35 protein-coding genes and 1 pseudogene are annotated in these 47,467 nt (G+C 60.8%); 21 read left to right on the top strand and 15 right to left on the bottom strand.

Going from position 1 to position 47,467, the window contains the following annotated elements:
* Nucleotides 1-486: pseudogene (locus tag AC6FTP_RS09255) on the bottom strand (hypothetical protein); the annotation flags it as partial.
* Between the two features lie 331 nt (nt 487-817).
* Here AC6FTP_RS09255 and AC6FTP_RS09260 point away from each other — a divergent pair.
* Genes AC6FTP_RS09260 through AC6FTP_RS09275 form a run of 4 tightly spaced genes read left to right on the top strand, consistent with a single transcriptional unit; the run spans nt 818 to nt 5,527 of the window.
* Nucleotides 818-2,233, top strand: coding sequence for a tubulin beta chain (locus tag AC6FTP_RS09260; protein WP_497206629.1), 1,416 nt, complete (start codon nt 818-820; stop codon nt 2,231-2,233).
* Between the two features lie 58 nt (nt 2,234-2,291).
* Nucleotides 2,292-3,572, top strand: a complete 1,281-nt coding sequence (locus AC6FTP_RS09265; protein WP_497200873.1) for a tubulin beta chain — start codon at nt 2,292-2,294, stop codon at nt 3,570-3,572.
* A 13-nt stretch (nt 3,573-3,585) separates the two neighbouring features.
* A complete protein-coding gene (locus tag AC6FTP_RS09270) occupies nt 3,586-4,356 on the top strand; it encodes a tetratricopeptide repeat protein (RefSeq protein ID WP_497206630.1) in 771 nt (256 codons plus the stop codon).
* A gap of 58 nt (nt 4,357-4,414) precedes the next feature.
* Complete coding sequence (locus tag AC6FTP_RS09275) at nt 4,415-5,527, top strand: MGDG synthase family glycosyltransferase (protein ID WP_497206631.1); 1,113 nt, start codon at nt 4,415-4,417, stop codon at nt 5,525-5,527.
* 12 nt (nt 5,528-5,539) lie between these two features.
* On the opposite strand, the gene AC6FTP_RS09280 is transcribed toward AC6FTP_RS09275, so the two are convergent.
* A complete protein-coding gene (locus tag AC6FTP_RS09280) occupies nt 5,540-6,187 on the bottom strand; it encodes a hypothetical protein (RefSeq protein WP_497206632.1) in 648 nt (215 codons plus the stop codon).
* 69 nt (nt 6,188-6,256) lie between these two features.
* Between AC6FTP_RS09280 and AC6FTP_RS09285 the strand changes: the two genes are divergently transcribed.
* From AC6FTP_RS09285 to AC6FTP_RS09305, 5 genes are all read left to right on the top strand, one after another.
* Complete coding sequence (locus AC6FTP_RS09285) at nt 6,257-6,712, top strand: GAF domain-containing protein (RefSeq protein ID WP_497206633.1); 456 nt, start codon at nt 6,257-6,259, stop codon at nt 6,710-6,712.
* A 44-nt stretch (nt 6,713-6,756) separates the two neighbouring features.
* The gene (locus AC6FTP_RS09290) at nt 6,757-7,908 is read left to right on the top strand and encodes a 3-keto-disaccharide hydrolase (protein WP_497206634.1); all 1,152 of its coding nucleotides are present in this window, start codon (nt 6,757-6,759) and stop codon (nt 7,906-7,908) included.
* Between the two features lie 73 nt (nt 7,909-7,981).
* On the top strand, nt 7,982-8,866 hold the full coding sequence (locus AC6FTP_RS09295; protein ID WP_497206635.1) for a L,D-transpeptidase: 885 nt from the start codon (nt 7,982-7,984) through the stop codon (nt 8,864-8,866).
* A 9-nt stretch (nt 8,867-8,875) separates the two neighbouring features.
* Nucleotides 8,876-9,505, top strand: coding sequence for a uracil phosphoribosyltransferase (gene upp, locus AC6FTP_RS09300; RefSeq protein ID WP_497206636.1), 630 nt, complete (start codon nt 8,876-8,878; stop codon nt 9,503-9,505).
* Nucleotides 9,506-9,604: 99 nt separating this feature from the next.
* Nucleotides 9,605-10,210, top strand: a complete 606-nt coding sequence (locus tag AC6FTP_RS09305; RefSeq protein WP_497206637.1) for a cyclic nucleotide-binding domain-containing protein — start codon at nt 9,605-9,607, stop codon at nt 10,208-10,210.
* On the opposite strand, the gene miaB is transcribed toward AC6FTP_RS09305, so the two are convergent.
* The gene (gene miaB / locus AC6FTP_RS09310; protein WP_497206638.1) at nt 10,207-11,562 is read right to left on the bottom strand and encodes a tRNA (N6-isopentenyl adenosine(37)-C2)-methylthiotransferase MiaB; all 1,356 of its coding nucleotides are present in this window, start codon (nt 11,560-11,562) and stop codon (nt 10,207-10,209) included. The two genes, AC6FTP_RS09305 and miaB, sit on opposite strands and share 4 nt — an antisense overlap.
* Before the next feature lie 116 nt (nt 11,563-11,678).
* Between miaB and AC6FTP_RS09315 the strand changes: the two genes are divergently transcribed.
* Nucleotides 11,679-12,710, top strand: a complete 1,032-nt coding sequence (locus tag AC6FTP_RS09315; RefSeq protein WP_497206639.1) for a PIN/TRAM domain-containing protein — start codon at nt 11,679-11,681, stop codon at nt 12,708-12,710.
* Here the strand turns inward: AC6FTP_RS09315 and AC6FTP_RS09320 are convergent, their stop codons facing one another.
* Nucleotides 12,711-13,700 (bottom strand): PEP-CTERM sorting domain-containing protein, encoded by a 990-nt coding sequence (locus tag AC6FTP_RS09320; protein WP_497206640.1) that lies wholly within the window; start codon nt 13,698-13,700, stop codon nt 12,711-12,713. It abuts the gene before it with no gap.
* 117 nt (nt 13,701-13,817) lie between these two features.
* Between AC6FTP_RS09320 and AC6FTP_RS09325 the strand changes: the two genes are divergently transcribed.
* Entirely contained in the window at nt 13,818-14,189 is a 372-nt protein-coding gene (locus AC6FTP_RS09325) for an MGMT family protein (RefSeq protein WP_497206641.1), read from the top strand.
* A gap of 46 nt (nt 14,190-14,235) precedes the next feature.
* Nucleotides 14,236-17,064 carry a PSD1 and planctomycete cytochrome C domain-containing protein gene (locus tag AC6FTP_RS09330; RefSeq protein ID WP_497206642.1) on the top strand — a complete coding sequence of 943 codons (2,829 nt, stop codon included), beginning with the start codon at nt 14,236-14,238 and terminating at the stop codon, nt 17,062-17,064.
* Between the two features lie 6 nt (nt 17,065-17,070).
* On the opposite strand, the gene AC6FTP_RS09335 is transcribed toward AC6FTP_RS09330, so the two are convergent.
* Nucleotides 17,071-17,988 (bottom strand): S8 family serine peptidase, encoded by a 918-nt coding sequence (locus AC6FTP_RS09335; protein WP_497206643.1) that lies wholly within the window; start codon nt 17,986-17,988, stop codon nt 17,071-17,073.
* A complete protein-coding gene (locus AC6FTP_RS09340) occupies nt 17,985-20,390 on the bottom strand; it encodes a PVC-type heme-binding CxxCH protein (protein WP_497206644.1) in 2,406 nt (801 codons plus the stop codon). Before AC6FTP_RS09340 ends, AC6FTP_RS09335 begins: the two co-directional genes overlap by 4 nt.
* A gap of 217 nt (nt 20,391-20,607) precedes the next feature.
* Here AC6FTP_RS09340 and AC6FTP_RS09345 point away from each other — a divergent pair, with 217 nt between their 5' ends.
* Nucleotides 20,608-26,076: a beta strand repeat-containing protein gene (locus AC6FTP_RS09345; RefSeq protein ID WP_497206645.1), complete on the top strand. Its 5,469-nt coding sequence runs from the start codon at nt 20,608-20,610 to the stop codon at nt 26,074-26,076.
* A 5-nt stretch (nt 26,077-26,081) separates the two neighbouring features.
* Here AC6FTP_RS09345 and gatB read toward each other — a convergent pair whose 3' ends face one another.
* On the bottom strand, nt 26,082-27,545 hold the full coding sequence (gatB, locus tag AC6FTP_RS09350) for an Asp-tRNA(Asn)/Glu-tRNA(Gln) amidotransferase subunit GatB (RefSeq protein WP_497206646.1): 1,464 nt from the start codon (nt 27,543-27,545) through the stop codon (nt 26,082-26,084).
* Nucleotides 27,546-27,643: 98 nt separating this feature from the next.
* On the opposite strand from gatB, the gene priA reads away from it, so the two are divergent.
* Both priA and AC6FTP_RS09360 read left to right on the top strand, forming a co-directional pair.
* Entirely contained in the window at nt 27,644-30,040 is a 2,397-nt protein-coding gene (gene priA / locus AC6FTP_RS09355; protein WP_497206647.1) for a replication restart helicase PriA, read from the top strand.
* Between the two features lie 45 nt (nt 30,041-30,085).
* Nucleotides 30,086-31,171, top strand: coding sequence for an HD domain-containing protein (locus tag AC6FTP_RS09360; protein WP_497206648.1), 1,086 nt, complete (start codon nt 30,086-30,088; stop codon nt 31,169-31,171).
* A gap of 6 nt (nt 31,172-31,177) precedes the next feature.
* Here the strand turns inward: AC6FTP_RS09360 and AC6FTP_RS09365 are convergent, their stop codons facing one another.
* From AC6FTP_RS09365 to AC6FTP_RS09380, 4 genes are all read right to left on the bottom strand, one after another.
* Nucleotides 31,178-32,086 (bottom strand): alkaline phosphatase family protein, encoded by a 909-nt coding sequence (locus AC6FTP_RS09365; RefSeq protein WP_497206649.1) that lies wholly within the window; start codon nt 32,084-32,086, stop codon nt 31,178-31,180.
* Between the two features lie 18 nt (nt 32,087-32,104).
* Nucleotides 32,105-32,635 carry a 2-amino-4-hydroxy-6-hydroxymethyldihydropteridine diphosphokinase gene (folK, locus tag AC6FTP_RS09370; protein ID WP_497206650.1) on the bottom strand — a complete coding sequence of 177 codons (531 nt, stop codon included), beginning with the start codon at nt 32,633-32,635 and terminating at the stop codon, nt 32,105-32,107.
* An 84-nt stretch (nt 32,636-32,719) separates the two neighbouring features.
* A complete protein-coding gene (gene dapB / locus AC6FTP_RS09375; protein WP_497200353.1) occupies nt 32,720-33,457 on the bottom strand; it encodes a 4-hydroxy-tetrahydrodipicolinate reductase in 738 nt (245 codons plus the stop codon).
* A 125-nt stretch (nt 33,458-33,582) separates the two neighbouring features.
* The gene (locus AC6FTP_RS09380) at nt 33,583-35,127 is read right to left on the bottom strand and encodes a Gfo/Idh/MocA family protein (RefSeq protein WP_497206651.1); all 1,545 of its coding nucleotides are present in this window, start codon (nt 35,125-35,127) and stop codon (nt 33,583-33,585) included.
* Nucleotides 35,128-35,428: 301 nt separating this feature from the next.
* Here AC6FTP_RS09380 and AC6FTP_RS09385 point away from each other — a divergent pair, with 301 nt between their 5' ends.
* The 3 genes from AC6FTP_RS09385 to AC6FTP_RS09395 all read left to right on the top strand — a co-directional run bounded on the left by AC6FTP_RS09385 (nt 35,429) and on the right by AC6FTP_RS09395 (nt 40,134).
* Nucleotides 35,429-36,718: a pyruvate dehydrogenase complex dihydrolipoamide acetyltransferase gene (locus AC6FTP_RS09385; RefSeq protein ID WP_497206652.1), complete on the top strand. Its 1,290-nt coding sequence runs from the start codon at nt 35,429-35,431 to the stop codon at nt 36,716-36,718.
* Between the two features lie 55 nt (nt 36,719-36,773).
* Entirely contained in the window at nt 36,774-38,282 is a 1,509-nt protein-coding gene (locus tag AC6FTP_RS09390) for a hypothetical protein (RefSeq protein ID WP_497206653.1), read from the top strand.
* 163 nt (nt 38,283-38,445) lie between these two features.
* Nucleotides 38,446-40,134, top strand: coding sequence for an FMN-binding protein (locus tag AC6FTP_RS09395; RefSeq protein WP_497206654.1), 1,689 nt, complete (start codon nt 38,446-38,448; stop codon nt 40,132-40,134).
* Between the two features lie 16 nt (nt 40,135-40,150).
* Here AC6FTP_RS09395 and AC6FTP_RS09400 read toward each other — a convergent pair whose 3' ends face one another.
* Together AC6FTP_RS09400 and AC6FTP_RS09405 are read right to left on the bottom strand one after the other, a co-directional pair.
* The gene (locus tag AC6FTP_RS09400) at nt 40,151-40,777 is read right to left on the bottom strand and encodes a YajG family lipoprotein (RefSeq protein ID WP_497206655.1); all 627 of its coding nucleotides are present in this window, start codon (nt 40,775-40,777) and stop codon (nt 40,151-40,153) included.
* Between the two features lie 128 nt (nt 40,778-40,905).
* Entirely contained in the window at nt 40,906-41,490 is a 585-nt protein-coding gene (locus AC6FTP_RS09405) for a c-type cytochrome domain-containing protein (RefSeq protein WP_497206656.1), read from the bottom strand.
* A gap of 124 nt (nt 41,491-41,614) precedes the next feature.
* Between AC6FTP_RS09405 and AC6FTP_RS09410 the strand changes: the two genes are divergently transcribed.
* From AC6FTP_RS09410 to metG, 3 genes are all read left to right on the top strand, one after another.
* Entirely contained in the window at nt 41,615-43,861 is a 2,247-nt protein-coding gene (locus AC6FTP_RS09410) for a hypothetical protein (RefSeq protein ID WP_497206657.1), read from the top strand.
* 300 nt (nt 43,862-44,161) lie between these two features.
* The gene (locus AC6FTP_RS09415; RefSeq protein WP_497206658.1) at nt 44,162-44,326 is read left to right on the top strand and encodes a hypothetical protein; all 165 of its coding nucleotides are present in this window, start codon (nt 44,162-44,164) and stop codon (nt 44,324-44,326) included.
* A gap of 142 nt (nt 44,327-44,468) precedes the next feature.
* Nucleotides 44,469-46,043 carry a methionine--tRNA ligase gene (metG, locus tag AC6FTP_RS09420; protein WP_497206659.1) on the top strand — a complete coding sequence of 525 codons (1,575 nt, stop codon included), beginning with the start codon at nt 44,469-44,471 and terminating at the stop codon, nt 46,041-46,043.
* A 32-nt stretch (nt 46,044-46,075) separates the two neighbouring features.
* Here metG and AC6FTP_RS09425 read toward each other — a convergent pair whose 3' ends face one another.
* Both AC6FTP_RS09425 and AC6FTP_RS09430 read right to left on the bottom strand, forming a co-directional pair.
* Entirely contained in the window at nt 46,076-47,068 is a 993-nt protein-coding gene (locus AC6FTP_RS09425; protein WP_497206660.1) for a ThuA domain-containing protein, read from the bottom strand.
* A 50-nt stretch (nt 47,069-47,118) separates the two neighbouring features.
* Nucleotides 47,119-47,467, bottom strand: a 349-nt coding sequence (locus tag AC6FTP_RS09430) for a hypothetical protein (protein WP_497206661.1), incomplete at its 5' end; no start/stop codon positions are given.

A 47,467-nucleotide genomic window follows, 5' to 3' on the forward strand; every position in this document is an offset into this window, starting at 1 on the left:
CTCACTCATGGCCAGAGCCACTAGAGGAACGAAAGCTGCGCTGGCGACGAGAGCGCTGGCTTTATTTTCAAAAAGTTCCACCCAGTCGAGCGGCTTCTTTAAAATACCCGGCACGGCTGCCCCGAAGAGGTCTTTGCAAAAGCACAGCGCGATGAGGCCAAGACCCGAACCCCAGGCCCAGGGCTGGCAATACCAAGGCAAACGGGCACGGGCGCTAGGCTCCGTGTGCCAGTATTTCCATGCACCGACGGCGCTGATACCAAGCAGAGGGCTGATGGCTACACCGGTCACTTCGGAGATGCCTTCGGCCAAACTCACACCAGGAATAATCGCGCCCGAGGTCGTTGTACCAAGGGCATGGCTGGCTATGGCGGCGACTTTTTCCTCCAGCCCGGAAGCCAGGAGATCAGTCTCAGCAACTGGCTCGGCGGCACTGGCGGCGAGCGAGAAACAAGCAATCATCAGGATGGTGAGATAGCGATTCATGGTCGTGATGGGGAAGGCAGCCCGAATGGGACGAGGTCGGGGTCGAAAATGTGCGAAGATTCGCCTCAGCCAGCTACAATTCTAAACTGTGGTTGTAAGCGGTAAATAATCGAAGTCGCTCTCCATGAGGAATTTTGATTGAAACATTCCCTGCGAAGCGGCTACATTTAAACAGCCACAAAATCTACGGGTAATCAGGCTTGAAAGGGGAGCGAAAGCGCCGTTTTCGCAGTTCTGATATCTCGTTTTGAACTACTTTTTCTAAATTGGGAACAATTCTTGCGATTTTTCTCAATTGCTATAAAAACACACTGACAACTGAAAATCCCGGATGAAGGTCAACAACACAATCGTCATTTCCATCGGCCAAGCAGGCAATCAAATCGCTGCTTCGTTTTGGAAAACCATCTGCCAGGAACACGGCATTGATCCCATGAGTGGTTCCGTCACCACGCAGGGAACACCACCACGCGGCAATTGGAGTTCCTTTTTCTCCCAACTCGGTGAATCCGGATCCAGCTATGTGCCGCGTGCCGTCATGGTCGATCTGGAGCCAAGCGTCATCGATCATGTGAAAGCTACGACAGGCTCGCTTTTCAACCCAGCAAACCTGATCAGCCGAACGGAAGGTGCTGGTGGCAATTTCGCTGTCGGCTACTCCGGCGCCGGGCGCGAGGTGCTGCCCGAAGTGATGAGCCGTGTGAGCTATGAGATCGACAAATGTGACAACGTGGGTGGCATCATCGTCATTCATGCCACGGGAGGCGGTACGGGTTCCGGCTTCGGCGCATTGCTCATCGAGTCCATCAAGGAGAAGTATCCTGAAGCACCCGTGTTGAGCTGTGCAGTATTGCCCTCACCACAGGTTTCCAGTGTGGTTACCGAGCCTTACAACACGGTTTTCTCACTCAACAGCCTGCGCCGCACGGCTGATGCCTGCCTGATTTTCGACAATGAGGCTCTGTTCGAGCTGGCGCACCGGAAGTGGAACATTGAGAGCCCGACTGTGGATGATCTGAACCTGCTCATCACCGAAGCGCTTGCTGGCATCACCGCATCCATGCGCTTCAGCGGCTTCCTGACGGTGGAAATCAGCCTGCGAGAGCTGCTCACCAATCTTGTTCCGCAGCCTTCCCTGCATTTCTTGATGTGCGCCTTCGCGCCACTTACGCCACCGGATCGCAGCAAATTTGAGGAGATGAGCATTGAGGACATGATCAAGTCCCTCTTCGATAATGGCTCCGTCTTTGCCGCCTGCTCGCCGATGGAGGGACGCTTCCTTTCCACCGCCGTGCTTTACCGTGGCATCATGGAGGACAAGCCCTTGGCCGATGCCTCCCTGGCGGCGATGCGCGAGAAGCTCCCGCTCACCTACTGGATCCCCACCGCTTTCAAGATCGGCTATGTCGAACAACCGGGCATCTCGCACCGCAAGAGCATGGTGCTCCTGGCCAACAACACCGAAATCGCCCGCGTCCTGGACCGGATCTGCCACAACTTCGACAAGCTCTGGCAGCGAAAGGCCTTCGCCAACTGGTACCTGAACGAAGGCATGAACGAAGAGCAGATCATCGCCCTTCGTGCCTCCGCCCAGGAACTCATCCAGAGCTACCAGGTGGCCGAAGAGAGCGGTGCCAAAGCCAAAACTCAGGACGAAGGAACCATGACCACCCGCAGTACATCTGCCGGTGAGGATCCACGCAGGACATCGTCTGTCAGCCTTCGCGATCTCGTGGACCGTCGCTGATCCATCCAGACTTTCTTTTTTAAACCTAACTTCAAGCAAACATCCCGGAGGAGAACCAGTGAGAGAGATTCTGAGCATTCATGTCGGCCAGTGTGGCAACCAAATCGCGGATCGCTTCTGGCGTCTGATTTTGCGTGAGCACGGCCTCACCGATCAAGGCACGCCCAAAGATGGCTCATCTGCCGCAAGCAATGCCAACATGGAGGTCTTCTTCCATAAGATTCGTGACGGCAAATACATCCCCCGTGCGGTGCTTGTGGACCTCGAGCCCGGTGTCATTGCACGTATCGAGAGCGGAGACATGTCCCAGCTCTTCGATGAAAGCAGCATCGTGCGCAAAATCCCAGGTGCCGCGAACAACTGGGCACGCGGCTACAACGTCGAAGGTGAGCGCGTCATCGATCAGGTGATGAACGTCATCGACAATGCCGTCGAAAAAACCAAGGGGCTTCAGGGTTTCCTCCTCACTCATTCCATTGGTGGCGGTTCCGGTTCCGGCCTTGGCTCGCTTATTCTTGAGCGTCTGCGTCAAGCCTATCCAAAGAAGCGCATCTTCACCTTCTCGGTCGCGCCTTCGCCAGTCATTTCAGACTCTGCAGTCGAGCCCTACAACGCCATCCTGACCCTCCAGCGCATCCTCGATCATGCCGACGGTGCCGTCATTCTCGACAACGAAGCTCTCTTCCGCATTGCCAAGGCCAAGCTGCATCGCTCGCCGAACTACATGGACCTCAACCACATCGTCGCGCTCATCATGAGCTCGGTGACGGCGTCCCTGCGTTTCCCCGGCAAGCTGAACACCGACCTCAGCGAGTTTGTCACAAATCTCGTGCCCTTCCCTGGCAACCACTTCTTCACCGCCAGCTTCGCTCCGATGCGTGCCCCAGGTCAGGAAGGTCAGGTCCGCAGCAACTTCCCCGACCTCGCCCGCGAGACATTTTCGCAGGACAACTTCACCGCTGCCATCGACTGGCAGCAGGGCGTCTATCTCGCCGCCAGCGCCCTCTTCCGAGGTGATGTGAAGCAGAAGGAGGTCGATGAAAACATGGCCACCATCCGCAAAGGACTGAACTTCGCCAGCTACATGCCATCTGCCGGCGGTCTGAAGATCGGCGTCGCTGAGACTGCGCCTGAAGGTTTCGCCTCCAGCGGTCTCGCACTCGTGAACCACACCGGCATCGCGGCCGTCTTCGAGCGTCTGGTCACCCAGTTTGACATTATGTTTGATAACCACGCCTACACCCACTGGTATGAAGCCGCCGGTGTCTCGCGTGACATGATGGCCAGCGCACGTGACTCTATCGCCAACCTCGCGAGGTCTTACCGCGACGCCAGTTAGTTCCTTTTTTTCCGTGGATCCCAACCTTGAGCGCCAACTGTTGTCGGCCTCCCGCAGTGTCGAGGAGGTCCGCCGACTTGCGTACCGGGATCCCGCCCGCCTTGGGCAGCTCGTCGAGCAGATCAGCGTCCTCGCCGATCTCCGGCAGAAGGAAGGTGACTTCCGCAAAGCCGAATCCCTCTACCGAGAGGCGCTTTTCCGAGCCCAGGAGTTGAAAAAGCCCGACCCCGATCTCCTCTGCGGCATTCATTCCCTCCTCGCCCATCTCTATGATCGCTGGGGTCGGATGGACAAGTCCGCCGAGTATTATGAAAAGGCGCTCAAGATCGCCGACGACGCCGGTTTGCAGGACAATGACAAGGTGGCGACCATCAAGAACAACCTCGCCATGATCTTCAAAGGACTGCGCGACTACAAAAAGGCTGAGCAGTACTATCAAGAGGCGCTCGATACCTTCCGCGCAGCAGATGGTGGGGAAAGCCCGCGTGTAGCCAGCGTGCTGAACAATCTCGGCGTGCTCTACTACACCAACATGGATGTGGAGCGCGCCCAGCAGATGCATGAGCGCGCACTCGGCATCCGCCAAAATCTGGCTCAGGATCAGATGGACCCCGCCGATCTCTCCCAAACCTATATCAATCTGGGAGCCGTCTATAAAGCCACCGGAGACTTTCAAAAAGCCGAAGCCTGCGTGGACCGTGCCAAGCGCATCCGCTCCGGCATGAACGGTTTCCACGCCAATCCCCGCCGCGCCGCAGCGCTGTTGATCGACAAGACTCTGTAACGACCTTTTCTGGGCAGTGCATGTTTTTGTTTGAGTTGGCGGGAGTTTTCAGGCAGCCATGGCGACTGTGATTCTCGTTTTAACCGCTGGCTTTGGTGATGGACATAACACGGCCGCAGCCTCCGTGGCCGAGGCATTGCGTCGCTCTCTACCCGGGGAGCAGGTGCTTGTGTCGGATCTGGTGTCCGAAGTACAGCCGCGCACGGCGGGTGTTTTGAAAAGCTTGTATCAGGTGGCCATCACGCATCTTCCCTGGGCCTGGAGTGCGCTCTACCGGATGCTGGCGAAGTCTGACCTAGACCCGAAGCAGAATGCCTGGATGCGCCCGCTGCTGACGGGATTGAGGCGGCAGATCGAAGAATTGAAACCCCGTGTCATCGTGAGCACCTACCCTCTTTATGCGGGTCTGCTGGCGACCCTGCGGCAGCAGATGGAGGTGCCGCCTTTGGTGACGGTGATCACGGACTCGACGAGCGTCCACCCGATCTGGCTCATGGCACCGAGCGATCTCTACTGCGTGTCGGATGTGGAGACGGATGATGTCATCCTGAAGATGGGCGTGCCTCCGGCGAAAACTCGCATCACTGGCTTTCCTGTGAGTCTGCAATTTTCGGAAGCCCTGCCGGAAGAGCTGCTTTGCCGCAGCGGACAACGCATTCTTTATCTCCCCTCCACACCGGCAAGACACGTTGCCGCCACACTGGAGGCGCTACGTCCGCTGATCGAGCAGGGCGTGAAGCTCACGATCCCGGTGGGAAAGCATCGCTCTCGTCTCTATCATGCACTGCGGCGCTACATCGATTCGATCCCCGAAGGAACCTTGGACATCATCGGCTGGACCTCGCGCATCCCTGAGCTGCTGCGCACGCATGATGTCGTGATCTGCAAGGCGGGCGGAGCCATCCTGCATGAAGTCATGGCGGCACGCACACCTGCGGTGATCGACTACGTCGTCCCAGGGCAGGAGGAAGGAAATGCGGATTACCTGCTGTCACGTCACTGCGCGCTACGCTCTCACTCCGCCGCAGAGACCGGCCTGCAAGTGGCAGCAGCACTGGCAAACAACGGCAAACTTGTGCGGCAGATGCGGGAAAACCTGCTGCCCATCAGCGTGCCCGACGCGGCATTGCGCGTGGCCCATGAAGTGCAGGAAATGATGAAGGCCCGCTAAAGACGTCTGTGACTACTTCTCCTTCTTCTGGAAGAGCTTTTTGAAGAAGTTCGACTTCGGCTTCTCCTCTGTCGGCAACTTGGCAGGGGCTGTCTCCAGTCCACCGCTGCCTTGCACAGGTGCATTGGGAATGGGGACGGGCGCAAAGCGTGAGTCCGGGTTTGTCGCAGGCGCTGGTGCTCCCGCAGGGGCTGTCTGCTTGGTAAAGTCGATCGCCGCAGGTCGGATGCTGGGCGCTGCAGCGGTGTTGATGTTGATTACCTTTGGCGTGAGCGCCTTGCCATCGGCTCCGTATTCGTGGAGGACCTGCTGGAAGGTTTCCCCGTTCAGGTTCATGAGGAGGTCCTCTTTCCGTCGGCCAAGCTCATCGTAGTTGCACTTGACGCGCGCCACCAGGTTGCCACGCCCATCATAGACATTGCCCTGAGTCGGCTCACCCTTCTCGTTCATGAGGAAGACTTTTTTAATCGAGAGGACATTGTCCGCCGTGTAGGTCATCTCCGTCATCTCGCGAGTCTCGGGATTGTTCACCGACTCAGTTCGTGACTTGTCCTTGTGGTAGATCGTGCGGCCGATCACCCGCTGGCCATTCGGGCTCGCGGTGGTGATGGCGACAAACAGAAGCCATGAAAGGCCAAGAAAGGCAGCGCGCATTTTCATAGTTAAAGACAGAGTCTCCGACAGAATAGCGGCGACTTCTCCCGTCTCCAACTCGTTTGTTTAACCGTCATGATCACTGAACTGAATCTTCACCCCTCTGAGGCTGACTGGAACCTCTTCCTCTCCGAAGTGGCAATCGACTTCGGCTGCACCACCGGCACGATTCATCGGCTCGACCCGGCGGACAAGCATCTGAAACTCGTGGCAGCAAAGGCCATCCCGCCTCAGCTCATTCCCATCATCCAGTCCATCCCCGTGGGCAAAGGCATCGCCGGTGCGGCTGCGCAGCGGGAAGCGCCCGTGGAGTTGTGCAATCTGCAAACCGACACCAGCGGCGTGGCCAAACCCGGCGCAAGGCAGACCAATGTTCAGGGCAGCCTCGCTGTGCCGATGATGGATGGCTCCCGCCTCTGCGGCACGCTCGGCATCGGCAAGATGGAGCCCTATGAATTCAGCCCCGAGGAAAAGGAGAAGCTCCTCAGCATCGCCCGCGCTGCAGCAGCCCGGCTTTTGCCTGCGGGCTGAATTGTCTTGGCTACGGAGTGACGAGTCATTATCAATGGCGCGCCATGAAGCGCTCCACGATCCACGTCCTCGCCGCCCTTTCCACTTTCACCACCGCCCACGCTGAAGGCGGCTTTTATGGTGATGCTCCCGATGCCACGCATCCCTGGGCCATCCATGACATGAACCGCCCGCAGCCACCGCGTGTGGAGCCTGGGAAAAATGGTGCCGCTCCTTCCGATGCCATCGTCCTCTTCAGCGGCAAGGCGGAGGAGATCGAGAAGTGGCAGTCCGACAAGCCCACAGGCGAGCCTACCAAATGGGAAGTCAAAGATGGCGTGCTGCAATGCGTGCCCGGCAGCGGCTACATCCGCTCGAAGGAAGAGTTCGCCGACTGCCAACTCCACATCGAATGGAGCGCGCCCAGCAAGGTCGAGGGCAACAGCCAGGGCCGTGGGAACAGCGGTGTCTTCCTCATGGGTCAGGTCGAAGTGCAGGTGCTGGATAACTACAACAACCCCACCTACCCGGACGGCTTCGCCTCCTCCATCTACGGCATCAATCCTCCTATGGCCAACGCGCTGAACGCACCCGGCGAGTGGCAGAGCTACGACATCATCTTCCGCCGCCCCCTTTTCAAAGACGGCCAGGAGATTGACCCCGGCTACATCACCGTCTTCGTCAATGGCGTCTGCACCCAGGACCACACCCAACTCGAAGGCGGCGGCGGTCACATGCGCCGCTCCAGCCCGCGCCCTTTCCCTGAAAAAGGTCCGCTCAAACTCCAGGATCACGGCAATCCCGTCCGCTACCGGAACATCTGGTATCGCCCCCTGCCCAAACGCGCCATCGAAGGCGGCGACACCAGCCGCATGAGCGAAGCCGCCACCGCCGCCAAGCGCGCCGAGATCGCCAAAGGCATCCGCGAAGACGCCGCCAAACTGGAGGGCAACGCCAAGATGTATCGCCTCCTCGAATCTCTCTGCTACGCCGACAACAACGCCGCCCGTGAAACTGGCATCAAGATGACCGCCGACTTCATCCAGGCACTGAAAGACACCCCCGCCGACAAGATCGAATCCAAGAAAGGCGAGGCCCTCCAGTTCCAAAAAGCCCTGAACTACCTCACCAAATTCAAACTCCTCCCCGACGACTTCACCGCGAAACAGCAGATCGCTGAGATCGTGAAGAAGCAGGAGTGGGACAAGAAGAAGTAGCGGCCGCAAGATTTCTCCGGCAACCCACGCTCGTCCTTGAGCGTGACGTGCTGTGGACTTAGACTCCGCCCACATGCACCCCCAAAACCTGCTTCGCCTTGCCACACGCGGCTCTTTGATCATGGCCGCCCTCTGGCTGGCGGCTTGTAAGACCACGCCACCGCCGCCAGAGCCTCCACCTGTCGTGAAGAAGCCCACCGGCCTCTTCGAGTGGAACGGCCTTGGCAAAGACATCACCTCCATCCGCATCAATGTGGACGAACAGAGGGCCTACCTCTACAATGGCGAAGAACAGCTCGGCTGGACCTATGTGGCCACCGGCATCACCAGCTTCCCCACGCCGATTGGCGAGTTCAAGGTGCTGGAAAAGATCTCCGACAAAGTCTCCAACCTCTACGGCAAGGGCTATGACGCGGATGGCAAGCTCGTGAACTCCGACTTCAAGCAGGGCCGCGATCTCCTGCCTCCCGGCGGCCGTTTCGAAGCCGCCAAGATGACCTACTTCATGCGCCTCACCGGCGATGGCGTGGGCATGCACATCGGCCCCATCCCACGTCCTGGAAAACGCGCCTCTCATGGTTGCATCCGCCTCCCATCGAAATTCGCCGGCACCATGTTCAAGCACACCGCCATCGGCACTCCGGTGAAGATCGAAGGCAGCGGCCCGGATTATCAGACCTATCTCAAACAGTCCGCCGAGAAATCCAAGACCAACGCCGCCAAGCTCGCCGCTGCGAAGAAGAAAGCCGAAGAAGCCGCCGCTGCGGCAACGGCGATCACCACTCTCGCCCCAGGTGATCCAAACGGACCTGCCGCGACTCCACCCGCCGCTGGCACCACTCCGGCCCCGGCAGGCACTCCGGTCCCCTCCCCTGCCCCGACTGAGGAAATCAAGCCCGCCATCCCCTCGACACCGACACCTGCCCCAGCAGCAGCCGGCGCTCCGACGGGGAACTGAGACTTCACCATGTCCGCCCCACAGCCTCTCGTCGTCACCCATCCGCTGGCCCAGATTCACCTGACGGCCATGCGTCGGCAGGACACGCCCCCAGCGCAGTTCCGCTGGCATCTGCACCGACTGGCGGAGATCCTCTTCACCGTGGCCAGCCGTGGATTGGAGACAGCGGAGGTCACTCTCCAGACGCCGCTGGCCGAAACGCAGGGACATGCCTTTGCCCGCCCACTCGTGCTCGTGCCCATCCTGCGCGCCGGTTTGGGCCTGAGCGATGCCATCCACGCCCTCGTGCCCGAGGCCGTCGTGGCGCACATCGGCATCGCCCGGTGTGAAGAGACCGCCCAGCCGAGGCCCTATTATGCCAAGCTTCCCGTCGTGCTGTATGAGGCGGATGTTTTCGTGCTCGATCCCATGCTCGCCACCGGCGGCAGTGCCTGTTTCACAATCAAGCAACTCAAGGCCGCAGGAGCCGAGAGACTCACCTTCATCTCCGTGGTCAGCAGCCCGCAGGGCCTGGAGGCGCTGCATGAAGCGCACCCCGACGTGCCCGTCGTCACCGCCGCCATTGATGAAGGATTGAACGAGAACTTCTACATCGTGCCCGGTCTCGGCGATGCCGGGGACCGCTGCTTTGGCACCTGATTCCCCATGTCCCCCATCTGGGTGACGAAAAATCTTCGACTGGCACGGGGAATGATCTTGCTGCGTGTCTCGTATCCATGAGATAAGCCAACCAGCACCATGAAAGAGTACGCCTATATCCACGAAGAAGGACGCCTGCCCGCGCCTTTGAAGGCCGTGCCGTTCCTCAATAGTTTCACCGACGAACAGCTCGACGAAGTCCTGAACTCCTCCTCCCTCCTCCAGTGCGATCCGGGGGACACGATCATCCAGGAAGGAACCATCGACAGCCGCATCTACGTCCTGCTCAGCGGGAATCTCGAAGTCCGGGTCTGCGGCAAAACAGTCGCCGCCATTTCTCGTCCAGGTGACGTTTTCGGCGAGCTGGCCCTGGTCAATCAGGACAAACGCGCCGCCTCCGTCATTGCTGGCAGCCGCGCCCTATGCCTCGCCGTGGACCAGAAATTCCTCCAGGACATCCATCCGCGTGAGGAAGACCCCGCCTTCCACGCCGCGCTGTTTGAATTCGTCGCCCGTCTCGTCACGAAGAAGCTCGATGTCACCTCCCGCCGCCTCGCTGAGGTGGAAAAGGAACTCCGCGCCCTCAAAGACGCCCAGGCCGAGCCTGCTGAGGCAGTCATCTCCGTGCCCAAGCCCGCCCGTCGTGCCCCGCGCCCTGCCGTCAAAGCAGCCCGCAAGCCCGCTCGCCGGAAGGCTTTGGCCTAGACGACGACCGGATCGCCAAACAGCGTGAAGTTCGCCCAGCCTGTGATGTTCACGTCGAAGATCTCGCCGATGTGACGCTCGGGATTGCCCTCGAAGACCACGATCCGGTTCGTCCGCGTGCGTCCCGTGAGCCGCGACTCGTTTGTCTTGCTCGTGCCCTCGCACAGCACCTCCACGCGTTGGCCGATCAGCTCCTCATAGCGCGGATACGCGTGTGAGTTCACCAGGGTGAGCAGGTCTTGATTGCGACGCTCCTTCTCCTGCTCGCTGACTTGCAGTTCCTCCGCCATCTCCGCAGCGGGCGTGCCACGGCGCTTCGAGTAGCGGAAGACGAAGGCGTTATCAAACTTCAGCCGGTCAAAGAGCTCCCGCGTCTCCAGGTAATGCTGCTCCGTCTCACCCGGAAAGCCCACGATCACATCCGTCGTCACTGCGATCCCCGGACGCGCTGCGCGAATGCGCTCCACGAGTTCACTGAACTTCGCCGACGAGTAAGGGCGGTGCATCTTTTTCAAGATCTCATCACTCCCGCTCTGCACCGGCAGATGCACATGCTCGGCGAGCTTTGGCAGATAGGTGAAGGCTTCGATCAGGTCCTTCTTGTAGCCAATCGGATGCGGGCTGGTGAAGCGGATGCGCTGAATGCCCGGCACCTCATGCACCGCCTCGATGAGCTGAACGAAGGGCGACTTCCCATCCACGACAGGGAATTCATGCCGCCCATAAAGATTCACGATCTGCCCGAGCAGCGTGATTTCCTTCACCCCTTGATCGGCGAGACGCTTCACCTCCTCCACGATGTCTGCGATGGGCCGCCCACGCTCTCCGCCGCGTGTGTAGGGCACGATGCAGAAGGTACACTTCATGTTGCAGCCCTGCATGATGCTCACAAAGGCGGAGCCCTGCTTCGGTTTCAGCGTGTGATCCCGAATCGTGTTCTGGCTCGCGTCCTCTTCGTCGATATCCACGATGGAAAAGCGCTCCTCATCCATCTGCCGCGCTTCTTTGGCCCGGATGATCTCATCCACATACTCGACCACGCGATGATACTTCTGCGTGCCGACCACGAGATCCACGTTCGTCTTCCCCACCAGTTCCGAGCCACGGCTCTGCGCCATGCAGCCCATGAAGCCCGTGACCAGCGGCACCTTCCGCCGCCGCACCATGCCCATCTTCCCCATCGCCTTCTGCTCCGCCTGATCGCGCACGGAGCAGGTATTGATCAGCACCACATCCGCGTCCGCATCCGTCGCCGTCATGGTATAGCCGCGCTCGACGAACATCTGCGATACCTGCTCGGTATCGCGCTCATTCATCTGGCAGCCGTAAGTCTTGATGTAAACGCGGGGCATGGAGGCGGGGCGGAGGTTTGCCGCACTTGGCGGTGATTTGCAAAGAGTTCGCTCACCGCATTTGCCTCTCGTCAAAGCCCGCCCGCGTCGCTACTCTACACCCGCAATTCCTCTCCATGAATTCTCCGTGGTCCATTCGCCTCGTCCGGGCGCTCTTCTTTTCGCTCTTCGTGTTCATCGGCATCACGATCGCGCTCGGCTTTGACCAGCCGGCATGGACGGGAGCGATCACGGGCGCGGTCGTCATGGGAATGCTCCTGGTTCTGGACCTCACACTCACGCGCGTGACGCTGCGGGACTTCTCCCACGCCACCTTCGGCCTCGGCATCGGTCTTTTCTGCGCCTGGCTCATCACCCGCATCGGCGTCTTCCAGCTGGACTACTTCCAGTCAAAGCCCGGCAGCGAGGCCCTGCAAAACCTCGTGCAGCTCGTCATCTACGCCTCGCTCGCTTTCTTCGGCGTCACCGTCGCGTTGCGCAGTGATCGCGACCAGTTCGCCTTCATCATCCCCTATGTGCAGTTCCGCCGCGAAGGCGCGGAAGGCGAGCCTCTCCTGCTCGATACGAACATCATCATTGACGGCCGCATCCTCAAAGTGGCGGACACCGGCTTTCTCAGCGGCCCGCTCGTCGTCCCGCGCTTCGTTTTGGATGAACTCCAGCGCCTCACCGAATCTGGCGACAACCAAAAAGTCCTGCGTGGCAAACGCGGTCTCGAAGTCATGGAAAAACTCCGTGCCCTGCCCGGCGTGCGACTCACTGTCTTCGAGCCTGAGAGCTGGGAAAAGCGCGACGACCTCTCCGTGGATGCCCGCCTGGCCCATCTTTCCCGTCAACTCAATGCCCGCCTTCTGACGAACGACGAAGACCTCGCCAAAGTCGCCCGCCTTCGTGGCATCACTGTGCTGAGTTTCAACGATCTCGTCATCGCCCTGCAGCCGCAATTGAACCCTGGCGATGAACTCGCGCTTAGCCTCCAGAAGCCCGGCAAAGATAAACATCAAGCTGTGGGCTACCTCCCGGATGGCACCATGATCGTCGTCAACCAAGCTGCCGCTTTTGTGGGTCAAACCGTCGATGTCGTGATCTCCAGCGCCCTGCCTACCTCCGCAGGCAGGCTCATCTTTGCCGAACTAAAGGCACGGTGATCATACGGCCCGCCGACGGCGTAACATCACAGCTCCCGCCAGCGCCAGCAGCACCAGACTCCCCGGCTCAGGCACAGCGACAATCGCCGAGATCTCCGTCGCGCTCGCCGAGATGCGCGAGGCATACATGTTGCTCGGTTTATCCAAGCCCGTGTCTGTGTGGAAGTTCCAGCCAGTGCCGTCGCTGCCCTCGTAAAAGCCGCCTTTGTCGAAAAGCGCTGCGTCGAACTCGCTGAAGTCGCCCACCGTGTTGTTCGTGTCAAAGAAGCCGTCCACCGCGTAGTTGATGCCCGCCAGAAACCACTGCGCACCGACTTGAATGAAGACACCGCCGCCCGAATCCCCGGAGGAAAGCGTGGCCTCGTTTTGACCCGTCACATCGTTGAACTGCGCCGAGATCAGATCTCCCACCCCGCTCGCGACGATCCCACTCACCTCATTCGCTCCCCAGCGCGAGACGCCATCCATGCCCGTGGTGTACCAGCCATGCACCGTCGGCCCAACCGTCACTTCCGCACCGCGTGGACCTCCTCGGCCAAAGGTCACCATCGTGCTCCCGACCTCACTGCTGCCTGTGTAAATCTCGGCCCATGAGGAAAAGCTCTCGTTGATCTTAAACACGCGCAGGTCCGTCCCTGCGATGTCCCAGAAGCCCGCGCCGCCATTCGCAGCAGCGTCGATCGTGTAGGTCACATCCGCCACGCCGTTGAACTCCGCCGTGCTGACAAACGTGCTGCCCTGTACCCCGAAATGCTGAGCCGTGATGAAGTACTGCTGCCCGATCATCGTCCCGAGAAAGCCGCCATATTCACCCTGGAACCCCCAGCCACTGTCCTGGTAGATGCCCGTTGGAGCCGTCGTGTTTGCCGATGCATTGTCCGTGTCCAGAAGCACAATCCCCGAGCTCAGCCCCGCCAGACCAAGCCAGACCGCCAGCAGCAACGGCAAGCGTTGGGACAGAAGATTGAGATTCGGGATTGATCGGAACATTTGGAGAACTTAACCACCATTCCATAATCTTCATAATGTTTTTCCGTTTGAAGCTCCTCTTCATTCCCCTCCACCTTGCCACACTATGATCACACAGCGCCCCTGAGATTCTCCCCCATGGCTAAAGCAAAATCCCCCGCCTTTGCCCGCATCCGTGCGGAAGTGATCCGTCTGGTCGGACTGATCCCTGAACGCAAGTTCACCACCTACGGCAGCATCGCCGTCCACATGAACGTCATGGCACGGCATGTCGCGTTTGTGATGAGTCGGCTCACGGAGGAGGAATCGAAAGCGCTGCCTTGGCACCGCGTCGTCAGTGCCGATGCCCGTATCAGTCCCAAGATGGAAGCCGAGCTGCACGACCAGCAAAAGTCACGTCTCGAGTCCGAAGGCATGGTCATCGACCCCAAAGGCTACATCCAGGATTCGGACGCGCACTTCCACGTCGTCGGCATCCGCCGGAACATCCGCTGGAGCGAAGTCAGGTGACTTGCTGGGAAAAGAAATGACGGCTCGTTTCCATCGTTGTCCCACCATGACTTTCCGAGCCGCATTGTTTGCCCTCCTCGCCGCCTCGTCTCTCCAAGCCGAGGACGCCGAGCCCCTGTTCGTGCGCCGGGTCTGGCCCTTGTTCCAGGAAAAATGCCTCGCCTGCCACGGCAACGACAAAAAGAAGATCAAAGCCGACTACGACATGCGCACGCTGCAGAGCGCCATCAAAGGCGGCGAGAGCGAAACCAAAGCCCTCATCCCTGGAAAGCCTGACGAAAGCCCGCTCTACCTCGCCTCCACCCGCAAGCATGACGACTGGGAACCCATGCCGCCAAAGGAGGCTGATCAACTCAAGCCCGAGCAGCTCGCCTGGATCAAAGACTGGATCACCGGCGGCGCTCCCTGGCCCGATGAAGCCAAGCGAAAAGCCATCGCCAAAGCCAGTGCAGAAAGGTGGAGCGCCGAAGATGGCATCACGGTGAAGGTCACCGGCGCGCTTTCTCCTGAATGGGCGAACCGCCGCTACAAGCCGGAGGCGCTGTGGGGGTATCAGCCGGTGAAGAAGCCAGTGCTCAGTGCTCAGTCCTCAGTGCATCCCGTGGATGCGCTGCTCGCCGTTAAAGATCCCGCACCTGACGCCGATGCCCGCACATTCATCCGCAGAGCCACCTTTGATCTTCTCGGCCTGCCACCGACTCCCGACGAGATCACCGCCTTCGAGTCCGACCTGTCAGACTCGTCCGACAAGTCCGCCGCCTATCTGCGCCTCATCAACCGCCTCTTGGAAAGCCCCCACTACGGCGAACGCATGGCCCGCCACTGGCTGGATGTCGTGCGCTACGCCGACAGCAGCGGCTTTGCCAACGACTACGAACGCGGCAACGCCTGGCGCTACCGCGACTACGTCGTCCGCAGCTTCAACGCCGACAAACCCTACGACCAGTTCATCAAAGAACAGATCGCCGGAGACGAGATGGCCGAAACTAACCGAGAACAGCAAACCGAGAACAGCGAACTCTTGATCGCCACCGGCTTCCTCCGCATGGGCCCGTGGGAACTCACCGGCATGGAAGTCGCCAAGGTGGCCCGGCAGCGCTTCCTCGATGACGTGACGAACAGTGTCGGCGAGACCTTCCTCGCGCACTCGCTTCAATGCGCGCGCTGCCATGATCACAAGTTCGATCCCGTGCCGACGCATGACTACTACGCCATGCAGGCCTGCTTCAGCACCACCCAGCTCGCCGAGCGCCCCGCGCCATTTTTGAAGGAAGAAAACACCGCCGGCTTCGACGAGAAAAAACACCTCGAAACCCGGCGTGCCGAGCACATGGCCGTTTTGGAACGTCTCGATGCCAAACTGCTCGTGAACGCGCAAAAGTGGTTCGCGGAAAAGAAACTCGACCCCGCGAAATGGAACGCCGCCGTCGCCCAGGCAAAAAAAGGTGGCGGCAAAAAAGCCAAGCGAGACTTCTCCGATGTGTTTTCCGCCGCGCGCCAGATTTTGAGCAAGCAGGGCTTCGCCGAAGATCAGTATCCGCCCAAGCTCGTCGGTTTCGAGCCCGAGGACTACGGCAACGAACGCGTGGCCCGCAAAGGCCTGGAGCGCCTGAAGTGGGAGCTGGAGCGCTACGAGCCCTTTGCCTTCAGCGTTTACAATGGCGTCACGCCGGACATCAAATCCGTGTACCAGCCCATGCGCATGCCGCAGGATCGCATGACCAATGGCGAACTCGAACAAACTGCCATCCTCGGCGGCGGTGACCCCTTCTCACCCACGAAGCCCGTCAAGCCTGGCGTGCTTTCGGTGCTCGACAGCATCGAGTTTGGCGAAGGCGTCGAAGGCCGCCGCACCGCACTGGCCAAATGGATCGCCAGCCCATCCAACCCACTCACCACGCGCACCATCGTCAATCGTCTCTGGCTCTGGCATTTCGGCCAAGCGCTCGCGGGCAATCCCAACAACTTCGGCAGCACCGGCAAAAAGCCCACGCATCCCGAGCTGCTCGACTTCCTCGCCGCGACGCTCGTGGAGAAGGGTTGGAGTGTGAAGGAGATGCATCGGCTTATCATGACGAGCGCTGCTTATCGGCGCAGTTCTCAGTTCTCTGTTCCCGGTTCTCAGTTGAGTCGTGAAGAGGCTGAAAAAGCTTATGCGGTGTTCAAACCACGCCGCCTCATGGCCGAGGAAATGCGCGATGCCATGCTCAGCATCACCGGCGAACTCAATCCCACGCTCGGCGGCATTCCGAATCGCCCCGAGATCAATATCGAAGTCGCCATGCAACCGCGTCAGGTCATGGGCACCTTTGCCTCCGCCTGGGTGCCGAATCCCCTCCCCTCCCAGCGCCATCGCCGCAGCCTCTATGCTCTGAAGATTCGCGGCCTGCGCGATCCCTTCATGGAGGTCTTCAACGAACCCGCGCCTGACTTCTCATGCGAAGCCCGCGAGGTCTCCACCGTCACGCCGCAGGTCTTCAGCCTCTTCAACGGCCAGGGCAGTTATGACCGGGCGCTGGCGCTCGCAAATCGAGTGCTGAAGGAAAAGCCAGCCGATGTGATCACCCGTGTCTTCCAACTCACCTTTGGCCGTCCGCCAACCGCTGACGAAAAAACCGCCACCGAGTCCCACTGGCGCGACATGGAGGCCAAACAAACGAAGCTGTCCTTCACGAAAACCAAACCACCTCTCGAAGTCCGCCGCGACGCTGTCGAAGAGAACACCGGCGAGAAGTTTTCCTTCAACGAAAAGCTTCCCGGCTTCACCGACTTCATCCCAGACCTCCAGCCCGCCGATTGCGATGCCAAGACCCGCGCGCTGGCGGATGTTTGCCTCGTGCTGCTGAACTCGAATGAGTTCGCTTACCTTTATTGAGGGCAATCACCTGCCCATCACAAGCTTCAACGCGGCCATGAGATCAAGGCGGCGGAAGGTCTGGCTGCTGGCTTTATCTTCGACTTTCACGCCAGTGGTTTGCAGGATCTTCATCATCGCACTGGCCATGTCGGAGCCGTGTTGTTTCCAATCGTAGCCGGACTTCTCGATGGCCTCGCGCAGGATCATCACCGAGCCGCAGAGGATGGCGTTCGAGGAGCTCGTGGCCCGTGCGGGCACGAGAAGGTCGATCTTCGCGCTGCGATCAAGTGTGGCCATGTCTTTGCCGGGAGCCACCGCGCCGATGGCGAAGCAATTTGGCTGACTTGCGGGCCATGAGATGCCTTTGGTGAAGCCGTGATTGCCTGCCGGAGCACTCACCCAGAGGCCGAGTTCGCGCAGCTTCGCGAGCTTGGCATCAATCTCGGTCGGAACAGGCTCGGCGTGCTCTTTGTCATCGACGGGGGCAAGATTCACGGTGGTAATGTGGTGTTCCGCATGATGGTCGATGACCCATTGCAGTGCTTTCGCGAGTGAGGCGCTATCGCCGATTTTGCAATGACAGCATTCGAGACTGCGGACGACGGCGATCTGGTTGTTGTAGGCCACGCCTCGCTTGCCGCCGTGATTCACGGACGATGGAATGCCAATCGTGCTACCGTGATAGCCTTTGCCCTCGTGTTTCGGGTCAGCATCGCCATCCACCGCATCATGAGTGACCTTCACCTTCTCACCCTGCCACTCGGGTCTCGACATCGTGCAGCCGTCGTCGAGCAAGGCCAGCGTCTGGCCTTTGCCGAAGGTCAAAACGTCTGCGTAAGTCTTCCATGCAGCAATGATTCCAGCGTGCTCGAACTCGGCAGGCTGCGCGGGCTCCTGAGCAAGGGAGCAGGTGGCGAAGAACAGAAAGAAGATGGTTTTCATCGCTGGGTAAGGAAGGCCAGCAGATCCCGCAACTCTTCATCCGTGAGTGACATCACGAGTCCCGGCGGCATGAGGGACATTTTGATCTCGGTTCGGCTAATGACGTCGGCTTCGGGGAAGGAGCGTTCTTTGCCGGTGAGGTCGCGAAAGACTTCGCTGCTGGAGGAGCGGAGGAGGATGCCCGTGAACTCCGTGCCGTCTTTGAGCTTTACGAGGGAGGGGTAAAACTGCGGGGCGACCTCGCGATGCGGTTCAAGGATAGAGCGGAGGATGGCCGCGCGGTCGCCCTGCTGCGCGATGAGGGTGAGGTCGGGGCCGACGACGTTGCCACGGCCGCTGTGGCGATGGCAGGTGGCGCAGATGGCGACCTTGGTGTTGAAGAATAGGCGGCGCCCGTTTTCGGTGTCGGGCTTGCTGGGAAGAGTGTCGAGGAGCTTCAGCCAGGCATCGGTTTGATCGAAGGGCGGGCGATTCGCGGCAGGTGTGAAGCCATCGGTGAAACGGAGGGCGCGTTTGGCTTCATCGCGGATGGTGGCGTCTTCGCTGGTGGCAAGTTTTTGCAGCAGCGCGGTGTCGTCGGTGCCGAGGATGGCCTCGGCGCGGAGTTGCGGGCTGCGTTTGTCATCGGCGGCAATTTCGGCGCTGGCACGGCGGGCGGCGAGGGTGCGCACGGCTTCGAGTTGGAGGACTTCGTCGTCGCTGTTCGCAAACTCACGCAGGAGTTCGAGCGTGAGGGCTTTGTGTGTCGGCGGAGCGAGGCGCAAAGCGTAGCCTTTGAGGCGGGCGGGTGTGTTGGGGTTCGTGATCCGCTCGACGAGCACTTCGGGATTCGTCACGCCAGCGCCGGGATCGCCACGAAGGGTGTTCCAGGTGGCGAGAACGGCCTCAAAAAGGCGGAAGTCGAGCTTTGGATCACTCAGCATGGCCTCGACTTGTGGCTGGAAGTTTTTCAGCACGGCATCGGCGATCCAGCGCAGGCATTCGAAGCGCATTTCGGCATCGGGATCGCTGATGAAGGCACGAACCCACTGCTCGTCATTCAAGTCAGCACGACGCATGGCGACGAAGGCCCAGACGCGATCTTGTGGTGCGAGGGCTTTGACTTGCTCGATGGTCAAACCGGCGCGTGAAAGCGCGGTGAGGGCGGCATCGGAGAGGTATTTGTCGGTTCCACGAGCGAGTTCGAGGAGCTTGGTGGTTTCGAGCTTCGTTCCACCGGTGCGCAGTTTTTTCGCAAGCTCAGCCTCGGCTGTGATGGGCTGCTTTTTCGCGATCCAAGGCGCGTCAGTGACTTCGAGCTTCCAAAGTCGGCCGCGACCGTGAATCGGGTAGGAACTGAAGACCCAGTCGTTCAGATAAAAAACACCGTTGCCCGCAGCGACCATGCAGGTGGGGCGGAAGAAGTCGCTGCCTTTGACGAGCGGGATGCGCTCGGAAGTGTAGCCCGCGCCTTTTCGTGTGAGCGGGAAGTAGTCGATGCTGTGATCGCTCCAGCTCGGGATGATGACGCCGCCGCCAAGCTCGACGACAGCGCAGGGGCCTTCGCCACTCGGATGCACCATGCCGAGCGTGCCGCGCAGCTCGCCGTTCCATGCGACGAAGGGATGCACGGGGGCGCTGCCATAGACCCACTGGAAGCCGTAGTCGGCACCTTCGACGACATTGAGCAAACGGCACGGAGGACGGCTGCCAGGATCGTTTTCAGCGGCGAAGATCTCGCCATCCTCGCGCACCATGAGTCCAAACGGATTCCAGAAGCCACGTGCGATGCGGCGGATGCCTTTGCCATCGGCGGAGCAGCGAAAAACGCCGCCTTCACCGCGTCCGCTGACTTTCGTGCCATCGGTGCCGGTAATGGTCCAGTCCTTGCCGAAGTTCTCGCCGAGCGAGAAGACGAGGCCGCCATCAGGATGCCAGGCCATGCCGCTGAGACCGTTGTGCGGGTAATCGGCCACGGTGTCCATGGTCGCGAGGTTCTCTTCCAGATCGCCGACGCCATCGGCATTCGTGTCCTTCACGCGCAGGATGCGATCCCGCTCGGCGAGGTAGATCCAGCCATCGGGGCCGACCTCGACGTGCATCGTGGCATCGGTTTTGTTGTAGAAGACACGGCGGTTTTTGCCCTTCGCATCAAAGACGAGGATCTCGTCGTGCTCGGGGCCGGTATAACCTTCGGGACGAAAATGCGTGTGACATGCGGCGAGCCAGATGTTGCCCTTTTCATCCACATCGATGCCTGTGGGCGTGACGAGATCAGGATGCTCGGCGAGGAGCGTGAGTTTCACGCCGGACTGCAGCGTCTCGATCTGCGGCGGCAGCTCACCGGGAACGACAGGCGCTTTCGGCGGCGGGCCGGATTGGGCGAGGGCGGCGAGTGGGAGGATGAGCAAATAGCGGAGCATGAGGACTACTATTACGTGATGGAAATGACACCTCCATCGCGTCGCGGTGGAGGTGATGACATGTTTCCAACAAAGAGCCTAGGTATGGCATGGCATCTGCGGTCACGAATGATCCCCCCATCGAGCCCAGTGTGTTGGAAACCGTGACCTTCGTCTTCACCGGCGGAGGATTTCAGCATCTTGGGCAGCCTCTCGACGGACATCGACTCCCCCCATCATGTCCTCGTATCATCTCTCGACGGCGTCTCTGCGCCGCCATCTCCTTCATCGTGTCCTTTCACTGGTGTATCTCACCGTGTCAGCAACCTTCTTGCACGCCCAGCTGGTGTGGGATGCGAACAACACCGGCACCGGCCAGCCCAATGGGGCGGGGCAATGGCTGGGCACCAATCAATGGTGGAATGGCACCGCGAATGTGAACTGGGACAACAGCGGCAGCACGATCGCGCAGATGGGCATCACGGGTTCGGCGCTCGTCTCCAGCAATACGGTGACCATCACTGGGGGCACGGCCAATGTGGGCGGCGTGAATTTCATGGGCTTTTCCGCCGGACCTGGCACGGGGCAGCAATACAGCATCGCAGGCTCCAGCGGGACGCTGAACTTCGGAGCTGGTGGCATCATTAATGCGGCTGACTTGAGCAGCACGGGGAGCAACTTCATCACCTTTGCCAGCACTCTGCTCGTCACGGGGAGCAATCTCACGATCCAGAAATCAGGCGGAACGGCCCAGCAGTTCATGCGCTTTGACATGGTCTCGAATCCCGGCCTGACGGGGACACTGACGATCAAAGGCAACCACGGAGGCGTCTTCTTCCGAAGTGCGAATCCAAATACATTCGCTGCGGTTTCGAATGTGGTCGTGGAGTCGGACAGCACCTTTTCCGTCGTCACTGCCGGCACTTATGCCATGCCGATCAGCATCGCTGGCACAGGTGGTAACGGCCAGTATGGAGCCATCCGTGTTGATTCGAGCAACATCACACTGGCAGGCCCCATCACGATGACGGCGAATTCAGCGATCCAGACCAACACGGCGGGTGTCACGGGGACGTTGATCACGGGCGGCATCAGTGGAGCGTTCGGGTTTACCCGATTCGCGACAGGCAGCGGAGTCGGGACGCTGGCTTTTCAATCGGCCAATACTTACACGGGCTCCACCACGCTGGGCAGGACTGGCGTCTTTGCCGGAGGCGTGACGATCCTCGACTTCGCCGCTGCCACGGCACCCACGGACAATATTTTGTACAATGGCGTCAGCCCTGTGGGAGCCCTGAACATGATCGGTGGAAACAACTCCGCCACGGTCCTGCAACTGACGGGCAAGGCGGGAACGACGAACTCGCAGAGCTTTGGCAATCTGACTCTTACAACGGCGGGCACGGCGGGTGGGACATCGGTAATCAGTCTGACTTCAGGAACTGGCGGGCAGATGAATCTGAGTTTGGGGACGATCACGAGGAGCGCTTCATCGACGCTGGCCTTTGTGGCCCCGGCATCCGGCAGCATCACGACGACGCAGGCGGATGGTTTCCTCGGCCCGTGGGCGACATACCGGAGCTCCTCAGGGGTGATGAACTGGGCACGTGTGACTTCAGGCGTGGTCGGGGCATTTTCAGCTGATCTCCAGCAAGTCACTGGAACGGCCATCTCCGCGCTCGCAGGTTATTCATCCGCCAGTCACTTGGAACTGACGGACAGCTCGACGGGGTCGGTCACGCTCGGGGCTGCGACGACGAATCTGGGCACGCTGACGATGAATGATCAGTGCATGGATCGCGTGGTGGATCTGGCCGGGCAGACGCTGAGACTCGGCTCCACCGATGCTACTTCCACGGGCGGCATCCTGCTGGCTTCGGATGCGCGGAATCTGACGATTGGTGTCGTGGGTTCGGCGGGAACGGTGACCTCAGGAGGGCCGAACAACACCACGGCGGGTCAGCTTTATCTGACGAATGCTTCAACGAGTTCCACGCTCACGGTGAACTCCATCATCGCGAACAATAGCACGGGTGGAACGGTGACGCTTTTCGTCAACGGTGCGCCCGCTTCCAAAGTCGTGCTGAGTGGAGCAAACACCTACACAGGCGGGACGACCATCGCGTCTGGCGTGGTCGAGATGAAGAATGCAGCAGCGCTGGGAACCTCCGGCACCGTCACTCTCATGGAGGGCGCGGCTATCCAACTCGGGGGTGGGATCAATGTGACGCGCGCGGTGACTGTGGGCGGTCAAGGTGTGACGAATACGGGCGCGATCCGAAACACGGCGGGGAACAATAGTTGGACAAATACGATCAGCCTGGTGGCTCCCACGCGGTTCCACTCGGATCAGGGCACGCTGACGCTCACAAACTCGGTAGGGGCTACTTCAAACATCCTGAGCGGCTCGCATAATGTGGTTTTCAGCGGCTCGGGCAATCATGTGGTGGGCAGTCGGCTCAACATCACCAGTGCCACTTTGACCAAAGAGGGCAGTGGGATGCTAACGGTGAGCGGAGACAGCGGCACCGTTTTCACAGGAGCTTCGTCGGTGACGAGCGGGGTGCTGCGCTTTGCCAGTAACAACGCCCTGAGCACCTCGGCCATCACGGTGAATGAGAGTCTCGCGCTGGGGTCCGCCCTGGAGCTGACGGGCGGCATCACGGTGGCAAATGCAATCACTTTCAACGGAAGCGGATCGAATGCGGGCAACGGAATCAATGGTTACGGCGCCATCCGAAACATCACGGGGAACAACACGCTCAGCGGAACTCTTTCCATCGGGTTGGACAGCACCGGGCCACGCATCTCGGCAGATGCTGGCACCACGCTCACGATCGGCGGCACGCTGCGCACAGGAGCCACGGCGGCGGCCACGCGCTACGGTCTGCTGGGAGGTGCGGGCACGATCAACATCACTGGCAGCATCACGAATGGCACCACGGCGGCGACCTACATCACCGGCATCACCAAGATCGAAAGCGGCACGGTGAACCTGCGCGGGACCAACACCTTCACGCCCAACGTTGCCACGCCGACCACTGTGCTGGTGAATGTGCGCGGAGGCACGCTGAACCTCGATTATGCCAATGCCACGCCGACGAGCGGCATCATCCTCGGCACGAACAATCTCGGGCTCGGCGGAGGTATCGTCGCGAATGGCGGCTCCGCGCTCGGTGGTGGCACACTGCTCATGACTGGGAAGGCGACGACGATCAATGTGCAGAGCTTTGCAGGCACCACGCTCGCGGGAGGTCGCAGCGCCATCACCGTCGTTTCGGGCACTGATGGCACCGCCAGCTTGGCGCTGGGGCCGATCACTCGTGGCACGAGTTCCGGCAGTGCAGTGAATCTCACCCTTCCCACCAGCGGCAGCATCACCACGACCAGCATTAACTCGAATGGCATCCTCAATGGAGGCATGACAGTTGGGAACAACACCTGGGCCACCTCTGCGGCGGTGCAGAGCACGGGCGTCACTTGGACGGATGCCGGCGACACGGTCTCTTTAGCCGGTCTGGCAAACGGCACCCAGGTCAGCTTCTCAGGCACCGTCCCCGGCGGACTCACGGCGGGCGTCGGCTACTATGTCGTTGGTTCGACCGGAACGACGGTCCAACTCGCTGCCACGGAGGGAGGCGCCGCGCTGGCGATCACCAGCAGCGGCACCACCGCCACGGCAAACCAGTCCGGAGCCATCACCGGGCTAGCCACGGGCAGCTACAGCACGACCTTTGCCACGAATGCGAACGTGGATGTCGCCGGAGGTGCGGTCAGTCAGGCGGCGATCACAACGAACTCGCTGCGCTTCAATGCCACCGCAGGAACCATCCTCAGCCTCAGTGGCAATCTGACCAACAGCAGCGGAGGCATCCTCATCACGCCGGATGTCACCGGTGATGTCACCTTTCAAAGCACCACCGGCACTGCGCGCACTCTCTCCAGCGGAACACCGGCGGACTTCACTGTGCATCATCACGGCTCAGGCATCCTGACCTTTGCCTCGACCATCACTTTGAGCAATGCCACGGGCTTCACGAAGACAGGCACTGGCACCATGACCTTTGCAGGCACCACGGCATCCTCTGGTGTCCAAATCCGCGCCACCGAGGGAAATCTGAACTTCGTCGGCACGAATCAGTTCACCTCGACCACTGACCCGACGCTGTTCTTCGGGTCCGCCACCACGAGCACAAAGGTTTCGTTCGGGAACAACGCCACGGCTGGCTCCGAAACTCTGGCAGGCATGTATGTCCTCGGCAGTGGCAGTTCGCTGGTTGGCAGTGGTTCGGCCTTCTTCACCCTCGGCCTGCAAAGCTCGCTCACGACAGATCTGCGGAATCTGATGATCGGCGGCAGCGGCACGAACGAGAACAACCTCAACTTCGAAGCCTACTCCGGCGGCACGGTGCTGATGGGCTCTGCAAACAGTTACGCAGGCCGCACGAACATCGGGCGCGCCGTCATGGAGGCCAGCGTGATCGCCAATGCGGGAGTCGTGAGTTCGCTCGGCACGGGCACCAGCTCACCAGACATCCTGATGAATGACACCACGTCCACCTCCGCCACGGTTTCCACCCTGCGCTACATCGGCAGCGCGGATGCGAGCACGGACCGCGTCGTCCGGCTTTTCACGAATGGCATCACGATGCCCAGCTTGGTCGCAGGGATCGAAAACAACGGCACCGGATCGCTGAAATTCACCTCTGCCTTCACCGTGGGCGGCGACACGACACTCGCACGCACTTTCCGGCTCAGTGGCACCAACGCGGGGGCCAATGAGATCGTCAGCATCGGCGAAACCGCGACGAGTGTCCTCACCCTCGACAAAGCGGGCACTGGCACCTGGGCACTGACGGGAGACAGCACCTACACTGGCGGCACGACCGTGAGCAATGGCACTCTCCAGCTTGGCAATGGAGGCACGGCGGGAAATGTCGGCAGCGGCAGCATCGCGATCAGCAGTGGCGCGACTCTACGGACCAACCGCAGCAACACGGTGGAAATCACCAACGTGATCACCGGCAGCGGCAATGTCGTCATCGCCAACTCAGGAGCAGGCATCACCAAGCTGAGCTCGAATGCCAGCACCTACACGGGCGGCACCATCGTCAGCAGCGGCACGCTCATGGTGACGAACACCAGCGGCTCTGCCACCGGTGCAGGCCCGGTCACGGTGATGAGTGGTGCCACGCTGGCAGGCAGCGGGCGCATCGCCCCGGCAGCAGATGTCTCCGTGATAATCTGTGGCACACTCGCCGTGGGTGAATCGGCCAGCAGCGCCTCGCTGTTCAGCATCGCCACCAGTGGCACTGGGGCTCTGACACTGGATGGTGGCAGCACTCTGGCCTTCAACCTGTTTGGTGGTTATGGCCTGGGCGACAGCACCTCCACTCCTGCCAGTGCTGACCTGATGAATGTGGGAGGCACTTTGCAGATCAATCCCGGAGCCATCTTCCGCGTGACGGCGGACAACTTCACTGGCTACGCGGGCGGAGATCAATGGAAGCTGATCGACTGGACAACGCTGGGCGGCACAGCGAGCGGCACCTTCACCACTTTCGATCTTCCTATGCTGGATGGAGGCCTGATATGGAATACCTCCACGCTCTACACGCTCGGCACGGTCAGCATCGTGCCTGAGCCCAGCCGCGCTGTTTTGCTGCTCCTGGGCCTCGGAGCAGCACTGCTGCGCAGGAGGCGCTGAGTCAGCTAACCCAACACCTTCTTCCGCACGATGTCGGTGACGAGCTTGGGGTTGGCTTTGCCCTGGCTGGCTTTCATGGCCTGGCCCGTGAACCAGTTCATGGCTTTGTCATTGCCGGCCTGGACCTCGGCGACTTTGTCGGGATTCGCAGCGAGGATCTGCTCGACGATGGCCTCCAGCGCTCCGGTATCGCTGACTTGTTCGAAGCCTTTGGCTTTGATGATTTCGGCGGCGCTTCCGCCGTTCGCGAACATCTCGGCAAAGACTTCTTTGGCTTGGTTGTTGGAGATCTTGCCGTCCTCCACGAAGGCGACGAGCGCGCTCAGTGCCTCGGGTTTCACGGGGCAGGCGGTGATGCCTCCTTCGCTGTCTTTGAGGATGCCGAGGAGGTCGTTGATGACCCAGTTGGCGAGCTTTTTGGCAGGCACTTTCGTGTCAGCGGCCACGGCGGCTTCGTAGTAGGCGGCGAGTGCTTTTTCACTCGCAAGCACGCCAGCATCATAGGCGCTGCAGCCGTAGTCTTTTTCGAAGCGGGCGCGCTTTTCATGCGGCAGCTCGGGCACCTGCGGCCTCATGCGGGCGACGAGGCTCTCGGTGCGCAGGGGGATGAGGTCGGGGTCGGGGAGGTAGCGGTAGTCGTGCGCGTCTTCCTTCGTGCGCATGAGGGTGGTTTCTCCGCGATCATCGTCCCAGCGGCGCGTGCTTTGGATGAGTTTTTCACCGCGATTCAGAGCTTCGGTCTGGCGCTCGGTCTCATACTTGATGGCGCGGCGCACAGCGGACATGGAGTTCAGGTTTTTGAGCTCGATCTTCGCGCCGAGTTCGGTCTGGCCTTCGGGGCGCAGGCTGATGTTCACGTCGCAGCGCAGGTTGCCCTTTTCCATGTCGGCATCGCTGACGCCGCCGTAGATGAGGATTTGCCGCAGGCTGGTGAGGTAAGCGAATGCCTCCTCGGCGCTGTCGATGTCGGGATCGCTGACGATCTCCATGAGCGGAGTGCCGGCGCGGTTGAAGTCGATGGTGGTAAACTTGTCGTGGTGGGTGCTCTTCGCCACGTCCTCCTCCAAATGGATGCGCGTGAGCTTCACGACCTTGCCCGGATTGGCGATGCTCTTTTGCGCGTCTTTCGGGTAGGCCAAATCATAGAGCGGCACTCCGCCGCCGACACAGAGCGGCAGGTCGAACTGCGTGATCTGGTAGTTCTTCGGCATGTCCGGGTAGAAGTAGTTTTTGCGGTCCCACTTCACGATGGGCGGCGTCACGCAGCCGAGCATCATGCCGGTGAGGATGGTCTTCTCGATGGCACCTTCATTTAAAACCGGCAGCGCTCCCGGCAGGCCGAGGCAGGTGGGACAGGTGAGGGTGTTCGGCTCTGCGCCAAACTCCACCGGGCAGGCACAGAACATCTTGCTCTGCGTGGTGAGCTGCGCGTGGACTTCGAGGCCGATGGTGACGATGTACTTGGGCATGACGGGCCGCGACAGTGGAATCCCTTCGCCCCGATGGCAAGCGGGGGCTGTGCTCACCTACACTCTTTGACTGAGTTCATCCGACGGCACGCCGATCTTTGCCTTTTGCAGACAGCACGACCCTTTTCAGCTTCACCGACGGATTCGACACACCGACGGACTTCGTCTATCAGCGGGGGATGCCAACCGACCAACTCAGCCTCTTCGCCAGCGATGCTCCTGCTCAGGAACAGGCGGACGCGCATGGCGGAACGCCGGGGGTTGCTCGTGTGCAGCTTGAGGGCTCGGCGGCGCTGGAGCTGGACTACGCCATCCCAGAGAAGCTCGCGGCGCGTATTGTAGTCGGCACACGGGTGACGGTGCCTTTGCAGAATCAACGAGTGCCAGCGGTGGTGATCGAGCTGCTGGCGACTTCGGAGCATCGCGGGCGGCTGAAGGAGATCACCAGCATCGTCGGCTCGCGGCCAATGTTCACGCCGGGGCTGCTGAAGCTGGCGGACTGGGTGTCGGACTACTACATCGTGCCGGTGCATCGCGTGCTGCGCGCCATGCTGCCGCAGGCGGTGCGTGACAAGCCGGAGACCTTTCTGACCGACAGCCATCTCAAGCTGACGAAGGAGCCGCCAGCCGATGTGCTCGACAAACTGCACACGCGTGCACCCATGCAGGCCCGCGTGATTGAGGAACTCCGCCGTCGTGGTGGCGAGGCGACTTTGAGCGATCTCCGCCGCGACCTGCCGAGCGCGACCACCGTGGTGAAGACGCTCATGAAGCACGGCTGGATCACCCGTAGCGAGGTGCGCGTGGAGCGTGATCCTTTTCAAACGGAGGAGTTCCTGCCATCGCAGCCGCTGACATTCACCGAGGAGCAAAAGGCCGCTTACGACGAGGTGATGAAGGCCATCGTCGCGCACGCTGAGGCTAAGCCGATCCTGCTTCATGGCGTCACGGGCAGCGGCAAGACAGAGGTGTATCTGCAAGCCATCGCGGAAGTTCTGAAGGCGGGTAAAACGGCGCTCGTACTGGTGCCGGAAATCAGTCTCACGCCGCAGACCATCGAGCGCTTCAAGGCGCGCTTTTCGGAGAAGAAAGACGCCATCGCGGTGCTGCATAGCCACCTCAGCGATGGCGAGCGACATGATGAATGGTTCAAGGTGCAGGAAGGCCGTGCGGAGATCGTCATCGGCGCTCGCAGCGCCATCTTTGCGCCGCTGGAGAAGCTGGGCCTGATCATCGTGGATGAGGAGCACGAGCCGAGTTATAAGCAGGAGGAGTCGCCGCGCTACCATGCGCGAGATCTCGCGGTGCTGCGAGGGCGCATCGAGCGCTGCGCGGTGCTGCTAGGCACGGCAACGCCGAGTTTGGAGTCGTTTCAAAACGCGCTCACCGGCAAGTATGAGCTACTGCGGATGACGAAGCGCACGGATGGCAAGTCGATGCCGCTTATCCGTATCATCGACATGCGCCTGCAACGCCGCAAAGGCACGGGCACGAGCTTTGGCAATGCGACGATCCTCTCCGAACGACTTCGCGCTGCCATCACCACGCGGCTGGAACAGAAAGAGCAGACCATTCTCTTCCTGAACCGGCGCGGTTTTCATACCACGCTCGACTGCGCTGCGTGTGGCGAGGTGGTGCATTGCCAGGACTGCGCCATCCCGATGACTCTGCACAAGGCGGACAACCGCCTCGTCTGCCACATCTGCGGCTCACGGCGAGTGCCGCCGACGAAGTGCCCGAGCTGCAAAGAGCCCGGCCTCAAATACGGAGGCTTTGGCACCGAGCGTGTCGAGCAGGCCGTGCGTGAAGTCTTCCCACAAGCACGAATGGCCCGCGTGGATACAGATACCATGCACCGGAAAAACCAACTGCGCGACACGCTCAAAGACTTCCGCGCGCAGAAGCTCGACATCCTCATTGGCACGCAAATGATCGCCAAGGGGCTCGACTTCCCGAACGTGACGCTCGTGGGCGTGTTGAATGCCGACACCGCGCTAAACATCCCCGATTTCCGTGCTGCTGAGCGCACGCTGCAATTGCTGATCCAGGTCGCCGGGCGAGCCGGGCGTGGTGAGCTGAAGGGCGAGGTCTTTGTGCAAACGCACGCGCCGCACAGTCCGGCGATCCAGTTTGCGAGGCACAACAACTTCGAAGGCTTCGCCGATCAGGAGTTGGAGCATCGGAAGGCTTTTCACTACCCGCCTTATAGCCACATGGTGCTCGTCAGCAGCCGTGGCAAACATGAGGCGCAGGCTGAATTCACGCTGCAAACGCTGCACAAGCGCCTGCTGCAAGGCCTGCCCGAAGGCACGACGATGGGCGAGCCGACGCCTTCATCTCTCGCGAAGGCGCACGGGCAGTTCCGCTTCCAGCTGCTGCTACGCACGGATCGCATCCGCACGTTGGCGCGGCACATTCAGACGGTGATGGAGACGCTCTCTCCGCCGCCGGACATCCTCGTCATGTGGGATGTCGATCCGGTGAGTCTGACGTGAAGGTTCGTCTTGCATCGCGACGCGGGTTCCGCTTTCACTCGCTGCATGGATACCGACCTGCCCGATCTCATCACGCTCACGCAACTTCGTCAGATCGCGAGTCCGATGCCGCAGCCTTACCGCGTGCATGTGCAGGTGGACCATCGCACGGAGAAGCTCACCTCCACGGGCAGTCCGTTTCTTGAGGTAAAGCTCGCCGATGGGGGTGACTCGCTCGTGTGGCGGCTCTTTGATAGCAATCCGATGTTCAATGAAGCGCGCTCACTGACTCGTGGGGCCTCCATCGAGATCATGGCGCAGTGGGTGGACACGGGGAAGTATGGCATCGAGCCGCGTCATCCGCAGATGCGTGTGCTGACGGATGAAGAAAAGCAGGCGCTCATTGGTGGCGATCCCGAGCTGCTCGCACGGCAGCGGGTCGATTACGCGGACATCGAGAGTTTCGTGGCAGCAATTCGTGATCCGCGGCTTCGTGGTGTTTGCAGTCTGTTTCTGGAGAGACACGGCGAGCGCTTCAAGCGCACGGCGGCGGCGCGGGAAAACCATCATGCACGGCGTGGCGGGCTCGTGGAACATGTGGCGCAGATGATGCGCTGCGCGGTGGCCATCGTGGGGGCGTATCCGCATTTGAATCGTGATCTGATCGTCGCGGGCGTGCTCTTCCATGACTGCGGGAAGCTTTGGGAGAACTCGTATCCTGAAAACAGTTTTGCAATGCCGCATCATCTTCATGGGGAAATGCTCGGGCACATCACGCTCGGTCTGGAACTCGTGAACAAGCTCTGGCGCGATCTGCTGGAGCGACCCGAAGCTGCTGAGTGGACGACGATGGAACCCGCTGGAGAACATGTGCGGTTGCACCTCCTGCATCTCATCGCCTCCCATCATGGCGAACTGCAATACGGCTCGCCGGTGCTGCCGAAGACGCCGGAGGCCATCGCGCTGCATCACGTGGATAACATTGATGCGAAGCTGGAGATGCTGCGCCGTGGCTATCAGAACTCGAAGGAACTCGCGCCCGGCATCTTCGAGCGCTTCCGCCCCTGGCCGGTAAACATCATCGCGCCTCTGGCTTCGGTGCCGGAGCCTGTGATTCCGGTGGTGGAAGATGAAGCGCTGGCGCTCGAATAGAGCGGGTTATTCCGCGAATGCTTCGCTGACCACTTCGCCATCGAAGGACTCGGGCTGTGGCACGCCGAGCAGCCAGAGGACGGTGGCGGCGGTGTCGTAGGTCATGACGGATTTTTTGCCGATGGCGCGGCCTTTGGTCACGCCTTTCCCCCAGGCGACCCAGGGGATGTGAATGTCTTCGGGGATGGGGTTGAAGTGGTTCTTCTCCTTGCCGCCGTGGTCGGCGGTGAGGATGACGGTGCTGCTGGCGGTCAGACCGGCTTTTTCAATGGCGTCGAGCACCTGGCCGAGGGCCTGATCGCAGACTTTGAAGGCCTCAAGCTGCTCGGGGGAACCCCAACCGTTTTTGTGGCCGGCGCTATCGGCATCGGGGAAGTGGATGAAGCAGAGGGTGGGCTTCTTTTCGAGGATGTAAGGCACGACCTGGGCCACGACCTGCTGGGCGGGCACGAGCTTCTTTTCTTCACTGGCGGGGATGGGCTTCTCGTCATAGACGCCGCCGCAGTCGAAGACGTCGATGGCGCTGGCCTTCCAGAGATGGCGGAATTTGATCTTGCCGCAGAATAGGGCGGTCGAGGTGGCTGGGTTCGCGGCTTTGGCGAGTTCAAAAATGGTGTGCACCCGCACGAAGCCACGCAGAGGAAAGTAATCGTTCCAATCCACGCCGTGTTTGGAGATATCCACGCCCGTGAGCATGGCTGTGTGTGAGGGCAGGGTCTTCGAAGGGATGATGGTGTTTGCCACGAAGGTGTGCGCGCCTTCGGCAGCGAGCCGCTTGAAGTTCGGCATCTCGGCCTTGTCGATGATGCTCGGATTGCCACCATCGAAGCTGATGACAAAGACGTGCTCGGTGCGTACAGCGGCGGTGGCGAGAACGGGAAGGGCGAGGAGGCAGGCGAACAGGCGGCGTATCATGGGCAGAGAAAACGGAAATTAGAGAGGCTTCATCCAGCCTTTTTTGATGAGTCGGACGCTCTCGGGATCGTCCAACAAAGCAGCAAGGTGCTCGGAGATGGTGAGCGTGTGGCCGGGTAGCACGAGATAGGGGCAGATGTCCGCCAACGGGCGCAGTACGAAGCGTCGCAAATGCAGGCGCGGATGCGGGACGATGAGCACGGGATCATCGCTGACGTAGTCGCCCGCGTAGAGGAGATCGAGATCGAGTGTGCGTGGTGAGTTTTTCTCCCGAACAGCAGGCCTGCCCATCGCTTGCTCGATGGCTTGGAGATGCCCATGCATTTCCTGCGGTGTGCAGGCGGCTTCGAGTTCAATGACGCTGTTTAAAAAAGCCTGCGTGCCTGGCTCGCAATCGACAGGCTCGGTTTCATAGACTCCGCCTGCCAAGACCGCGATGGGCTGCGTCCGCTCGATGAGCATCGCGAGCCCGCGCTGGAGGTTCGCTTCACGGTCTCCGAGATTCGAGCCGAGGGCGATGCCGAAGCAGAAGTTGGCGGTGGTTTGCAATGGTTGACGGTTGTTTACAGTGGTTTGGCCAAACCATCGTCAACCACAGTAAACTACCGTCAACAACCGTAAACGGCTCGGCCCTCACTTCAGCCCCAGCACATCCTGCATGTCATAGATGCCTGCTGGTTTGTCGGCGAGCCAGCGGGCGGCTCGGACGGCGCCGTTGGCGAACGTGTCGCGGCTGCTGGCTTTGTGGGTGAGTTCGACGCGCTCCCCGACGTTGGCGAAGATGACGGTGTGGTCGCCGACGACATCGCCGCCGCGGACGGCGTGAACGCCGATCTCGGTCTTCGTGCGCGCGCCGACATCGCCGAAGCGGCCGTGGCGGCTGTCGGTGTCGTATTGCAGTTCACGCACGTCGGCGAGGATTTCGACGAGGGTGCGGGCGGTGCCGCTGGGGCTGTCTTTTTTCAGGCGATGGTGCATCTCGACGACTTCGAGGTCGAAGTCGGGGCCGAGGAGTTCGGCGGCTTTGCGGGTGAGCCAGAAGAGGGTGTTCACGCCGACGCTGAAGTTCGAGGCGAAGACGATGGGCAGTGTTTTGGAGGCTTCTCTGATCCGCGCCAGTTCATCGGCTGTGTGTCCGGTAGTGCCGATGACCATGCTTTTCTTCTGCTTCAAACACTCGGCCAGGAGTTCATCTGTGAAGTGATGAGAGGTGAAGTCGATCACGCAATCACAGAGGTCGAGGCTCACGGGCAGAGAGTCTCCCACATCGATCCCAGCACCCACCATCACGCCCTGCGCGTCGGCGGCATCGATCACGGCCTGTCCCATACGGCCTTTGCAGCCGGTCACCAGTAGTTTGAAGTTACTCATAAGAGGGCGCATTTTGGCCGGTTCACCTCTGGGTGCAAGCACACCTGTCACAGGAAACAAAAAGCCCACGCTGCCAGAGGCAAACGTGGGCTTGAGATGATGTGGGAGGCGGCCCCACACCCAAATCAACTGATGGTCGGCAGCTCGAAGCCGGCGACGTATTCTTCCGTGGCTAGCTTGTTCGCTTCTTCGGCGAACTCACCGATGAACTTCTCCGTCACGGGATCGAACTCGAGCATCGGGCCGCAGGCGGCGAGGTCGGTCTTCACGTCGATCTTATTGTCGGCGAGGTTTTGTACGAAGTGATCGAAGGTCTCCAGAGCGGCTTTGTTGGTGCTGAGGCGTTCCTTGATCTCGTCGTTGCTGACTTTCTTGCCGAGGCGGTAGCTGACGTTGGCCATATGGGCCAAAGCGGCGGCATGATGACCGTGGGCGACGTTGAGGACGTCCTTGGTAATCTTGCCGGCGCGCACGGAGTCGATGAAGTTCTTCATGTGGTCCGGGCCGTCCTGGAAGTTGTCGAACTTCTCGATGGCCTTGCCGTCGTTGTCGTAGGCCTTGGCTTCGGCGACGAAACCGCCTTCGCAATGGATGACGTTGCCGATGCGTGGGGCGGAGGTCTTGCCGTTGACGCGATAGACGGGCTCGTAACCTTTGGTCCAGTTCATGTCTTTCATGGGCAGGCCACGATTGTCGAAGAGCAGCGGAGCGCCTTCGTTGAATTCGTAGAAGGCGAGCTGGTTGTTAGCCGTCTGGCCGTCATCATCGTAGCCCCAGCGTCCGCCGAAGCTCATGACGCGCTTGGGAAGCTGGTCAGGATTGCCGAGCGCCCAGCGGGCCACGTCGAGCTGATGCGGGCCCTGGTTGCCGATGTCGCCATTGCCGTAGGCCCACTGCCAGTGCCAGTCATAATGGAACTGGGTGCGCTGGACGGGGATGATGCCGCGAGGACCGCTCCAGAGTTTGTAGTCAATCGTGCCAGTGAGGCCTTTGCCGCTGGCGTCCATGACAGTGCCGGGCTTGAGCATGCCGTCTGCGTCTGGGGAGATGGGGGCAGAGAGCTTGCCGATGCTCTTGCGGGCTTTGTAGTTGATGCCACGGCTGAGGGTCACTTTGCCGATCTTACCGCTCTTCACATATTCCATGGCGGCGGCCCAACCGAGATCGGAGCGGCGCTGCATGCCGTGCTGGACCACGAGGCCCTTCTTGGCGGCGACGATGGATGCCTCGACGAGCTTGCGGCCTTCCCAGATGTTGTGGGAGACGGGCTTCTCGACGTACACGTGCTTGCCATTGGCGATGGCGGTCATGCCGATGAGCGTGTGCGTGTGGTTCGGCGTAGCGATGGTGATGGCGTCGATGTCTGGATCAGCGCAGCACTCGCGGAAATCCTTGTAGGCTTTCACCTTGATGCCTTTTTTGTCGAGGTCGGCCACATGCTTCTCGAGCACGGAACTATCGACATCGCAGAGCGCCACAAGACGCACGCCTTTGATCTTCAGCAGGCTGCTGATGTGACCGGAGCCACGGGATTTGAAACCGATGACAGCGACGCGGACGTCTTCATTGGCTCCGATGGGGGCTGCCCAGGAGGGCAGGGTGGCGAGGCCAGCAGCGCCGGCGACGGTGCCGCGCAGGAAGGTGCGGCGGGTGGTTTGGTTTGTGTTCATGGCAGTAGGAAGTCTGGGGGACGCGGGCTCCGCAGGCACGATATATGACGAGGAGGAATGCGAGGCTACCAAGTACGACAGGCACTAGGCAACCTTTCTTTTGCTTCCTCCGACGGCACAAAAGCACGCAGATTGTGGCGTGGAGAGTGCTGCTGGGCTTTTCCGGCATCGAAAAACCGCTCCAGCTTACTCGCCTCAGATCATTAAAATTTCCCGCCACGGGTATTTGAGTCTGGCGGTGGACTCGTCTAGTCTCGGCGTCTTTCACTCCCCCAGAATTCGACTTTACCCCACCCACGCCATGCCGAAGATCATCGAAATGCCCAAGCTCAGCGACACCATGACCGAGGGCACGCTTGCCAAATGGACCGTCAAAGAAGGGGACTCTGTGGAAGTCGGCAAGCCCATCGCTGATGTCGAGACGGACAAGGCCACGATGGAATATGCCAGCCCGTTTGAGGGCACGATCTTCAAGATCATCGCCGCTACTGGCGTGAAAGTGCCGCTTGGCAGCCCGCTGGCCGTCGTGCTGGAAGAGGGTGAGGAGGCTCCGGCCAACCTCGATGAAATCATCGCCAAAGCCCAAGCTGCCTCGGCTCCAGCCCCGAAAGAGGAAAAGCCCGCCGCTGGTGCGCCAAAGAAAATTTCTGCACCTGGCCCACGTCTGCCCACCGCTCCGCAGCCTACCCGCCGTGCCGCTGCTGCCAGCGATGTCCGTGTGAAGGCTAGCCCGCTGGCCCGAAAGATCGCCGCTGAGCGAGGAGTGGATCTCGCTTCCGTCGTCGGCACCGGCCCTGGCGGTCGTGTCGTCCGTGCTGATGTGGAAAGCGCCCCCGTCGGTGGTGCCAGCGCCGCTCGCGGCCCCGCCACACCTGCCATTCGCCCGACCTACGGCCCTGAAGATGAGCGCGTGCCTACCAGCACCATGCGGAACATCATCGCCGAGCGCCTCCTGGCCTCGAAGACGCAGATCCCGCACTTCTACCTCCAGATCGAGATCGACTCCGCCCCGCTCATGGACTTCCGCGCGCATCTCAATGCCAGCGCTGAAAAGACCGGCGGCGTGAAGTACACCGTCAACGACTTCATCCTCAAGTCCGTCATCCGTGCCGCCCAGGCCCAGCCTGCGATCAACGCCGCCTGGGATGGTGATGCCGTGGTGAAATACAAATCCGTCGGACTCAGCGTCGCCATCGCCATTGATGACGGTCTCGTCACCCCGGTCATCAAGCAGGCGGAGAAAAAGACGCTCGCCGAGATCAGCGCCGCTGTGAAGGACCTCGCTACGAAGGCCAAGAACAAGAAACTCAGCCCCGATGACTTCGCTGGTGGCACCATCACCGTCTCGAACCTCGGTGCCTTCGGCATTGATCAGTTCTCCGCCATCATCAATCCGCCGCAGGCTGCCATCCTTTCCATCGGCAGCATCCGCAAGGTGCCCGTCGTGAATGACAAAGGTGCCGTCGTCGCCGGTCAGCGCATGTGGATCGGCCTCAGTGGAGATCATCGTGTCGTCGATGGTGCCGTCGCCGCCACCTTCCTGGCCGAGATGCGCAAGCTGCTGGAGAGCCCCGCGCTCATGCTCGTCTGAGTTTGAACGCTAGGCTTGGCATCATCGTCTGTGTCCGGCACTCTTGGGCCGAGACATGAAATCCACCGCACTTCTCACCTCCTTGTTCCTCTTCGCAGCCCTGGCTGCACGAGCGGACTGGCGTGATCTGGCGGAGTTCCCCCAGCTTCAAACGGAGCTGGGGGCGAGTTTGCCCACTGGCGTGGGCATTCCGGTCATGATGTCGGAGGCAAACGCGGGCGGGGCACCAGCCGTGTATTTGCCGCAGGCCACGACGGGGACGACGCCCTTCGCAGGCACAGGCGGACTTACGGGGAAAACCATTACGCCCTGGTCGGGAGCCAGCACGGCCTCTGGTCATGCCGGCAATGTGGCGAACCTCTTCTGCGGCAGTTCTCAGAGCGTGGCACCAGGCGTCACGGAGTTGCACGTCTGGTTGGCTGACGACTTCGCGAACAACCTCTTCTCCAATCCCATCCCCATCTTCACCGGCAGCGTGCAAAACCACAGCTGGGTGGGAGAGTTCGGCAATGAAGCCACCGACACGGCGATGCTACGGCGCTTCGACTTCATGCTGAACCGCGACCTCGTCACCGCCTCCACCCCGCTGAACAACGGCAGCACCATGGTGAAGCTGCTGTCCAACGCCTACCACAGCATCACACCCGGCCTCCGCAATGGCGGCCACCCGCAGACGCACACCAACATCGACGGCCTCGGGCGCATGAAGCCGGACATCGTCGTGGAGGAGTCCGTCACCAGCAATGCCTCGCCAGCCGTGGCCTCGGCCGCCACGATGCTACTCGATGCCATCCGCCCCGGCTTTCCCGAAGCGGATGATCCGCGCGTGGTGAAGGCCATCCTCCTCAGCGGTGCTTCAAAGCAGAACCTCCCCGGCTGGCGGCGCGCCAGCACCAGCCGCCCGTATGATGAGATCCTCGGTGCCGGTGAGCTGAACGTGCTCCACGCCCACCGCATCCTCGCCGCCGGGCGTCAGGCCGCGAGCGGCAGCGCTTACCGGGCTCTCAGCGGCTGGGATAAGACGACCAGCAGCACGGCAAGCCCACGCCGCTACTTTTTCAAACTGCTGCCTGGTCAGTGGGGCACGATCTCCGCCACGATCACCTGGCACCGCACGATCCCAGGGAACTACGCCAGCTCCACCCTGGCAAATCTGAACCTACATTTGAAAAGCGCCTCGGGCTTCACTGTCGGCACCACGATGGATGAAAGCCTCAGCGCCGTGGACAATGTGGAGCACCTCTTTTTCCGCCATCTGCCGCCGGGCGACTATGCTCTCGAAGTCAGCTCTGGCACGACGAACGTGACCTATGGCATCGCTTGGGAGGTGCAGACAAACTCCGGGCCCCAGCTCGCGGTGCAGAGGGATGGATCGCAGATCACCCTGTCGCTCTCGCAGCTCGATCCGCTGGAAACTTACACCATCGAGAGCTGCACCGATCTCCAAGACTGGCAGCCAGCAGCGACGATCCGCACCGCAGATACCACAGCAGCGACCACGGCAAACTGGCAGGAGACGAGCGGTGCTGGCGCGAAGTTTTACCAACTGAAGTGGACGCCTTGAGGCCCCAAAGCAGGACTCCGCAGGCGTGTCCTCAGCATCTGTCTGCAGCTCGCAGTCACCCAGGCGGGGAATATCATTGGGCAATGAAGAGGATTTTGGGCGAGGGGTTTGAGGCCAGACTTTCGAGCTCTTGTTTGGCAAGGGCTGGGAAGCAGCGTATGCCATGCGCCTGCCGATGCTGTCTTTGATCCAATCTGCCCGACCTGCCCTCCTCCGTCTCTGGCGCGTGGGGCTGCTCGTGATGGCTGTGTGGGTGATCCGTGAGGCGGCGCAAACTCGCGATAAGCTGGAGGCGGCGGCGGCGCTGACGCCAGAACGGCTGCGAGATTTTTTCCCGGAGATCGTGAGTCTCGGGGAGGCGAATCCGGCGAACGGCTGGCGGACGGCGCTGGATGGGGCCGGGCAATCGCTCGGCTTTGTTACCACGACGGCACCGGAGTCGGACAAGATCATCGGCTACTCCGGCCCAACGAATACTTTGCTCGTCTTTGATACAAAGGGCGTGCTCACGGGCCTGCGGCTGCTGAAGAGCCACGATACGACGGAGCATGTGGCGGAGGTGGTGGCGGACCGGAAGTTCTTCACGCAGTTTCGGGGGATGAAGCCGGGGGCACCCGCGCCGGAGCCGGTTCATGCCGTGAGCGGCGCCACGCTGACGAGCACGGCGATCGCGCAGGGGGTGCTGGAGAAGCTGGGGCGGGCGTCGGGGACATCGCTGCGCTTTCCTGAGGAGATCACGCTGGAGGAGGTGCGGCGGCTGGAGCCTGCGGCGGTGAAGTTGGTTCGCGCGGAGTCGCCTCGCGGCGGGTTTGAGGTGCTGGATGCGAGTGGAAAAAAGATCGCGCTCGCGGTGCGGACATCACCCGTTGCAGATGCGGTGGTGGGCTACAAGGGCCCGACGGACACGCTGATGCTGCTGGATGCGGAGGGAGCGAAGCTGCGGCGGATCGCGCTGCGCAAGAGCTTCGATTCGAAGCGCTATGTGGCATCTGTGGCGGGGGATGACTATTTCCTGAATCTCTTCAATAAAAGCACGCTGGAGCGGCTGGCGGACATGGACTTCAAGGAGGCGAAGGTCGAGGGTGTGTCCGGTGCCACGGAGACGAGCTGGAGTGTGGCGGAGAGTCTGAAGCTGCGAGCCAGAAGTGTGCTGGCGGAAAGGCCCACGGGCTGGCTGCGGGAGATCCGCTGGCGCTGGCAGGATGCGGGGCATCTCGCGGTGCTGGTGTCGGCGCTGATCATGGCTTTCACAAGACTGCGCGGCGTGGCGTGGCTGCGGCACACGCATCATGTGCTGCTGGTGATCTACGGCGGTTTCATCGCGGGCGAGCTTTTATCCCAGGGGCTTCTGGCTGGCTGGGCGGCGCATGGGACACCCTGGCGGAGTGCGCCGGGCTTCCTGGTGCTGACGGTGGTGGCGCTGCTGGGGCCGGTGATGACGAGCAAGCAGCTTTATTGTCACCACATCTGCCCACATGGGGCGCTGCAGCAGTTGCTGGCACGGCGGGTGGGGCGTCAGTGGCGTGTTTCGCCCGTGCGGGAGCGCTGGCTGACTCGGCTGCCCTTTGTGCTGCTCGGGTTCGTTTTCCTGAGCGTGGTCTGGGGCTGGGCGGTGGACCTGAACGCGCTGGAGCCTTTCGATGCGTATCTCTTCCGCGTGGCGGGCTGGGCGAGTGTGGCCATCGCCGTGGTGGGGCTGGTCGCGTCCCTTTTCCAGCCGCTGGCCTACTGTAAGTATGGCTGCCCGACGGGGGCGCTTTTTAAGCTGATCCGCTTCACCGGAGATGCAGATCGTCTCGGCGTGCGGGACTGGGTGGCGGCGCTGTTGTTGATCACCGCCGCCCTGATTTGAACTTCAGGTGTCGGGTTTAGAGACCTGCTGATCCGAGCGCTGCACCGGCCTTGTCGAGGAAGTCAGCGATGGCGCGCTCATAGGCGAGGTTCCAGTTGGCGGTGGTGGCTGCTTGGCAGACATTTTCCCCATAACCAGTGATCTGGGTGCTCTGGCCGCGCACGGTGACGCCGGCGGTGATCCGCGCTTCGAGAGTGATGGCCCACATGCCTGGAGTCATCCATCCCCAGAACTGACTGATTTTGACATTCACGGGGGTGCCAGAACCGGCCACCGTGTAGCCGCGCCGAGCGAGAGCTTCGGTGATGATCTCACTCATTTTGGCAGTGACGGTGCCACCGGCGGGGAGGACGACTTCACCCATGCCTTTGCCATAAGAATTGCGCTGGCGGCCGATGTTGTTTTCCCGCTGCTGAGCCGTGAGGGTGGCAAAATCACCTTCCACGGATGGAGTGGATGGCTCCGCAGGCTTGTTTTGAAAGGTGCGGGCATCCTGGATGGAGCCCAGGCTCACCTGGCCTTTGGCTGCGGGATGGGTGCCGACGGGGACTTTGATACTGACTTCACGTTTTCCGATGACGCAGCTTACCGAGAGGGAGCAAGCCAGGACGAGGGACAGTTGGGCGAGGCGGATGGTTTTCATAGAAAGGTAGCCATGGGATCATTTTGAGTTTTCCTCGTCAATCCTGTTTGTCCTGCACGCCGGGTTGAAATAAAAAAAGCGGCCCCGCTGAACTTCAGCGAGGCCGCCTTCAAAAGGTACAAGCCGACTTATTGACCGCCAGCAGCTTTCGCCTGGGCCTGGCTTTCTGCGGAAAGGCGGGAGAGGGGAACTTGGAAGACTTCGCCATTGCTGGCCATCTTCAGGAGGACGTCGCTGCCCTTCATGCCTGCAAAGGAAGCCTGGATGGCTTTGCCATCGCTGCTGGTCCAAGTCTGGGCATCGCCTGCGGCAGGAGCTGGCGCGGCTGTGGGAGCAGCGGCCGGGGCGGCACCACCAGCAGTGAGGGAGGCACCTTCTTTGATCCAGGTTTCCAGGGCGGTGAGTTCGGCGGGAGTGAGGCGGTTTTTGCCTTTGGGCGGCATCGAGTCATCATCATCGTCAGGGAGCTTGCAGGAGATGAGCAGGGTGCTCTTCTCGGGTTCGCCAGGAATGATTTGCCCGCTTGGTTTGATGACTTCGGCCAGTTTTTCGGGGGTATCGAGGGCGAGGTCACCCTTGACCTTGCCCTTACTGACCGCGTGGCAGGCATAGCACTTCTGGGTGAAGATGGGTTTGATGTCCTTCGTGAAATCCACGGCTGAGGCGGACATGATGCTGGTGAGGGCGAGGGCGGCGGCGAGGGGGCTTTTCATAGGAAGTGATGGCTTTTATCAGAGCGCGGGCTGAGATGGCAAGCGCGGTGTTGATATTCAGCCCTTGTCAAACGCGGCAGTCCTGCGAGACTTGGCCCGACTTTTTCTCTCACTCGGCTGTCTCATGCCCGAACCCATTCTTTTCAGGCACTATCTCATCGTCCAAGATTCGGACGGGAATAACGTGGAGCTGACCCGCAATGCGGAGCAGGTGAATGTGCTTGGCTTCGACACGCAGCGGGTGGAGTTCGTCCACTGTCATGTCCTGCTGGAGCCGCTGGCAGATCGTGCCGCGTTTGATGCTGGATGCCTGAAGCTGCAAAAGTCCGGCCACCCGCTGTTGGCACGGCTGGTGGACTTTGGGGAGGACGAGGGGAACCCGTTTTACATCACGAGCAATGTCGATGGTGAGTCGCTGGCAGGCTATCTGGCGAGGCAGGCAGAGCTGCCGGGCTGGCTCGCGGTGATGCTGGCGAGCCGTGCGCTGGAGGCGGCGGCGGCGCTCTGCGAACGTGTCGATACCATGCCGGGTGATCCGCTGGAAAGTCTGCGTGTGCTGCAAACTGGCCCTAAAGAGTTGCTCGTGCAGGTGGCGGACTATGCGCTGGTCTCTGCGTCTGCCAAAAAGGCGCGCGGGCTGAAGACCGCCTTCGAAAAGCAGGCGAAGTTTCTGCGCAATTTTCTGGAGGAGAAGGCGGGTGGGCCTTCACTGGCTGACTCACCTTTGCCAGCGGCAGATTTCACCGAGCTTCTGAAGGCCTGTCTCGGTTCTGCGGCAGCCGACACGGTACCGACGATCAAAAATCTCTGTGTGGCCCTGGCGAAGCTCGTGCCAGTCGCATTGGCCGGGGAGATACCCACGGCGCAAAAGCCGCGCGCACTGCTGGCACCGCAGCTTGCCAGTTATCAGGAAGTCGCACGGGCGCTGGTGAACCGCGTGCGCATTCAGAGCCAGCGGCTCGACATGGCCAATCCTTACTCGATGCGTGGCACGCTGACGAAAACGGGACGTGGAGTGCTCGTCGAGCAAGTGCCGCCAGCGCGCCTCGCCGCTGGCGTCGTGCAGGCGGCGGACGAAAAGGCCTTCCGTCTGGACAAACGTCGTGATTTTTCCGGCATTGTACCTTTGGCGCTGTTGCAGGATGCGGAGGGCATTGTCTGCATGGCCGAGGAAGTGGCGGAGGGCATCACCCTCGCCGATCTGCTGCGAGAGCGACGGGCTCTAAATGTCCATGAGACCTATCTCGTGCTTGCTGGCTTGGATGCCACACTCACCCAGCTCGAAAAATCAGGTCTCGCGGTCTCGCGCCTGAGACTGGAGGACATTTATTTGCTCACCGGTTTCCCGCGTGAAGATGCCCGCAGCACGAAACTGCTGCTCACGAAACTCACCGACTGGCCAGCCTTTTCCATCATGCTGCGTGCGCATCCCACTCTCGCAGCCATGGCAGGGCGTGGAGTAGATCCCGCACTGCTTCTGCCACCGCCAAAGCCAGGCACTGTAAATGCCGACTTGTGGAATGCAGCCTGGCTCTGTGCTGTGGGGCGCTTCCTCCTCGCCTTGGAGCCTCTGCCGGGTGCTGCCATGGAGACTCCTGCCAGCAATCGCGAGATCGAAACCGTGGCGCGCCTGCTCGATGATGAACTCGCCAAAGGGCGCGAAGGTATGCCCACGAAGCGCGCCGACTTTCTCGGTCGCTATGCCCGTGTCGTACATCACCATGATTTGGTGAAGCCCGTCGTAAATCCGCCGTCCGAGCCGCTCCAGCCTGTGAAGGCCAAAGCCACCAGGCCCAAGTCAGCTCCCCTAGTGCAAGAAATCCAGGCCACTCCGATGCCCAGGGAGAAAAGCAGCGGTCCGCAGGCCTTGACCACCGGCTTCCAGATCAGCAGCGGCGAGCGAACGAATGTTGGTTTTGCAGAGCTTCTTTTTCGAGGGACGAGCGAAACCGCGCCCGTTTCAGGACCGGATTGGGCAAAGACAGCCGTCGATGCACCGCCGACCATCCATGCCAATGAGGCACTTCTCCCGCCGGATGACTTCGTGCCGTTCTGGCTGCGTGCCTCGGTGTTCATTGGAGGTTCCATGATCATCGGAGGCATCCTCGCCCACCTCTCAGGCGATGCCACCTGGCAAAAGAAGCCCCAGGCCCCCTCTCTGAAACCTGCCTCCGTCGAGGCAAGAGCTGAGCCTGGCGTTCCGAAAGCTGTTACCTTGCCCAAGGCCACTTCCGTACCGAGTGCCGTTTCTCTCCCAGAGCCTCAAGCCGCTCCACCGCCAGCAGTTCAAGGTCCTGGCAGCAGTCTTCTGAAGGCACCTCAAAGCACTCTGAAGGAGCAGATCATCGGGTTGCCCCCACCTGCTCGCTGAGACTCAGCCTCAATACTTTCCTGGCTCAGGCTGATTTGCCTGTTTGCAAAAGACTGGTTCGTTGTTATTTCTCAGATATTCCATGTGCCCCTGAACGGGCCTTGTGAACAACAACAAACACAACGAACACCACACTATGAAATACGCACTCCTTGCCCTCGCGGCCTCGATCGTCGTCGTCTCCTGCGCTTCCAAGCCACCACCACCGCCACCACCAGCTCCTGTCCAGTACAGCAAGTAAGCTGAGGGGCTGCAAGCCCCGGCTTTCGTAGGCCAAGCGTTCCCAATCGACACTTTTCTATGATCCGACTCCTTACTGTTACTCTGGCCGCCTCCTCCATGCTTCTCGCGTCCTGCGCGACGAAGAAGAAGGAGTGCTCCTCTTGCGACTCCGCCAAGGCCCCTGCAGCCAAGTGCTGCGGAACCAAAGCTGGCGAGTGCTGCAAGACTGGTCACAAGCACTAATCGGAGCTACACAGCTCACGTCGCGCCGCCTGCGGGTTCACTCCCCAGGCGGCGCTTCATTTTCATCTGGTATTCCTGCTGGACGATCCTTCCTCCTCATCCACTACTCCAGCGCTCCCACCCGCCCATCTTTTCCCTCCCCGTGAAGCCCTACTACATCACCACCGCCATCGACTACACGAACGCCCCGCCGCACATCGGCCACGCGTATGAAAAAGTGCTCGCCGATGTCATGGCGCGCTTCCAGCGGCAGAATGGGCGCGAGGTCTATTTCCTCACCGGCGTGGACCAGCATGGGCAGAAGGTGCAAAAGAGCGCCGACAAAGCCGGGCTCAGTCCGCAGGACTTCGTCGATGGCATCACCCAGCACTTCACCGCGCTCTGGGAGAAGCTGAACGTCCGCTTCGACGGCTGGGCCGCCACCACCGACGTGAAGCACAAGAAGGTCGTCCAAGCGATGCTGCAAAAGCTCCATGACTGCGGCCAACTCTATAAAAAGGGCCACACTGGTTTCTACTCCGTCCGCCAGGAGCAGTTCCTCACCGACAAAGAGCGCGGACCCGATGGCAACTTCGGCGAGGAGTGGGGCGAGGTCGTCGAACTCGAAGAAGAGAACTGGTACTTCCGCCTCAGTGACCATGTCGAGTGGCTGAAAGGCTACATCCAAAGCCACCCCGACTTCATCTTCCCCGCCCACCGCGCCACCGCCGTGCTCAATGCCCTCGAAGGCGAGGCGCAGGACCTCTGCATCTCCCGCCCCATCGAGCGCCTGACCTGGGGCATCCCACTGCCGTTTGATGAGCGCTTTGTGAACTATGTGTGGTTTGATGCTCTCACGAACTACATCAGCTTCGCCGGTTACCTCGCCGATGAAGTCGGCAACACCGGCCTACCCAAGTTTGAAGACATCTGGCCCGCCGATGCCGAGATCATCGGCAAAGACATCCTCGTCCCCGCGCACGCCGTCTATTGGCCCATCATGCTCCACGCCCTCGGCTTCCCGGATGAGCACATCCCGAAGCTCGTCGTCCACGGCTGGTGGAACGTGAAAGGCGCGAAGATGAGCAAGAGTACCGGCAACGTCATCAATCCCGACACGCTCGCCGATACCTTCACGCCAGACGGCCTCCGCTATTATTTGATGCGCGACATCGCCACCGGCTACGACAGCGACTTCAGCGATGAACGCCTCATCATGAGCTACAACAAGGAGCTTGCTGGCGGCCTCGGGAACCTGCTGAACCGCAGCATCAACATGGCGCAGAAGTATCGCGCTGGTGTTCTGACGCCCGGCACCCATGACGACGCCGAAAACGCCGCTCTCCGCCAGACCGTCGCCGATGCCTTGCCCGCCTATCTCGAAAACATAAGCGGCTGGGCAATTCACGACGGCATCGCTGCCGCGTGGAAGATCGTCACGCATGCCAATGCGTTCGTCGATAGCACCAAGCCCTTCTCCCTCGCCAAAGATCCCGCCCAGGCCGCCCGGCTCGACAGCGTGCTCTATCACCTCGCTGAGGCGCTCACCCACGTCACCGTCCTGCTCGATCCCATCATGCCCACCGCCATGAAGGTGGCCCGCGAGCAGATCGGCTGGGTCATGCCCACAGGCTTCCAGTTCAAAGACCTCGCCTGGGGTCTGCTCAAAGCCGGGCACCAACTCGCCGCCCCAGTCCCGCTGTTCCCGAGACTGGAGATCGAGGCACCGGCAGCTTGAGCCGCTTGCTCAAGCGCCGATGAGTTAGCCAATCACTTCAGGTTGCCCGCTTCGCCGTCGCCTTCAGCGAGACGCAGCGCCCACTTGATGCCGCCGAGAATGTGCTCCTGGTAGGTCTTGGCGATCTCCGGGGAGTTCTTGCGATCCTTCGTGCCTTCCTTCCAGGTCGGGTCCCACACGTCTTCGCGGTGTCCGAGGGAGGAGTAAAACACCCGTCCCTTGCCGAACTCCTTGCACCAGGAGATGGGGAAGTAGCGCTTCAGCTCCGCCTCCTTCTTCTTCTCCTCGTCCGTCAACTGCGCGAGGTTCGGGTGGGCGTCGAGTCCCATGAGCGCATGGACCTTGGACTTCTCGAAGCTCTTAATGATGTAGATCTCGTCGAAGACCTTGAAGCCATTCGGGATCGGCTTCGTGGCCGCATGAGCGGGGTCATGGAGGATGGGCTGCACTTCCACCTGGGACTTGTGGGTTTCAAACTCACCGCCCAGCATATCGACGTAACCCTGGAAAGGGTGGTAGGTGTCGGAGCCGGAATGCATGGCCACCATGGCTTTGCCGCTCTTGATCAACTCCACGAAACCATCGCGGTCAGGGAAGAGCAGATCACCCGTCGTGTTGGCAAAGACGAAGCCGTCGTAGCCCTTGATCTTCTCCATCGCCATCTGCTCGGCCATGTAGGCCTTGATCTTGTCGTTCCAAACTTTGTTGGCCGCGTTGAATTCCGCCAGCGCCGCGCTGTAGGCCTCCTGCTTGGCTTTGAAAGCCTCGTCGGTTTCGTTCTTCTTCTCCGGCGGCTTGCCGGGATTCTTCGGCTGGCCTTCAGGCTGATGCACAAAGTCCACCGTCCATGCGCCCGACTTCTCCCCCAGTTCCTTCAGCACCTTCTCCGCCGTCTCGATGGAGGAATGGCGGAAGCCGGTGGTGACGGTGACGACGAGCAGTTTCTTTGGCTCAGCCGCCGCCAAAGCTGGTAGCGCGAGTCCGAGGACTAGAAGGGAGGAACGGAGCAAGTTGGAGAGTTTCATGCGAGGAAAGACAGGAACGCAGACCAGAGGCTCCCGCTAGCAGAAAGAAATCAAGCCTTCGCGCGCCCTGCGCTGCGATGCGCGAGCAACAGCAACCCGTTCATCAAGACGGGCACGAAAGGCACAAAGAGTGATTTCAAAAGCGGCGGGCTCGGCGCGGTGCCGTCGATGCCGAAGGGCACGAAGTCGATGTGCCGCACCTGCCAGGCGAAGGCGAACTCTGCGAGTGCGAGCACCAGTCCGGTGAGTGCCACGGCACTGCCGAGCTTGTTTTTCTGCGGAGCGAAGAGATGGATGCCCGCCGCGATCAAAGCCAGTCCCGCAGCCAGAATGAAACAAGCGGCGGCGATGAAGAAGAGAGGCTGGCCGATCTCCTCCGAAGGCGACACGGTGGCGAGC

Origin of the sequence: Prosthecobacter sp., from assembly GCF_044378005.1 — a bacterium.
GTDB lineage: Bacteria > Verrucomicrobiota > Verrucomicrobiia > Verrucomicrobiales > Verrucomicrobiaceae > Prosthecobacter.

Excerpts from the sequence above, each read along its gene's own strand:
- AC6FTP_RS09320 (WP_497206640.1), bottom strand. The coding sequence starts at position 13,700 with ATGTTCCGATCAATCCCGAATCTCAATCTTCTGTCCCAACGCTTGCCG.
- AC6FTP_RS09385 (WP_497206652.1), top strand. The coding sequence starts at position 35,429 with ATGCCGAAGATCATCGAAATGCCCAAGCTCAGCGACACCATGACCGAG.
- AC6FTP_RS09285 (WP_497206633.1), top strand. The coding sequence starts at position 6,257 with ATGATCACTGAACTGAATCTTCACCCCTCTGAGGCTGACTGGAACCTC.
- AC6FTP_RS09400 (WP_497206655.1), bottom strand. The coding sequence starts at position 40,777 with ATGAAAACCATCCGCCTCGCCCAACTGTCCCTCGTCCTGGCTTGCTCC.
- AC6FTP_RS09260 (WP_497206629.1), top strand. The coding sequence starts at position 818 with ATGAAGGTCAACAACACAATCGTCATTTCCATCGGCCAAGCAGGCAAT.
- AC6FTP_RS09315 (WP_497206639.1), top strand. The coding sequence starts at position 11,679 with ATGAATTCTCCGTGGTCCATTCGCCTCGTCCGGGCGCTCTTCTTTTCG.
- AC6FTP_RS09325 (WP_497206641.1), top strand. The coding sequence starts at position 13,818 with ATGGCTAAAGCAAAATCCCCCGCCTTTGCCCGCATCCGTGCGGAAGTG.
- AC6FTP_RS09305 (WP_497206637.1), top strand. The coding sequence starts at position 9,605 with ATGAAAGAGTACGCCTATATCCACGAAGAAGGACGCCTGCCCGCGCCT.
- AC6FTP_RS09405 (WP_497206656.1), bottom strand. The coding sequence starts at position 41,490 with ATGAAAAGCCCCCTCGCCGCCGCCCTCGCCCTCACCAGCATCATGTCC.
- AC6FTP_RS09365 (WP_497206649.1), bottom strand. The coding sequence starts at position 32,086 with ATGATACGCCGCCTGTTCGCCTGCCTCCTCGCCCTTCCCGTTCTCGCC.
- AC6FTP_RS09275 (WP_497206631.1), top strand. The coding sequence starts at position 4,415 with ATGGCGACTGTGATTCTCGTTTTAACCGCTGGCTTTGGTGATGGACAT.
- miaB (WP_497206638.1), bottom strand. The coding sequence starts at position 11,562 with ATGCCCCGCGTTTACATCAAGACTTACGGCTGCCAGATGAATGAGCGC.
- AC6FTP_RS09395 (WP_497206654.1), top strand. The coding sequence starts at position 38,446 with ATGCGCCTGCCGATGCTGTCTTTGATCCAATCTGCCCGACCTGCCCTC.
- AC6FTP_RS09280 (WP_497206632.1), bottom strand. The coding sequence starts at position 6,187 with ATGAAAATGCGCGCTGCCTTTCTTGGCCTTTCATGGCTTCTGTTTGTC.
- upp (WP_497206636.1), top strand. The coding sequence starts at position 8,876 with ATGTCCGCCCCACAGCCTCTCGTCGTCACCCATCCGCTGGCCCAGATT.
- AC6FTP_RS09295 (WP_497206635.1), top strand. The coding sequence starts at position 7,982 with ATGCACCCCCAAAACCTGCTTCGCCTTGCCACACGCGGCTCTTTGATC.
- gatB (WP_497206646.1), bottom strand. The coding sequence starts at position 27,545 with ATGCCCAAGTACATCGTCACCATCGGCCTCGAAGTCCACGCGCAGCTC.
- AC6FTP_RS09410 (WP_497206657.1), top strand. The coding sequence starts at position 41,615 with ATGCCCGAACCCATTCTTTTCAGGCACTATCTCATCGTCCAAGATTCG.
- AC6FTP_RS09335 (WP_497206643.1), bottom strand. The coding sequence starts at position 17,988 with ATGAAAACCATCTTCTTTCTGTTCTTCGCCACCTGCTCCCTTGCTCAG.
- AC6FTP_RS09290 (WP_497206634.1), top strand. The coding sequence starts at position 6,757 with ATGAAGCGCTCCACGATCCACGTCCTCGCCGCCCTTTCCACTTTCACC.
- AC6FTP_RS09380 (WP_497206651.1), bottom strand. The coding sequence starts at position 35,127 with ATGAACACAAACCAAACCACCCGCCGCACCTTCCTGCGCGGCACCGTC.
- AC6FTP_RS09415 (WP_497206658.1), top strand. The coding sequence starts at position 44,162 with ATGATCCGACTCCTTACTGTTACTCTGGCCGCCTCCTCCATGCTTCTC.
- AC6FTP_RS09330 (WP_497206642.1), top strand. The coding sequence starts at position 14,236 with ATGACTTTCCGAGCCGCATTGTTTGCCCTCCTCGCCGCCTCGTCTCTC.
- AC6FTP_RS09340 (WP_497206644.1), bottom strand. The coding sequence starts at position 20,390 with ATGCTCCGCTATTTGCTCATCCTCCCACTCGCCGCCCTCGCCCAATCC.
- AC6FTP_RS09390 (WP_497206653.1), top strand. The coding sequence starts at position 36,774 with ATGAAATCCACCGCACTTCTCACCTCCTTGTTCCTCTTCGCAGCCCTG.
- AC6FTP_RS09345 (WP_497206645.1), top strand. The coding sequence starts at position 20,608 with ATGTCCTCGTATCATCTCTCGACGGCGTCTCTGCGCCGCCATCTCCTT.
- dapB (WP_497200353.1), bottom strand. The coding sequence starts at position 33,457 with ATGAGTAACTTCAAACTACTGGTGACCGGCTGCAAAGGCCGTATGGGA.
- AC6FTP_RS09360 (WP_497206648.1), top strand. The coding sequence starts at position 30,086 with ATGGATACCGACCTGCCCGATCTCATCACGCTCACGCAACTTCGTCAG.
- AC6FTP_RS09425 (WP_497206660.1), bottom strand. The coding sequence starts at position 47,068 with ATGAAACTCTCCAACTTGCTCCGTTCCTCCCTTCTAGTCCTCGGACTC.